General features: G+C 46.1%; 47 protein-coding genes and 1 pseudogene (1 of these 48 running past the window's edge). 25 read left to right on the top strand and 23 right to left on the bottom strand.

Annotated features, from left to right (window positions below; genetic code table 11):
* On the bottom strand, positions 1–367 hold the 5' portion of the coding sequence (locus QUA90_RS11345) for a flavin-dependent dehydrogenase (RefSeq protein ID WP_333445512.1). Its footprint begins 1,817 nt before the window's first position; only the first 367 of its 2,184 coding nucleotides appear in the window; it begins with the start codon at positions 365–367; its stop codon lies off the left edge, out of view.
* A 193-nt stretch (positions 368–560) separates the two neighbouring features.
* Between QUA90_RS11345 and QUA90_RS11340 the strand changes: the two genes are divergently transcribed.
* Complete coding sequence (locus tag QUA90_RS11340; protein ID WP_190662685.1) at positions 561–794, top strand: hypothetical protein; 234 nt, start codon at positions 561–563, stop codon at positions 792–794.
* Positions 795–981: 187 nt separating this feature from the next.
* Here QUA90_RS11340 and QUA90_RS11335 read toward each other — a convergent pair whose 3' ends face one another.
* Together QUA90_RS11335 and QUA90_RS11330 are read right to left on the bottom strand one after the other, a co-directional pair.
* Positions 982–1,563, bottom strand: coding sequence for a hypothetical protein (locus QUA90_RS11335; RefSeq protein ID WP_333445510.1), 582 nt, complete (start codon positions 1,561–1,563; stop codon positions 982–984).
* A gap of 141 nt (positions 1,564–1,704) precedes the next feature.
* A complete protein-coding gene (locus tag QUA90_RS11330) occupies positions 1,705–2,784 on the bottom strand; it encodes a M23 family metallopeptidase (protein WP_333445508.1) in 1,080 nt (359 codons plus the stop codon).
* A gap of 160 nt (positions 2,785–2,944) precedes the next feature.
* On the opposite strand from QUA90_RS11330, the gene QUA90_RS11325 reads away from it, so the two are divergent.
* On the top strand, positions 2,945–3,646 hold the full coding sequence (locus QUA90_RS11325) for a phosphatase PAP2 family protein (RefSeq protein WP_333445506.1): 702 nt from the start codon (positions 2,945–2,947) through the stop codon (positions 3,644–3,646).
* Between the two features lie 11 nt (positions 3,647–3,657).
* Here the strand turns inward: QUA90_RS11325 and QUA90_RS11320 are convergent, their stop codons facing one another.
* Both QUA90_RS11320 and QUA90_RS11315 read right to left on the bottom strand, forming a co-directional pair.
* A complete protein-coding gene (locus QUA90_RS11320) occupies positions 3,658–4,542 on the bottom strand; it encodes an aspartoacylase (protein ID WP_333445504.1) in 885 nt (294 codons plus the stop codon).
* 257 nt (positions 4,543–4,799) lie between these two features.
* Positions 4,800–5,069, bottom strand: a complete 270-nt coding sequence (locus QUA90_RS11315) for a type II toxin-antitoxin system VapB family antitoxin (RefSeq protein ID WP_333445502.1) — start codon at positions 5,067–5,069, stop codon at positions 4,800–4,802.
* A gap of 194 nt (positions 5,070–5,263) precedes the next feature.
* On the opposite strand from QUA90_RS11315, the gene QUA90_RS11310 reads away from it, so the two are divergent.
* The 3 genes from QUA90_RS11310 to QUA90_RS11300 all read left to right on the top strand — a co-directional run bounded on the left by QUA90_RS11310 (position 5,264) and on the right by QUA90_RS11300 (position 9,916).
* A complete protein-coding gene (locus QUA90_RS11310) occupies positions 5,264–8,959 on the top strand; it encodes a leucine-rich repeat domain-containing protein (protein ID WP_333445500.1) in 3,696 nt (1,231 codons plus the stop codon).
* Positions 8,960–9,025: 66 nt separating this feature from the next.
* Positions 9,026–9,538 carry a dihydrofolate reductase family protein gene (locus tag QUA90_RS11305; protein WP_333445498.1) on the top strand — a complete coding sequence of 171 codons (513 nt, stop codon included), beginning with the start codon at positions 9,026–9,028 and terminating at the stop codon, positions 9,536–9,538.
* 105 nt (positions 9,539–9,643) lie between these two features.
* Positions 9,644–9,916 (top strand): hypothetical protein, encoded by a 273-nt coding sequence (locus QUA90_RS11300; RefSeq protein ID WP_333445496.1) that lies wholly within the window; start codon positions 9,644–9,646, stop codon positions 9,914–9,916.
* Between the two features lie 83 nt (positions 9,917–9,999).
* Here QUA90_RS11300 and ileS read toward each other — a convergent pair whose 3' ends face one another.
* The 3 genes from ileS to QUA90_RS11285 all read right to left on the bottom strand — a co-directional run bounded on the left by ileS (position 10,000) and on the right by QUA90_RS11285 (position 14,406).
* The gene (ileS, locus tag QUA90_RS11295) at positions 10,000–13,590 is read right to left on the bottom strand and encodes an isoleucine--tRNA ligase (RefSeq protein ID WP_333445494.1); all 3,591 of its coding nucleotides are present in this window, start codon (positions 13,588–13,590) and stop codon (positions 10,000–10,002) included.
* 263 nt (positions 13,591–13,853) lie between these two features.
* Positions 13,854–14,030 (bottom strand): hypothetical protein, encoded by a 177-nt coding sequence (locus tag QUA90_RS11290; RefSeq protein WP_333445492.1) that lies wholly within the window; start codon positions 14,028–14,030, stop codon positions 13,854–13,856.
* Positions 13,996–14,406 (bottom strand): Npun_F0494 family protein, encoded by a 411-nt coding sequence (locus QUA90_RS11285; protein WP_333143934.1) that lies wholly within the window; start codon positions 14,404–14,406, stop codon positions 13,996–13,998. Before QUA90_RS11285 ends, QUA90_RS11290 begins: the two co-directional genes overlap by 35 nt.
* Positions 14,407–14,536: 130 nt before the next feature.
* On the opposite strand from QUA90_RS11285, the gene QUA90_RS11280 reads away from it, so the two are divergent.
* Entirely contained in the window at positions 14,537–16,102 is a 1,566-nt protein-coding gene (locus QUA90_RS11280; protein WP_333445490.1) for a tetratricopeptide repeat protein, read from the top strand.
* Between the two features lie 41 nt (positions 16,103–16,143).
* Here QUA90_RS11280 and QUA90_RS11275 read toward each other — a convergent pair whose 3' ends face one another.
* Positions 16,144–16,335, bottom strand: a complete 192-nt coding sequence (locus QUA90_RS11275) for a hypothetical protein (protein WP_333445488.1) — start codon at positions 16,333–16,335, stop codon at positions 16,144–16,146.
* Between the two features lie 232 nt (positions 16,336–16,567).
* On the opposite strand from QUA90_RS11275, the gene QUA90_RS11270 reads away from it, so the two are divergent.
* The 3 genes from QUA90_RS11270 (at position 16,568) to QUA90_RS11260 (ending at position 21,992) form a co-directional block, all read left to right on the top strand.
* Positions 16,568–18,043 carry a catalase gene (locus tag QUA90_RS11270; protein ID WP_333445486.1) on the top strand — a complete coding sequence of 492 codons (1,476 nt, stop codon included), beginning with the start codon at positions 16,568–16,570 and terminating at the stop codon, positions 18,041–18,043.
* A gap of 288 nt (positions 18,044–18,331) precedes the next feature.
* Positions 18,332–18,772, top strand: coding sequence for a peroxiredoxin (locus QUA90_RS11265; protein WP_333329306.1), 441 nt, complete (start codon positions 18,332–18,334; stop codon positions 18,770–18,772).
* A gap of 565 nt (positions 18,773–19,337) precedes the next feature.
* Entirely contained in the window at positions 19,338–21,992 is a 2,655-nt protein-coding gene (locus QUA90_RS11260) for a C39 family peptidase (RefSeq protein ID WP_333445484.1), read from the top strand.
* 96 nt (positions 21,993–22,088) lie between these two features.
* Here QUA90_RS11260 and QUA90_RS11255 read toward each other — a convergent pair whose 3' ends face one another.
* Positions 22,089–22,991 (bottom strand): XDD3 family exosortase-dependent surface protein, encoded by a 903-nt coding sequence (locus QUA90_RS11255; protein WP_333445482.1) that lies wholly within the window; start codon positions 22,989–22,991, stop codon positions 22,089–22,091.
* A gap of 555 nt (positions 22,992–23,546) precedes the next feature.
* On the opposite strand from QUA90_RS11255, the gene QUA90_RS11250 reads away from it, so the two are divergent.
* Positions 23,547–23,669: a hypothetical protein gene (locus QUA90_RS11250; protein WP_333331677.1), complete on the top strand. Its 123-nt coding sequence runs from the start codon at positions 23,547–23,549 to the stop codon at positions 23,667–23,669.
* A 201-nt stretch (positions 23,670–23,870) separates the two neighbouring features.
* Here QUA90_RS11250 and QUA90_RS11245 read toward each other — a convergent pair whose 3' ends face one another.
* Entirely contained in the window at positions 23,871–24,086 is a 216-nt protein-coding gene (locus tag QUA90_RS11245) for a hypothetical protein (RefSeq protein WP_333083847.1), read from the bottom strand.
* Positions 24,087–24,702: 616 nt separating this feature from the next.
* Between QUA90_RS11245 and QUA90_RS11240 the strand changes: the two are divergent.
* The 9 genes and pseudogenes from QUA90_RS11240 to QUA90_RS11200 all read left to right on the top strand — a co-directional run.
* A pseudogene (locus tag QUA90_RS11240) lies at positions 24,703–26,241 on the top strand (ferredoxin--nitrite reductase); the annotation flags it as partial.
* 18 nt (positions 26,242–26,259) lie between these two features.
* Positions 26,260–26,586 (top strand): 2Fe-2S iron-sulfur cluster-binding protein, encoded by a 327-nt coding sequence (locus QUA90_RS11235; protein ID WP_333445546.1) that lies wholly within the window; start codon positions 26,260–26,262, stop codon positions 26,584–26,586.
* Positions 26,587–26,677: 91 nt separating this feature from the next.
* Positions 26,678–28,012 (top strand): CmpA/NrtA family ABC transporter substrate-binding protein, encoded by a 1,335-nt coding sequence (locus QUA90_RS11230; protein ID WP_333083848.1) that lies wholly within the window; start codon positions 26,678–26,680, stop codon positions 28,010–28,012.
* A 166-nt stretch (positions 28,013–28,178) separates the two neighbouring features.
* The gene (gene ntrB, locus QUA90_RS11225) at positions 28,179–29,048 is read left to right on the top strand and encodes a nitrate ABC transporter permease (protein ID WP_333331683.1); all 870 of its coding nucleotides are present in this window, start codon (positions 28,179–28,181) and stop codon (positions 29,046–29,048) included.
* A gap of 181 nt (positions 29,049–29,229) precedes the next feature.
* Complete coding sequence (locus QUA90_RS11220) at positions 29,230–31,254, top strand: nitrate ABC transporter ATP-binding protein (protein ID WP_333385351.1); 2,025 nt, start codon at positions 29,230–29,232, stop codon at positions 31,252–31,254.
* A 104-nt stretch (positions 31,255–31,358) separates the two neighbouring features.
* Positions 31,359–32,930: a nitrate ABC transporter ATP-binding protein gene (locus QUA90_RS11215; RefSeq protein ID WP_333445480.1), complete on the top strand. Its 1,572-nt coding sequence runs from the start codon at positions 31,359–31,361 to the stop codon at positions 32,928–32,930.
* A 374-nt stretch (positions 32,931–33,304) separates the two neighbouring features.
* Positions 33,305–35,476 carry a nitrate reductase gene (locus QUA90_RS11210; RefSeq protein ID WP_333445478.1) on the top strand — a complete coding sequence of 724 codons (2,172 nt, stop codon included), beginning with the start codon at positions 33,305–33,307 and terminating at the stop codon, positions 35,474–35,476.
* Between the two features lie 618 nt (positions 35,477–36,094).
* Entirely contained in the window at positions 36,095–36,406 is a 312-nt protein-coding gene (locus tag QUA90_RS11205) for an RNA recognition motif domain-containing protein (protein ID WP_332948676.1), read from the top strand.
* Positions 36,407–36,772: 366 nt separating this feature from the next.
* Positions 36,773–37,231: a phosphate-starvation-inducible PsiE family protein gene (locus tag QUA90_RS11200; RefSeq protein WP_333083854.1), complete on the top strand. Its 459-nt coding sequence runs from the start codon at positions 36,773–36,775 to the stop codon at positions 37,229–37,231.
* Between the two features lie 69 nt (positions 37,232–37,300).
* On the opposite strand, the gene rimM is transcribed toward QUA90_RS11200, so the two are convergent.
* The 3 genes from rimM to QUA90_RS11185 all read right to left on the bottom strand — a co-directional run bounded on the left by rimM (position 37,301) and on the right by QUA90_RS11185 (position 40,091).
* Positions 37,301–37,942: a ribosome maturation factor RimM gene (gene rimM, locus QUA90_RS11195; protein ID WP_333083877.1), complete on the bottom strand. Its 642-nt coding sequence runs from the start codon at positions 37,940–37,942 to the stop codon at positions 37,301–37,303.
* Positions 37,943–38,097: 155 nt separating this feature from the next.
* Positions 38,098–38,730: a response regulator transcription factor gene (locus tag QUA90_RS11190; protein WP_332995821.1), complete on the bottom strand. Its 633-nt coding sequence runs from the start codon at positions 38,728–38,730 to the stop codon at positions 38,098–38,100.
* Between the two features lie 86 nt (positions 38,731–38,816).
* The gene (locus tag QUA90_RS11185) at positions 38,817–40,091 is read right to left on the bottom strand and encodes a molybdopterin-binding protein (protein ID WP_333331697.1); all 1,275 of its coding nucleotides are present in this window, start codon (positions 40,089–40,091) and stop codon (positions 38,817–38,819) included.
* 117 nt (positions 40,092–40,208) lie between these two features.
* Between QUA90_RS11185 and QUA90_RS11180 the strand changes: the two genes are divergently transcribed.
* From QUA90_RS11180 to cobO, 3 genes are all read left to right on the top strand, one after another.
* A complete protein-coding gene (locus QUA90_RS11180; RefSeq protein WP_333331699.1) occupies positions 40,209–40,826 on the top strand; it encodes a hypothetical protein in 618 nt (205 codons plus the stop codon).
* Positions 40,827–40,991: 165 nt separating this feature from the next.
* Positions 40,992–41,570, top strand: coding sequence for a Uma2 family endonuclease (locus QUA90_RS11175; protein ID WP_333445475.1), 579 nt, complete (start codon positions 40,992–40,994; stop codon positions 41,568–41,570).
* A 58-nt stretch (positions 41,571–41,628) separates the two neighbouring features.
* Positions 41,629–42,264, top strand: a complete 636-nt coding sequence (gene cobO, locus QUA90_RS11170; protein ID WP_333445473.1) for a cob(I)yrinic acid a,c-diamide adenosyltransferase — start codon at positions 41,629–41,631, stop codon at positions 42,262–42,264.
* 46 nt (positions 42,265–42,310) lie between these two features.
* On the opposite strand, the gene QUA90_RS11165 is transcribed toward cobO, so the two are convergent.
* The 3 genes from QUA90_RS11165 to QUA90_RS11155 all read right to left on the bottom strand — a co-directional run bounded on the left by QUA90_RS11165 (position 42,311) and on the right by QUA90_RS11155 (position 46,926).
* The gene (locus QUA90_RS11165; RefSeq protein WP_333445471.1) at positions 42,311–44,848 is read right to left on the bottom strand and encodes a CHASE4 domain-containing protein; all 2,538 of its coding nucleotides are present in this window, start codon (positions 44,846–44,848) and stop codon (positions 42,311–42,313) included.
* 187 nt (positions 44,849–45,035) lie between these two features.
* Positions 45,036–45,533 (bottom strand): hypothetical protein, encoded by a 498-nt coding sequence (locus tag QUA90_RS11160; RefSeq protein ID WP_333328256.1) that lies wholly within the window; start codon positions 45,531–45,533, stop codon positions 45,036–45,038.
* Positions 45,534–45,921: 388 nt separating this feature from the next.
* Complete coding sequence (locus tag QUA90_RS11155; RefSeq protein ID WP_333445469.1) at positions 45,922–46,926, bottom strand: RNA polymerase sigma factor, RpoD/SigA family; 1,005 nt, start codon at positions 46,924–46,926, stop codon at positions 45,922–45,924.
* Positions 46,927–47,832: 906 nt separating this feature from the next.
* Here QUA90_RS11155 and QUA90_RS11150 point away from each other — a divergent pair.
* The gene (locus QUA90_RS11150) at positions 47,833–48,531 is read left to right on the top strand and encodes a hypothetical protein (protein WP_333445467.1); all 699 of its coding nucleotides are present in this window, start codon (positions 47,833–47,835) and stop codon (positions 48,529–48,531) included.
* A gap of 7 nt (positions 48,532–48,538) precedes the next feature.
* Positions 48,539–49,219: an OmpA family protein gene (locus tag QUA90_RS11145; RefSeq protein WP_333445465.1), complete on the top strand. Its 681-nt coding sequence runs from the start codon at positions 48,539–48,541 to the stop codon at positions 49,217–49,219.
* A gap of 82 nt (positions 49,220–49,301) precedes the next feature.
* Here QUA90_RS11145 and QUA90_RS11140 read toward each other — a convergent pair whose 3' ends face one another.
* The 4 genes from QUA90_RS11140 to ribBA all read right to left on the bottom strand — a co-directional run bounded on the left by QUA90_RS11140 (position 49,302) and on the right by ribBA (position 55,541).
* Positions 49,302–51,035, bottom strand: coding sequence for an ATP-binding protein (locus QUA90_RS11140; RefSeq protein ID WP_333445463.1), 1,734 nt, complete (start codon positions 51,033–51,035; stop codon positions 49,302–49,304).
* A gap of 98 nt (positions 51,036–51,133) precedes the next feature.
* On the bottom strand, positions 51,134–52,573 hold the full coding sequence (locus tag QUA90_RS11135) for a pentapeptide repeat-containing protein (protein ID WP_333445461.1): 1,440 nt from the start codon (positions 52,571–52,573) through the stop codon (positions 51,134–51,136).
* A gap of 431 nt (positions 52,574–53,004) precedes the next feature.
* Complete coding sequence (locus QUA90_RS11130; protein WP_333295886.1) at positions 53,005–53,457, bottom strand: HAD domain-containing protein; 453 nt, start codon at positions 53,455–53,457, stop codon at positions 53,005–53,007.
* 392 nt (positions 53,458–53,849) lie between these two features.
* Positions 53,850–55,541: a bifunctional 3,4-dihydroxy-2-butanone-4-phosphate synthase/GTP cyclohydrolase II gene (gene ribBA, locus QUA90_RS11125; RefSeq protein ID WP_333328269.1), complete on the bottom strand. Its 1,692-nt coding sequence runs from the start codon at positions 55,539–55,541 to the stop codon at positions 53,850–53,852.
* 170 nt (positions 55,542–55,711) lie between these two features.
* Here ribBA and QUA90_RS11120 point away from each other — a divergent pair, with 170 nt between their 5' ends.
* Positions 55,712–56,560 carry a site-specific DNA-methyltransferase gene (locus QUA90_RS11120; RefSeq protein WP_333445460.1) on the top strand — a complete coding sequence of 283 codons (849 nt, stop codon included), beginning with the start codon at positions 55,712–55,714 and terminating at the stop codon, positions 56,558–56,560.
* Here the strand turns inward: QUA90_RS11120 and QUA90_RS11115 are convergent.
* Positions 56,552–57,163: a ScaI family restriction endonuclease gene (locus QUA90_RS11115; RefSeq protein WP_333445458.1), complete on the bottom strand. Its 612-nt coding sequence runs from the start codon at positions 57,161–57,163 to the stop codon at positions 56,552–56,554. The two genes, QUA90_RS11120 and QUA90_RS11115, sit on opposite strands and share 9 nt — an antisense overlap.
* A complete protein-coding gene (locus QUA90_RS11110; protein WP_333445544.1) occupies positions 57,164–57,361 on the bottom strand; it encodes a helix-turn-helix transcriptional regulator in 198 nt (65 codons plus the stop codon).
* Positions 57,362–57,671 lie beyond the last annotated feature (310 nt).

Below are 57,671 nucleotides of genomic sequence, written 5' to 3'. Positions count from 1 at the left end.
AGCGATCTGGAAACTTGTTTCTTACAGCAAGATTCAGAGCTTCCAGGAACTTTTTTTCTCCCGCAGGCGCCTCTTCTAGACGAAAGACTTTTAAATAAGTGGTGCGCTGCAGTGACCAGACAAAAGTGGAAAGTTCTGTCGCTCGCCAATTTGGGTTTCCTGAATTGGTGTCAGCCAAGGCGGGTTTTGGATTGGCATTTTGAGTTCCAGACTTGAGAACCTCGGCTGTTGTGGCTGGTGAAAGCAGGCGAAAGCCGTCAGCAGTAATAATTTTTTCTCCGATTCCGGGATCGAATTCGTGCTGCAACCAAGTGCAGACGGCTGCTGTATCCGGTGTCGGGACTTCTAGATAAAGAATTTCTTGCATGATTAGGCTCTCAATTCTGAATAAATTAATAAAGATGGGGGAGTTGACAAGGGAGCAAAGTAGGCTATACTCCCGAATACTTATTTAGTTTTAAATAAGTTTACAATGTTCTCAGATTTTTAGGTTTTCGATCGCTCTTGCTCTCGGTTGGCCCGCAGTGGCTGAATATCTACTCCTTTCGGTATGCACTTCTATGAATTATCCCATTCCTACGAATCCTCAAGAAATGATTGCTTTGCGACAGCAGCCGCTGAATGAAGAATTGGTGGCGTCGGCGATCGCGGGTGTGATTCAAATAGCTCGATCGCGATCTCAGTCTTTGGATGAATTGAAGGCTGAAGTACTCGCGGACGACAATTTGCTCGATTTTGCTCAGAGGCTATGGCTGAGCGACATTGTGGCTCAAGCTTGGAACAATTTGCCCTAAATTGTCAACATCCAAACCACCCTCCCGAACGATCGCGTTCGACGGGGAAGGAGGAGCGATCGAGCCGGCGACAACAAGCTGATGAAAGCTAGATTGTCCCGGAGAATTTGTGATATTGTAAAAATTATGGTTAAGTCATTGTTCAATTTATCTCTATTGAGCAACTTTCATAAATTGGCTCCCAGTTTCATAGGTTAGCTGCATCGATCAAATATTTTAATATGCCAATAATTTTACTAATATTATCAATGAAATAATCATTTAAATCAACTTCCATAATTTGATTCCTAAGCCGTAAAAATTTCCAATTGGTTCCTGTTGTGACCACCCCATATATTTCGGAAATGTTATTGTTTCTTCTTTCATTAAAGATTTGAGCGGCAATCATTTCTGCCATACATTGTGGAAGCCCAGCTTGGATATTATCATTTTTAGCTTCTACTAAGGCGACAACAGGGGCTTTGATTAGCAGTTGTTCGGGAGAACGACTAATCATAAAATCACAGAAACCCGTCAATCCTTTTTCTAAATCTACATTAAACTCTTTTCCGGAAAAAAAGCTAATTTGATACTTAAACTGCTTTCTAAGTTCTACTAAAATAGGTGTGACAATTAATTCTGAGCGAGCTTTTTCGGTATTAATTGCTAAAGCTAAAGAAATGTTGTCTTGCAGAGTTTGGCTGAGAAGCTCGCTATACTCGGCTTCGGGTAAATGGGCAAAAATACCAACTTTGTCAGCAATGGTTATGCCAAAGTTGGTTTCAATCATTTCTAGGTTTGTGAATTGGCTGTATGACATTTTTATTATGAGACCAGGAAAAATTGACCATCAAAAATGAAAAAATATTGTTGTTATTTTAACATATTTCATGCTCGTTTTCAAAGTAATTTGGTATGAGTAACTTGGCGACTAACGCAACTCAACTTCTCGCTTGACTTCTGCCAAAACTCGATCGCCCCGCGTCAACCGGTATTCGGCCCGCCAAACTCCGGGAGTCAGAGGAGAATTTGTACTGTTTCTTTTGCCGACATAACCCAACCAAGTACGGCTGGGGGCTTTAATTTCATTGGTCTGCTCGGCAATGGTTGTGCCGTTGGGTGCAAATAATTTGTATTGTTCGCGATCGCCCTTGAGCACTCCGTAACTTTGCACCCAAAACAACAAAGCGGGACTGTTTGCAGGGAGTTTAGTCTCGGAAAATTGTCCTTCCCAGACAGCGTTCTCGTCCGGCGGCTTATTGGCAAAACCGGCCCTAATTAAACCTGTGGAAACATAGTCTAGAGGCTTGTCCCAAATTGGATTGCGGGCGATGTTGCAGCCTACCTTCGCGTCGGGGCCGACAAACGGATCTACGGGCTTGCCTTGATAGCGAAAAGTTACGTGTACGTGGGGGAAAGATGCCATCCCAGAGTTTCCCACCATGCCCAAAACTGTGCCTTTTTGTACCTGCGTACCCGGTTTGACGGCAACGCTGCCTTGACGGAGGTGGCAGTATTGGGCTTCCCAACCACCGCCGTGGTCGATTACCATGCCGTTGCCGCATTCTGTGCCTGCGATGTTGGCTTTTTCTGTTTCATTTTGTAAACGCCGATCGACCACACCATCTCGCGATCGCAAAACTTTACCTGCTGCGGAGGCAATAACTGGCACTCCTTTTGCCATTGCTTTGGCGTCGGGAATGGCAAAATCTGTGCCGTCGTGCCCGTCGTAGGTTTGGCGCCCGCAGCCAAAATCGACGGCGGTGGGGCCGGGTTCTCGATCGAAATACAGCAATACAAAACAGTCTTTGCCTAGGGTACAGTCGATCGGCTTACCGAATTGCGGGTTGTTCGGCTTTTGGGCGACTGCGGTAGAGACGAGACGCTGGGCGATCGTGTGGGCTTCGGCGATCGGGGCATTTACTCCGCTTTTATTAGCACAACTAGAAAGATTTGTCAACCCCAAGACCAACAAAATTGCAGAAATGTGTTTTTTTGATAGTATAGTCATTCGCAGGTTAGAGGTAAAAGCTGAGGTGGGTAGTGAAAAGCCAATTAATCATTCAGAATATAGTTGCTCAAGCATCTAGACGATTGGTAAGGCTTTTTCGTTTCCTATATTTGTTGTATTATTTTGAGTTGGAAATTTAAAATTTTTAATTAATTCAAGAATGCGTTCTAAAATTCGATCGCTCATTTCAATAATTCGGCTGGCCGGGCTTGCTGTTGCGGCTTTGGGGATGTGGGGATTTGCCACCCTTGCCGAAGACGTGTTGGAAAAAGAAAGTTACGTTTTCGATACCTCTATTTTACTAGCTCTGAGGCAATTGCACACTCCGCTGCGCGATCAAATAATGCTGGGCTTTACTTTTTTGGGCGAGCCGAAGTTGCTGCTAGTGATTTGTCTGACGTTGGGTATTGTTTTGCTAGCGCGCAATCACCGCTCGGAAGCTGCAACTATTGCGCTCGCGGGTGGTGGGGCGATCGGTTTAAATTTACTGTTAAAAAAACTTTTTGCCCGCGATAGACCTCAACTTTGGGAGCGGGTTGTTAATGTAGCATTTTACAGTTTTCCTAGCGGTCACGCAATGATTTCAATGGTTATTTACGGTTTGCTAGGATATTTTTTGGGTGTACGATTTCCCAAGCAGCGCTGGTCGATTTATAGCTTAACAGTTGTATTAATTTCTGCTATTGGTTTGAGCCGACTTTACCTAGGAGTTCACTGGCCTACCGATGTTATTGCTGGTTATACGGCTGGTTTGGTGTGGCTGATTACCTGTATTATCACTTTGGAAATATGGAAGGAATTGCGTTCTTTGACTACGGCTTCTAAAGAGGAGTTTTTGTCACCTGAAAATTCTCAAGAATAATTTTTAAATTTCTACTCAAGACTGACTATTTGCTTTTGAGTAAAACACATGGCAATTCCTTTTTCATAATAAGCAGCCTCGTTAATGAAAATGGGATAAACGGTTGATTTACCTTCATACAATACCGACTCACCATCCAAGGTCAAAAACATCGGATCGCCGGGATTTAGGGCTTCATAATCTCTGAATTGCAGATGAGGATGAATCATTGCCTGAATTTCTCGGTTCTCGTTTCTGGGATAGTCGATCGCCCCAATGGTGTGATAAATAGTCAGGGGATTCTTTGCAGCAGGCATTGTGCCTTGATTGTAGGCTTCTACGCAGTCTAATATCGTGCCGACAACTTGCTCAGTTTGCTGAAATAAAGACGCATCTAATATCCCTTGCGGGACTGCACCAACTTCCAGCGTACCCCCTAATTCGGAAAGCGATCGCAGCAAAGGACTATCATGATTCTTGATTGTAGAAGCGAGTACCTTGAGGTGGGGGTACACAGAGGTTAAATAAGCTGCTAGTAGCAGGTTAAATGGATGATGGCTGGCGAGAATAAATGTTAGCCCCATGTTGGATGTGGTGCTGTGCAAATCGATAATTAAGTTGGGCAGATGAGTGTTTTTTGAGCTAAAAAGGCGGGAGATTTCTTTCGCCCGCTGCGCTTCATAGCTGGAGAGATGGGGATTTTCTAAATCTTGCTTTCTAAAGCAGCGGTTGAGGTCGATATCGATGTAGCGTGTCCCGATTTCGCAAGCTTTGGGATTGGCTAGCAGGGTGATAGTTTCAAAAGTCGATCGCCCAATTAACTCTGGCGCGCGATCGAATTTTTTCACGAGGTAAATTCCTGTGAGTTCGTTTCCGTGGGTTCCTCCCACTATGGCAACACGTTTAATTTGGTTCATAAACAAATAACTTCCTATCCCCAGCTTATCACCCTTTGTCATCTGTTGGTAAAAAACATCACATTGAGGTTGATTGTGTGTTTATATTTAGATTAGCTAAAGTTTAAGTAAGTAGGTAGCACACGCAGAACTGAGAAACCCGGTTTCTCTGGGTATTTCTCGTCATTACTAAACCAAAAACTCATTAGGATGCCACCGCGAAGAAACCGATCGCATTATTTCCGAGATCGTGTTGGTATCGAGTAAATAATGCAGCGTCATTCAAAGATGACCTCGCGTTCTGCAAAAGTTCGATCGCGAACTTCTCCCCAAATTTCATCAGGATTTAAACCCAGTTCGTGCAGTTGATATTTTTCACGAAATGCACTGAGAGATTCTCCAAAGCTAAGTTCGAGATTCTGTGGCTGTTTGCGGCGTTGAATGTATTCGCGCAAGGCGATTTCAACTAGAGTCTCGATCTCAATTTCTCCCTCAAGTTCGATCGCCTCTTGCAGCAGTGCTGTATCCACATTCAGGCTCGTCACCATTGGCTTTCCTCTTTTAACGGTTATTTTATTATAGTTGTGATGTCTCGCTCAGAAACCGGGTTTTTGCCCAGAAGACGCATGACAGTGTAGAAACAAAAAAAAACCCGGTTTCTTTGATTGTGACGCGCGGGCAACTCCCCACCAAGCGAAAAATCCTGTCACAATAAAATGAATCCTACCGAGAGACAAAGGGCATGACGCGAGAGGAAGCAGTGCGGCGAATTGACCAAGCAGCCGAGGAAAAATTGACGGAACTGGATTTGTCGGGGCTGGGCTTGGAGGAGTTGCCGGGGGAGATTGGCAAGTGCACGCAGCTTGAGACGTTGCTGTTGGGGAAGTGGGATGAGGAGAAAAGAAAATGGGTTGGGAATAAGTTAACTGAGTTTCCTGATGCTGTTCTTCAATTAACCAACTTAAAAATACTTTCGCTTGTTAAAAATCAGATTACCGAAATCCCAGAGGCGATTAGTCAACTGTCCAATCTGTCACAACTTAATCTTAGTGACAATCAGATTACCAAAATCCCGAAAGCGATCGCTCAACTGTCTAACTTGACATTGCTTTCCCTCAATAGCAATCAACTCGCCGAAATCCCGGAAGCGGTCGCTCAACTTTCCAATCTGACACAGCTTATCCTTACTAACAATCAGATTACCAAAATTCCAGAGGCGATTAGCCAACTGTCCAATCTGAAAGAACTTAACCTCAACGTCAATCAAATCACCGAAATCCCCGAAGCGATAACTCAACTATCTAACTTGACATTGCTTTCCCTCAATGGCAATCAAATCGCCAAAATCCTGGAAGTGGTCGCTCAACTTTCCAATCTGACACAGCTTATTCTCAGTTCCAATCAGATTACCCAAATCCCAGATTCGATCGGGCAACTATCGAATCTGACACTGCTTGACCTCAATGGAAATCAGATTAGCGAAATCCCAGATGCGATCGGGCAACTGGCAAATCTGACACAGCTTGACCTCAGTAGGAATCAGATTAGCGAAATCCCAGATGCGCTCGGCAAACTATCCAATCTGACACTGCTTTACCTCAATGGCAATCAGATTAGCGAAATCCCAGATGCGCTCGGCAAACTATCCAATCTGACACTGCTTTACCTCAGTAACAATCAGATTACCCAAATCCCAGAGGCGATTGGGCAACTGTCCCATCTGACACGGCTTTTCCTAAATAACAATCACATTACAGCAATCCCAGAGGCGATAGGCCAACTATCCAATCTGACACTTCTTTTCCTCAATAGCAATCAGATTACCCAAATCCCAGAGGTGATCGGCCAACTGTTAAATTTGACATGGCTTCAGCTCAATAACAATCAGATTACCCAAATCCCAGAGGCGATCGGCCAACTGTTAAATTTGACATGGCTTCAGCTCAATAACAATCAGATTACCCAAATCCCAGAGGCGATCGGCGAACTATCCAATTTGACTGGGCTTCACGTCGAGAACAATCTGATTACCAAACTCCCAGAGGCGATGGGCAAACTGTCGAATCTGACAGAGCTTCAGCTCAATAACAATCAGATTACCGAACTCCCAGATGCGATTGGGCAACTGTCGAATCTGACAGAGCTTCAGCTCGATAACAATCAGATTACCGAACTCCCAGATGCGATTGGGCAACTGTCGAATCTGATACAGCTTTTCCTCGATAACAATCAGATTACCGAACTCCCAGATGCGATCGCCCAACTGTCGAATCTGACACAGCTTTACCTCAGTAGCAATCAGATTCAAACTATTCCTGAATGTTTGGAAACACTGCCAAAACTTGAAACACTCGACCTCCGCTGGAATCCCCTGCCCATTTTTCCCGAAGTTCTATGGCTCGCCCTGAGAGAAGACTCCGGTACTCCCGCCACCATATTCAACTACCTCCGCCAACTCCGCAGCGGTGAAGTTCTCCCCCTCAACGAAGCCAAAGTCCTCCTCGTCGGGCAAGGCAGCGTCGGCAAAACCTCCCTGATCAACCGCCTCACCGACAACAAATACAACCCCAACGAGCCCCAAACCGACGGACTCAACATCACAGACTGGCAAATTACAGTCAACACCAAACCAGTCAAACTCAACGTCTGGGACTTCGGCGGACAAGAAATCTACCACGCCACCCACCAATTTTTCCTTACCAAACGCAGCCTCTACCTCCTCGTGTGCAACTGCCGCACCAGCGAAGACGAAAACCGCCTCGAATACTGGCTAAAACTGATCGAAAGCTTCGGCGACGCTTCCCCCGTCATCCTCGTCGGCAACAAGTGCGACGAACAACCCCTGGATCTCAACCGCAAAGCCTTGCGCGACAAATATCCCAACATCAAAGCGATTATCGAAACCTCTTGCCAAAGCGGAACCGGCATCGACGAACTCCGCAGCGCCATCCACACGGAAATCTCCCAACTCAAAGAAGTCTACGATCTTTTGCCGCTAAGCTGGTTCCAAGTCAAGCAGCGCCTGGAAAACCTCGACAAAGACATCATCAGCATCAGCGAATACGCCACCATCTGCGCCAAAGAAAACATCTTTGAAGAAACCGACCAAACCCAACTGATCGGACTGCTGCACAACCTGGGCATTGTCCTCAACTTCCGCGAACACCCCATCCTGCAATCCACCAACATCCTCAATCCGCACTGGGTGACAGAAGGCATCTATGCCCTCCTCAGCGACGAGGAACTCAAAGTCAAAACCAAAGGTATTCTCTCCTACGCCGACCTCAGCCGCATCCTCGACTCAAATAAATATCCCAGCCGCCGCTACCACTGCCTCACCGGGTTGATGGGCGAATTTGAACTCTGCTTCCCCGTCAGCCATTGTCCCGCGCCGACTTTCCTCATCCCCGGCATCTTGCCCAAAGAACAACCGGAAAACACCAAACTCCAAGGCGAAACCCTGGAATTTCAATATCACTACCGCATCCTCCCCGAAAGCATCCTCTCGCGCTTCATCGTCCTCATGCACGACAAAATCCACAACTGCACCCACTGGCGCACGGGGGTTATGCTGGAGTACAGGGAAGGCGCTGAAGTATACAACATCGCCCGGATCAAATCTGACCCGGAAGATAAGAAAATCTTTATTGCCGTTAGCGGGCGGGAATCGACGCGGCGTTCTTTCCTCAGCATGATTCGCGATACGTTTACCAAAATCCACAAATCTTTTGCCAATCTGGAAATCAGTCAATGGGTGCCGGTTCCCGGTTATCCCGATGCCGATCCGCTGGATTATGATGAATTGCTAGGGCTGGAGGAGATGGGCCAGACTGAGGTTCTGATCGGCAAACTTAAAACGCGTCGGAATTTGCGGCAGTTGCTGGATGGGTATGAGTCGATCGAACATCGGCGCAGAAACCAAATGGGCGATGAAAAATACGGAAGAGAATATGATGACATTGTAGATATCGCTAAACTAGCAGTTAGTAGACCAATTATTAATAAAGCCTCAGCAAAAATGACTCAAAATTCTTCTGAAACCAACAACTTTCAAGGTGCTTTTCAAGGTGCTAACTTTTCCGGCAATATCGGCGGTTCGTCGAACAGTGCCGAAGTTGCGGGCAATCAATCCCTGCAAAACAATAACGCCAAGACCGCCGAACTTTTCAAACTGATTTCCTCCATGCGTGAAACCGCCGATCAGTTTCCCGAAGACATCCGCGAGGGGATAATTATTGATATTGAAGATGTTGAAACCGAAATCAAGAAACCGGAAAACCAATGGAATAAAACTCGATTAAAGAAAAGCTTAACAGCTCTTTTAGCGGCGGGTACTGCGATCGGAGTTGGCATCGCAGGCGTGACTGATTTTGCTAATACGGCGATCGATGTCGGTCAAAAGCTGGGTATCGAACTCAAGCTACCGTTAGGACGCTAAATCATTTAAAATTAAGGTGATTGGGGCGATGAGCGCCCCAATCATTCCAAAAACCTGGGTTTTGCCATGCGTAAAATTGTACTATTCATTGCATCTAGTTTGGACGGTTATATCGCGCGATCGAACGGCGATATTGACTGGCTGTTTACCGACCAAAATTACGGTTATAATAAATTCTTAGATAGCATCGATACGGTTCTCATGGGTCGGAAAACTTACGAACAAGTTCTAACTTTTGGCGAGTATCCGTACCAGGAAAAAAAGAGTTATGTTTTTACGAAAAATCTAGATTTTCAAGCAACTTCTGATGTCGAAGTGGTAACATATTTAGAGACTTTTGTCAATGATTTGCGCTTGCTTGACGGCAAAAATATTTGGTTGGTGGGAGGTTCTCTGCTGATTCGCGATTTCCTGAATCAAAACTTTGTCAACGAAGTGATTCTCTCGGTTCATCCGCTTATTTTGGGCGAGGGAATTCCTTTATTTGTTAATCCCATAAATACTACAGCTTTGCAGTTAACTGGATGTCAGACATATAGTTCGGGTATGGTTCAGCTATCTTACGATGTCGCCACTTGAGGGCGCACCCAATTGCTAAGTCGCTTGCAAAATACTGTCACTTGATTATCAAAAAACGTAAGATAAAACTTAGTAGTTTGGCTGATGAGGAAATGTGTTTGCTACTTGTTGCTATTGATATCTTTTTTCTGGGCGCTTCCTGCTGAGGCATCTGTATGCCACAACGATCGAGGCCGCGAGATTTGCATTGTCGATATCAAACGCAGTGCGAAAAACTATTGGGAATACAGGGTAATTCTGAGTGTGGATGGAGTGAAACAGCCTCTGGAAGTCTACAATTGCCGCGATCGCACTACAGTGAAGAAAGATGGAACTGTTTTGGCGTTTGGACAAAACAACCCTGGTGAAATCGTCTGCGGTTTTTTTAATCAGAAATAAGCAAATGAAGTTATTGTAAGGTGCGCTTCGGGCTGAATGTGGCTACCACAAACTCAAAAATTTTTCCCGAAGCGCAGCCTACGTTAGAATTTGCCGTCTACTGCTGATACGCAGCGTTCGCAAATTAGCGGATGTTCGATCGACTCGCTGACGTGAGTCGAGTAATTCCAGCAACGATCGCACTTTTCCCCGTCTGCTTTGACCACACCAATCGCCAACTCTGGAGACTGATAACTGTACGGCAATTCTTGCAGGATTGCATTCGATTCTACCAGTTCCACTTCCGAAGTAATGAACAAATACCGCAATTCGTCTACACCCTTGCCGATCATTGTAGAATCGTGCCCTGCAGCTATGGAAGCAGGAATTTCTGGTTTGGGATCGATCGCAACTAATTCTGCTTTCTGGATTTGGGGTGTTTCTGCAAACACTTGTTCGGCTGGGGCTGCGAGTGCGATCGCCTCTGTTTCTACAAGCACAAGCGCTGTATCTAATGCCGGTGCGAGGACGATCGCCTTTGTTTCTGCAAGCACAAGCGCTGTACTCCTGCCCACCACATCTGCTGTCAGGAAATCAATTTGTTCTGCAATTTTTTGACGGTTGGCGGCAAACAGCAAGTGACGGAAAGCAAACCAGATTGTAAATAAGATGCCTATGACTTCAAAGAGGCCTCCCAACATCGGAATCTGATTCATCGTATCCAAAATCGCCAGCGTTACTCTGCCCGTTACTAACACAGAGGCTAACAGCCCAAGTGTTACCAGCGCTTGTTGGTATTCTGTAAAAAAGTTGCCCGCGTATTCAGGCAAATTAGCTAAAAACTCGGCGGCTTGATCTAAGATTGGCTGCGAATCGGAAGCAGACAGTTCAGGGACAGAATACTCTACTATCTGAGAAGGTTGATCGCTCTTTTCTGCGATCGTTTCCGCCTCAACATAAATTTTGTTTTCTGTCAAGACTTTGGCAACTTTTGCTGCTTGTTCTTCCTGTCGATCTTGTGCTGCTTTTGCCTTCTCCTCTGCTGCTAACTCGATGACTGAATTTTGCGATCGCACATAATCGACCAATTCTTCGCTGCTGGGATTCAAAGCTTGCAATTGCTGTCTTTTCTCAACATCGGGAACGTACAGCAAAACCTTAGCTTCCAAAGAAGAACCGATCGCCTTTTCCATCCGGGCTTTTTCCAAAACCTTGTTAACTTCGCCGCGCACTTGTCGCAAATACTGCCAGCGAGTAGCCAATTCTGGATTGTGCCATGAAGCATCAATTTGCACCCAGCCCGCTTCAAACACGGACTTGTAAGGAGTCGGATAGGGAAGGTACTGCCAAATATCCTCAGCCATGTGACACAACACAGGTGCGATCGCCCTTGCTAAATTCTCCACAGCAATGGCAATCACCGTCTGACAACTGCGGCGGCGAAGGGTATCTGTCGCGCTGATGTAAAGTCTGTCTTTGGCAATATCCAAGTAAAAATTAGACAAATCCACCGTGCAGAAATTCTGCACAGTTTGGAAAAATCGGGAAAATTGGAAGCTTTCAAAAGCATCTTGGACTTCCGCAAAAACCTCGCCCATTCTGTGCAGCATATAGCGATCGAGTTCCGGCAATTCCTCGTAAGCAACGGCATCTTTTGCCGGGTCGAAGTCGTGCAAATTGCCCAGTAAAAACTTAGCTGTATTGCGAATTTTGCGGTAAACATCCGATTGCTGTTTGAGAATGTTTTTGCCCAAAGGCACGTCTGCTGAGTAGTCTACCGAAGACACCCACAAGCGCAAAACATCGGCTCCATATTCCTTAATTACGGCTGCCGGATCGACGACATTGCCTTCAGATTTGCTCATCTTGCGGCCTTTTTCATCGAGGACAAAACCGTGAGTCAAAACAGTTTTGTAAGGAGCAACGCCGTTAGTTGCTACACTGGTCAGCAAGCTGGATTGAAACCAGCCGCGGTGTTGGTCTGAACCTTCCAAATAGATATCAGCAGGATAGTTTAATTCCGATCGACCTTTGGCAACTGCGGCCCAAGAAGAACCGGAGTCAAACCATACATCCATCGTGTCTGTACCCTTGCGGTAAGTGCGGCCGTTATTGCGGTAAGATTCCGGCAGTAATTCGGCGATCGACAATTCCCACCAAGCATCGGAACCGCGTTCGGCAAAGATGGCTTGCACATGGGCGATCGTTTCTTCATTTAACAGCGGTTCGTTGGTTTCTTCGTCGTAGAATACGGGAATCGGAACGCCCCAAGTCCGCTGGCGAGAAATACACCAATCCGATCGATCGCCCACCATTGCAGTAATCCGATTTTCCCCTTGGGCGGGAATCCAATTCACCTCGGCGATCGCTTTTAATGCTTCATCTCGGAACCCTTCAACGGAGGCAAACCACTGTTCTGTCGCCCGAAAAATAGTCGGCTTTTTCGTGCGCCAATCGTAAGGATAAGAGTGAGCGTAACTTTCCTCTTTAATCAAACAATTTGCTTCTGCAAGGGCATCAATCACTGCGGCATTGCCGTTTCCGAGGACATTTAAACCTGCAAACTGTCCGGCTTCTGCGGTGAAATTTCCGTTTTCGTCTACGGGTGTTAAAACTGGCAAACCGCAGCGTTTTCCTACTATAAAGTCTTCTTGTCCGTGTCCCGGTGCGGTGTGCACTAATCCCGTCCCGGAATCAGCGGTAATGTAGTCGCCGCCGGCAACGATCGGACTTTCGCGATCGAACAGCGGGTGTTTGTAGATGCAGCCTTCTAATTCTTTGCCTTTGAAGGTGGCAAGTATTTTTAATTGAGTGTTAAAAGTTGCCGACAGCCGATCGACCGCATCGACAGCTACTAACATAAATTGTTGTGCGATGTGGGAATTTGCCGGCGGTTCCACCACCGCATAAGTCAATTCGGGATTAACTGCGATCGCCAAGTTTGCCGGAATTGTCCAGGGAGTAGTCGTCCAAATCGCCGCCCAGAGGCTCGGCATATAGCGCTTGAGCTTCGTTTGCAGGGATTTTGACAATTTTTTCACATGAAAGCCGACGTAGATGCTGCGCGACGTGTGGCCTTCGGGATATTCCAATTCCGCTTCGGCGAGGGCTGTTTTCGAGCTCGGGCTCCAGTGAACAGGTTTGAAGCCGCGGTAGATGTAGCCTTTGAGAACCATTTGACCGAAAACGCCGATTTGAGCCGCTTCGTATTCGGGTTTCATGGTTAAATACGGGTGTTCCCAGTCGCCCCAAACGCCGTAGCGCTGGAAGGATTCGCGCTGCTGTTCCATTGTTTGCTGCGCGAAGGCGGAGGCTTTGCGGCGGAGTTCGATCGGCGTAAGATTGAGTCGCTCCTCCGATTTCATGTTCTGCAATACTTTAAGTTCGATCGGCAATCCGTGACAATCCCAACCGGGCACGTAGCGGACTTTTTTGCCGCGCAGCATTTGGTAGCGGTTGATAAAATCTTTGAGGATTTTGTTGAGGGCGTGGCCGATGTGAAGTTGTCCGTTGGCGTAGGGGGGCCCGTCGTGGAGGATGAACAAGTCGCCTGGGTTATTTTCCGAAAGGCGATCGTAGATTTCTTGATCGGCCCAAAATTGTTGCAATTCTGGTTCCCGTTTGACGGCGTTGGCGCGCATATCAAACTTGGTTTTGGGCAGATTTACGGTGTCTTTGTAAGATTTAGCTTCCATTTTTGAGAAACGTTTTATGTAGTTAGTTGTTAGTAGTTAGCGGTTATTTGAAAGATGATATCAAGTCCGGTTAAATAATCATAATTAAGTTTGTAGTGACAACTTTAGTCATCTCTCGTCATTGAAGAGCTGACAACCAGATATTTTAGTATAAGCGATCGACCGCACATTTGATCGAAGCAAATCCGTAGGGTACTCTCTCTTCTCCCTGCTCCCCGCCCTCTGCGCCCTCTGCGGTTAATCATTCATAAACCTAGGTGGCGCTACTCAGTCAGCCAACTGAACATTTCACCGACGGTGAGATTAAAGGATTCGGCAAAGGTTGGAACGGGGATGCGATCGCCCGGTTCTTCAAAAACTGCTATGGTGCGATCGCGGTTGAACTCGCCGTCAAGCGAGAAAAGGTCATAGAAATAGTCCCAACCCGCGGCTAACGGCATTTCCCATGCGATCGCACAATGACGCGGCTGGCACTCCCTGTCCTTCCTGTTCCCATTTTTCCACGAGTTGGCGGCCTAGGGGCGTGAGGCGAAAACTGTCGGTAATCCCTTGTCCATCTACTTCCCGCCGCAACACGCCGACTTGGATCAGCCACAGTAGGGAGTTTTCGGCTACGAGTTCGGATACGGGCGATCGGGTGTAGCCGCTTTCGACACCGGAATTTGAGGCGATCGCAGTTAGGAAAACGCTGTTATCGCGGATGGTCTGGAAGAAGTGTAATTGAAAAGGGGAACAGCGAACGGCGCGATCGGCTCTTTTGACAGTGCGATCGGGATAACTAATAGATTTAAACGCTTCGGATGGGATAAAAGTCATTGAGAGAATTTCTGAACAGCTACTATATTTTTAATTGTTACAGATTTATAGTCAAACTGGAGTTGTGAAAAGCATACCAAGTTCAGAGGAAGTAGACTAGGCTTATCGAACTTAGAAATAAAGAAAGATTATGCCTTTACCAAAAGTTCCTAAAAAATTCTTGCCCAAGTTAACCTCAGTTTTCTTATTGTTATACGTGGCAGCGACACTGCCGTGGTTTACCAATCGCCTCACCTCCTTTGCTTATATTGTTCAAGCGATTGTGCAGCGTAGTCAAAATGCAGAAGATGAAGAGATCGCAGCTTACCGCCAAGCCATTAAAGTTGACCCTCAGTTTGCTTGGGCTTACAACTTACTCGGCAATGCGCTTTCTGACAAGTGGAAATTTAATGAAGCAATAGCAGCTTACCGCCAAGCCGTCCAAATAGATCCAAACGATACCAAAGCTTATAAAAGTCTGGGCCATCTGCTGTTTTTTTTCCAAGGCAAACCAGATGAAGCGATCGCAGCTTACCGCCAAGCCATCCAAATAAATCCCAATGATGCCGAAGCTTACAGCCGTTTAGGTTGGGCCCTAAAGCAACAGGGGAGATTAGATGAGGCGATCGCAGCTTACCGCCAAGCCATCCAAATAGATCCCAATGATGCTGAAGATTACTACTATTTAGGTGCGATTTTTCAGAAACAGGGGAAACTGGAAGAGGCGATAGCGACCTCTCAAAAAGCGATTCAATTCCACCCTAAAAATGACAGTGCCTACAACAGCCTGGGCGTGTTCCTGAACGAGCAGGGGAAACAAGATGAAGCGCTCGCCACCTATCAAAAAGCGATTCAACTCAACCCTAAAAATACCCAAGCTCACATCAATTTAATTTTTACTTTACAGCACCAAGGGAAGTTCGATCGAGTAATTGAAGCCTGTAAGAGGGCAATTGCGTTAGACCCCAACTCTCTGACTGTTAAATTATTTCTCAAAGAGACGGAACGGCTCTTAGCTCTGCGAAAAAATCCGCAATTGTTGGCTAGTCCAGAGCGATTGCCCAGTTTAAAAGATGAACCTTTTGTTTCATTAAAGCGGTCGGTTGTCCGAGTTATTGTTAAAAGTTCTTCCGAGTTAAATTATGGTACTGGCTGGGTGGTAAAACGGCAAGGAAACAAAGGTTGGGTTGTTACCAATCGCCATGTGGCAACGGCTGGCAAAAATACACCCCAGGGCGATAAAAAAATTGAAGTTGAATTTTACAGTAAACCGCTCTCAAGCGAATTCCGCAAGCGGAAACCCGCTAAGAGTGTTAAAATTACTGCTGCCTCTGACAACCTAGATTTAGCTTTACTAGAAGTCACCGACATTCCGAAAGATATTCAGCCTTTGCCCCGATCCTCGGCCTCTGTTGCCCTCAACGCACCTATCCGCATTATTGGATATCCCTACACGACCGAGGATTTGACAGTTGCAACAGGAGAAGTCATCACCAAGACTGACCGAGAGTTAGAAATGTCTGCAATTATAGCTCGCGGTAATTCTGGTAGTCCCGTATTAGACCAGCAAAATCGCGTTGTTGGCGTTGTGTGGAAAGGTAGTTACACCATCAGTCGAACACAGAATCAAGAGCTGGTTATATCTGGTACTGGTACTGCTGCTGCTTTGCCGATCCAATCAGTTACACAACAACTGAAAGATTGGGGTATTGATTAGGCAATTGCTGTAATGCTTTAGGTTTTAAAAATGGAAGGTTTTTAGGCATAAACTTTCCTGGATTCATAAGTGTCTGAGGCTTCGGGAGCTTCTAAATTCAGAACTTCGTGTAATTCATTAATAGAAAGAATCCTGAGACAAACATCAGACTCTAATTCATAGACTTCGGAAAATGACTCAATAGCTTCTTTGAGTTTATCAATATATTTTTCTGGAGTATTGCCTGGTCCCACCAAGCCATTTTTGAAACACAAATAAACCCACTAATCAGCACTTTTTGTGATAATTTTCGTGTAGGAAATAATTATATTATATTGGTAAATTAGTTTTAATTGAATCAGCAAAATTTGCAAACATACTAATAATTTAACAAAAAATTGACCATCAGAGAATTACCTCCGCAGATAGACCTCCTTCCCAGCAAGCTATACAATAGTTAGGATGCAGCAATCAATTTACCCAACTATGACCGAAGACAAAACATTGACAACCGCTAGCGGAATTCCCGTTGCAGATAACCAGAATTCCTTGACAGCAGGTGAACGCGGGCCTATCCTCATGCAGGATTTTCACCTGATGGAAAAGCTGGCTCACTTCAACCGGGAACGCATTCCTGAGCGCGTTGTCCATGCCAAAGGAGCCGCTGCATTTGGCACGTTCACGGTCACCCATGACATTACTCGCTACACCAAAGCTCAGCTATTCTCAGAAGTTGGCAAAGAAACTCAGGTTCTCCTCCGTTTCTCTACAGTAGGCGGCGAACAAGGTTCAGCGGATGCCGAACGTGACCCCAGAGGTTTTTCGATCAAGTTCTACACCGAAGAAGGAAACTGGGATTTAGTAGGCAATAACACCCCTGTTTTCTTCATCCGCGATCCGCTCAAATTCCCTGATTTGATCCACACCCAAAAGCGCCATCCCCAAACGCATCTCAAAGATGCTGACGCAAAGTGGGATTTCTGGTCGCTGAGTCCAGAAGCTTTGCATCAAATAACTATTCTGTTTTCCGATCGCGGTACGCCGAAAAACCACCGCCACATGGACGGTTTTGGCAGCCATACGTTCAGCCTCATCAATGCTCAAGGAGAACGGGTTTGGTGCAAATTCCACTTCAAAACCATGCAAGGTATTGATAATTTCACCGCCGAAGAAGCGACGCAGATCAAAGGCAAAGACCCCGATCATGCGACTCGCGATTTGTTTGAGGCGATCGAGCAAGGTAATTATCCCAAGTGGCGGTTTTGCATTCAAGTAATGACAGAAGCCCAAGCCGCAGAGTATGGCGAAAGCCCTTTTGACTTGACAAAAGTGTGGAAGCACTCAGAGTTTCCGTTAATTGACGTGGGAATTCTTGAACTCAATCGCAATCCACAAAACTTTTTTGCTGAGGTAGAACAGGCGGCATTTTCTCCTTCTAATGTCGTTCCAGGTATTAGTTTCTCTCCAGATAAAGTGCTGCAATCTCGCATCATGTCTTATCCAGATGCTCAACGCTACCGTCTCGGTGCAAACTATCAGCAATTGCCTGTCAATCAACCAAAGTGTCCGGTGATGCACTATCAACGGGATGGCGCAATGGCACCGGGTAACAACGGTGGTAGCGGGCCGAACTACGAACCCAACAGCCACGAGGATGCGCCGAAGCAAAACTGTGTTTATGCTGACCCAGCTTGGGACTTAGGAAATGTCAAAGTCGATCGCTACGATCACCGTAAGGGCAATGACGATTACACCCAAGCAGGAGACCTTTATCGCTTGATGAAACCCGACGCACAGCAGCGGCTTATAGCTAACATTGTGGAAAGTTTGAGTGCAGCAAAACCGGAGATTCAGATGCGCCAACTGTGCCATTTTTTCCGCGCCGATCCGAATTACGGCCGCCAAGTCGCAGAAGGTTTAGGAATTGCGATCGATCCGTCTATGATACCCGCTGCTGCTTAATCGGTTGGTGTCTAGAACCCGCGAATATTCAATTAGACATATCGAATAATTCTTGTGGGTAGGCATCCGGCCTGCCCTTAATTTGCTTTTTTTAGAAATGTCTATTGAAACTATGGCTGAGGTGAACCATTTTAGGTCGCGTCCTAGGTGCAAATTAAATGCAGTCAAGCTTAACGTCATTAAGTAAGGGGCGATCGCGATTTTTAGCAATGGTCTCTTGAAAAGGCACAGAACCAAGTAAAATAACTTGAGGAAGTGCAATAAAAACCAAACAAGGGAAACCAAACTATGACATTACCAGTTGGGTGCGCGGCGCCTCAATTTACCGCCAAAGACACGAACGGCAAAACAGTATCCCTCTCCGAATTTGCCGGTAAAACCGTAATCCTGTATTTCTACCCGAAAGATGACACCCCCGGCTGCACAAGACAAGCCCAAAGCTTCAAAGCAGCCCATGAAGAATACAAGGGCAAAGATATAGTAGTTCTCGGTGTCAGCCGAGACAACGAGGAATCGCACCAAAAGTTCACAGAAAAATACGGTTTGCCTTTCCAGCTATTAGCAGATGTTGATGGCACGATTACCAAAGCTTACGATGTCGAGAAAGGCGATTATGCCAAGCGCGTTACTTTCGTCATCGACGGCACCGGCAAAATCATTCAAGTTTATGAGGGCGACACCATGAAAGTTGACACTCATGCTCAAGATATTCTCGTCACCATAGTTTAGTCGAAGTTTAGCCGATCGCACTAACACTCCTGCACGCACCAAACGGCTAAAAACCCGGTTCCTTCCTAAGATGCCTCGTTGCTATAGGCAATCTTCTCCTAGGAACCGGGTTTTTTTCGTAAGTCCTGACTCAGCCAGTGATATCATTTCCGGTTACACTCCTTATGATGTTGACTGTTGACGGTTGACTGTTGACGCCGTGAACAGTCAACAGTCAACAGTCAACAGTGAACTCGAATTTACTATTCCGATGCTAACGGATTTGATATGAGGGGTCAAAGGTACAGGGGGAAGCAACTTACTCAAACTAAATTCTTTCCCTCAAAACTTACACCACAAATCCGCTTAAACAGGCATATATTCGGTTAAGGTGCTTATTCTACGCCTAAAGTGAGATTTGTGGGGCAACTCCCGCCAATAATTAAAAACTTATGCTGGAAAAGGCATTAACCGCCCGTAGGCTAAATCTAGGGGCGATTTTGTCCTGGTTCAGGTCATTGTGTTTAATAAAATCAGAAGTTATCCTTGCTTTAGCTGAATAATTAAGTAGGTAGGGGGATAGATAATGACAAACAGCAACATTATTTTAAGTTACTTAGGCCCGCGAGAAATTGAGGTCAATAGAGCCGGTGTCTTAGTTGGCACTTTTGACAAAAATCTAGTGGCAGCGATTTCAGCAACAGAAGGCTCAAATGCCCTGAATGTAGGGATAAATCTCTCTAGAGGCATTTGGAACATCAGTTTAGAAAAAGGATTCGATAGCACAGGAACTCGCACAGTGCAGGTGAGGGCAACTGATAAGACCGGCAAAGTTATCGGCCAACAAACAATTAACATCAAAGTTAATCCTGCTTCTGTGTCACCCGCTCAATTTTTCACTTTAATTACTCTCACAGATACCAAATTCAAAGCCGGAACACTACCCGCGAGCAATCTCAACGAGCTGCAAAAAGCGGACATACCAGCAGGGAAAATTTATCAAGTTAGCGACTACGAGTTAGAAGACGGACATCTGAATGTTCAACTAAATAATCCAATTTACCCGGTGGGAAAGTCCGGCTTTTTCTACGAAAAACACGTACTCATCACCAAAGGCGCAAAAATTCTCATATTCGATCGCGCCGAGTTGCCGGTTCCGCCGCCTGGAATGCAGTTACTGTGGGTGATAAAAAAGACCTGGTTAAAGTTCACCCCTGCAGATTCTGGAACTTTAGGACAAACTCAGAAATTACAATTTAACGCGGGAGAAACTTTCAATATTCTTGGCTACGCTTGCGTGGAAAACCATTTCCGAGTCGCTTTTGCTGCAGCAGTTCCTAACTTAGGAACTTCGGGATTTCTGTACTGGCTGCACGTCCAAATTTTGCGAGACGGCAAGGGAATTGAGTATGATAGAAATGCGGTTACGATGACTGTAATCAAAACGACTGTGTTTAAAAAGCGGCCGATAAATGCCGCTAGCCTGCCACCCCAAGAAAAAATTACCTTGCCGGCGGGAATGATTTACGGAATTGCCGGATTCTTGATCGAACAAAGCCACATTAAAGTCTCGCTGACCGAGAATTTGCCGCAATTTGGCAATACGGGTTTCATTTATCCCGATTTTGTGCAATTCAGTCGGGGTGGCAAATCTTTCAATCCCGCTGTGAATTTAACTTATCAAGGGCCGTCAGAAGTTTTAGTAAATCAGCCCATCGTCCTTAGGGGTACTTATGATCGGCAACAAGCAGCAAAAATTGAGGTGATAGCTGAGGATACATTGCCCCTCAGCGTCACGCTAAACCAAGAGACCAGCACTTGGCAAGTTAATTTGTCTAAAGGATTTAGCGTAGCGGGAGCTCGGTGGCTCAGGTTGCGGGCAACTGACAGCAAAGGCAACGTTACTGGCAGCCAAATAATTTACATTGCCGTAACTTCCGATCCGCTAACTGTCGGACGAGGTTTGACCTTAAAGATACTTTCTGACACATTGTTTAAGGTAGCTCCCCTTGATTCTTCCCGGCTCAACAATCAGCAAAAAGTTTTTGTCAAAGCAGGCCAGACGTTGGCCGTTAGCAAATACGGATTTATTGACGGGCATCTCAAGGTGGTTGTGGATTCAGCAATTTGGCCTGTCGGCACTTTTGGCTATTTTTATGAACCCGACGTTCAGCTTGCCAAAGGTACTCAAATCCTAAGATTTGACCTGGCTGACGTACCCAATAGTAACGTCAGCGCTCAACTGTTGGTAACTCAAACAACTCAGATTAAAGCTAAACCCGAAGATTCATCGAAACTGCCTGCCGATCAAATTGCTGACCTACTTTTAGGCACTACCTATGCCATTACTGGTTATGCCTGCATTTTGGGGCATTTCCGAGTAACTCTAGCCGAATCAATTCCCGGTTTCGGCAATATCGGATTTATTTATTGGCAGGACGTTAAAATTAAAAAAGACGGCAAAGAAGTTCCCTTTGACCCGGATGCTTTGACGATGACTATTCTGCAAGCAACTGTGTTTAAAAAACGGCCAGTAGATGCTGCTAGCCTGAGCAGTACCGAGAAAACTCCGCTGCCTTTAGGTCGAGTTTACGGCGTGAACAGCTACGGTGCGGAAGGATCTCACCTGAAAGTTTCTCTGACTGAAGAACTGCCGAATTTTGGCAATACAGGTTATGTTTTTCCTAGTTTTGTTCAGTTCAAGCGGGGAGATAAAATTTTCGATCCGGTTCCGAACAATGTGGAATTGAACGTGCCGTATTTTTCGCAGCGGGACAATCCGCGTTTTGACTGGTCTACTTGCAACGTAACTTCGATCGCCATGGTGCTTTATTATTATGGCCTTCGTTCTCAGTGGGGCGGACAGTTGGAGGATGAGTTGTTGCAGTGGTGTTTCGACTATGCCGGCCAGGGTTCTCAAACGGATCACAGTGTGCTTTCCGCGCTGATTCAGGCCTACGGGTTTAAGACGAGTTTTAGTACGACTCGCAAATGGGCCGAGGTGCGATCGGAATTGCTAAATCGGCGGCCAGTAGTTTTAGCCGGAGATTTTACTGCAGCGGGTCACATTCTTACTGTCATTGGCTACAATTCTCAGGGTTATATAGTGCAAGATCCTTGGGGAGATGCACTCACTGGTTACAGCGATACTGAGGGGAGAAAGTTGATGTATCCCTACAGTTATGTCAATCAAGTGGCTGGGCCAGATGGGAATGTTTGGGCACATTTTATCTATCCATAATCTACTCTACTGTTGGCAATTTGTGAGGCACTACGCCTATTAGTAAGGTGTGCATAACAGCTATTCGTAAGGTACTTAATGCACACCCTACCTAACTTAAAAAATCTTCCGCTTAATTTTGCGTTTTGCTGCGCCAATACCTAGAATCCCAAATCCGGTTAAAGTACCGAAGATAGTAGAAGGTTCCGGTACGGCTTCAGCAGATTCTTTTTCAAAAGAGCCTTTAATAGCGATCGCATCGTTAGCGCACTCGGCAAAAAAGTTAGCAATATAGTTCCCCGAAGGCATTGAGGATTTATTGAAACTGAATCCAATTGTTTGAGAACCTACTGCATTAAACTGAGCGAAATCAAGACCGAGGGCGCTCAAAGTTGCTGGCGTTAAAAAAATAATTTCTCCTACTTTTGTACCCGTAGCTATTGAGTTGAGAATCGTCGAGTTTCCTGTTTGTAGAAAATAGGGGTTTGTGGCAGCTAAATCGCCCATTGATGGGGTTCCGCCTTGAGATGCCACTACCGTATTGAATTGATTTAAATTGCTAAAGCCAGAGTTAGTTTGGGTGACGTTTTTCGCTGTAACATTTGTGTAAACGCCTGTTGTCGCCACGCCGGAGTCATTTCCGGCGGCAAAGCGGATACCAAACAAGCTGCCGTTTGCGTTAGCTGTATTGAAGTTTTGACCGGAAAAATTGAAGAATAAATCGCCGTAGTTGATGTTGCCTCTTTGAGCTAGTGGGTCGGCATATCCTGCTAAACTTAGATTAGAATTGATGGCGATGAAAGCTGTATCTGATGTTTCTTTGATGGCGATGCCGTAAAATTCAAATTCCCCGCCGCCGATTTGGGGCCCTGTCACGCCGTCGTTGAAGGAATCGATCGCATAGTTCCATCCGTTAGATAGCGTTGCTGCTGTAGCTTTTTGTTGCTGTAGTGCGAAAAGGGCACAGAAAATAGCCACTGAGTAAGTCCAGTGGATGCTGTTTTTAGCAATGGATTTCATAAAATGCTCCCTGGGAATTATTGTTAAATTGTCAAGTCTGCTCGCTCGACTGTTTTTAATTTTCAGTCAATCATATATTTCGCCTGAATATATTAAAATATTGCTAAAAATTTGGTCTGGCGATCGCATTATATCAACTATATTGGTTAAAAAAACTCACCAATGGCAGTAACTAAATACAGGATTTATGCAGGCACAGTATAAAGTATGGCTGCATAAGTCTTGTATAGGTGCAAATAAACCAACTACCGGGTTTAGGCGGTTGAGTCCAGCCATAAACTGTCTGCAAGTCAATATCCAGGCTATACCGGCCCCTACAAAATGTTATTGTTTTTTCCTGCCGCTCGACTTAATTGATTTTTTATCAATTACCAATGAATTTTGACAAAAGTGGGCGTGATGTTGTAGATGCCGATGCCTGCTTCTGTTAATATTTGGATTGTTTGATTAATAATTTTCATACATTGTCTTTCATTTCCAGCCCTGTTCAATAGACCTCTCCAATAATTATTGTGGAACAGGCATCCTGCCTGTTCAAGACAGGCTTTTCTGGAAATGTCTAATAATTATAATTACGTTGCTTGGGATGACTTCATTCCTCAAACTCCTCAAATGCCGATCGCGCACAACAATTTTATTAATTTTACTATCAGCGTTCAACCCAACAGGCTCTCATGAATCAGCACTTTTTCTGTAAGTGCCGCCCAAAGCGAGAATTGGATAATCAAAAAAAATCATACGGCAAGAACGATCGCACGTTTTTAGAACACCCAATTAACTTTCTGCCCTACATCCGCAGGCATGGTGGGTTCCTTCTAACTCCGTCGGTGGTTTCTACACTTGCAGCGCTGCATAAATCCATCAAATTTTTAAATGCTGTTAATATATCGCCGACAGTTCGTTGACTATCTTGACTCTTCCCTTGAGCACAGAACGCAGCAGGCGGTTAATCGAATGTCTGTATTCATCGTCGAGAGAGTCATCCAAAACAGCAGCCATCAAGCCGTAGCGATCGGCTAAAGTCAAACAACCCGTATCCGTAACAGAAGCAAGCATTTCGGAAATAGCGCCGGGGAGAAGTTGAACTAAAAACATGAGACATTCCCTGAATTCGATGCTTATATCATCTCTCTTTCTTGGAAAATCAAGAGTGACGCTGGCATAGCACACAATGTGATGTTTTGAGGCAAACTGTGTGACAGCGACCCCTCTAATGTTGTGACGATCTCTTTCTAAGTCTGCGATCGCACTCACAACATTAATTTTAGATATTCCAATTTCCCCCTCTCCCCTCCTAAATCTAAAGATTTAGAGAGATTTTTCGGTTTTGGGGGTGTCTTTACCCATTTCCCATGTATAAAACGCATCGGCCCTATGCGAAATATTCATAAAACTCAATATTTTGTAAAAATAGCTACGAATATTTACAATCGTGGGCTTTACATTAGCTCATAACAAAGGTGCATCGAAACGCAGCGATCAACCGAATCATCGGTAGGTAGCAACTATAACCATAAATAGTTTGGCGACGTTCGAGCCAGTACCCAGTCAAACTCAAGTTTACAGAAGACCAACCATGCTTAAAAGAAATTCCATCTAGTAACTAAATATACAGTTTTAAATCCATACAGTCACTAAGGTTAGCAGGAAACACACACTTTATGCTCCAAGTCAATACCTCCCCACACAAGTCAGCAGCGAGGGTAAACCGATGACCCAAACAGTAGAACCCAAAGCCCAAGCGAGCCTGAACAAGTTTGAAAAACTCAAAGCCGAAAAAGATGGCTTAGCATTAACAGCCGAACTCGACCACTTCGCCGCCATCGGCTGGGAAGCAATGGACGAAATCGATCGCGAGCACCGCCTCAAATGGCTCGGCATCTTCTTTCGGCCAGTAACTCCCGGCAAATTCATGATGCGGCTGCGCTTGCCCAACGGCATCATTACTAGCAATCAAACCAGAACCCTAGCAGAAATCGTCCAACGCTACGGCGACGACGGCAGCGCCGACATCACCACCAGACAAAACCTGCAATTGCGCGGAATTCGCATCGAAGACGTACCCGACATCTTCCGCCGCCTCAAAGAAGCGGGCATGACCAGCATCCAGTCTGGCATGGACAACGTGCGTAACATCACCGGTTCCCCAGTCGCGGGCCTGGACGCCGACGAACTGATTGATACGCGGGAACTGGCGAACCAAGTCCAAGACATGATTACGAACAGCGGCGAAGGCAACCCCGCGTTTTCAAATTTGCCGAGAAAGTTTAATATTGCGATCGCAGGCTGCCGCGACAACTCAGTCCACGCAGAAATCAACGACATCGCCTTCGTACCCGCTTACAAAGACGGCAACATCGGCTTTAACGTTTTAGTCGGCGGTTTCTTCTCCGCCAAACGCTGCGAAGCTGCAATTCCTCTCAACGCATGGGCAAGTCCTAGCGACGTTGTAGATTTGTGCAAAGCAATTTTAACTGTGTTTCGCGATCAAGGCCCGAGAGCAAACCGCCAAAAATCGCGACTGATGTGGCTGATTGACGAACTCGGAATCGAACAATTCCGAGCCGAAGTCGAACAAGAATTAGGTCGCACTTTGCCCGCCGCCGCGCCGAAAGATGAAATCATCTGGGAGAAACGCGACCACATCGGCATCTACCCCCAAAAACAATCAGGGCTCAACTATGTAGGGCTGCACGTTCCAGTTGGACGGCTGCAGGCATCGGATTTGTTCGATTTGGCCAGAATCGCCGAGGTTTACGGCAGCGGCGAGCTCAGGCTGACTGTGGAAGAAAACGTGATTATTCCCAACGTTCCCGACTCGCGGATTGAATCGCTGGTCAAAGAACCGCTGTTGCAGCGTTTTTCCATCGACCCCGCACCGCTAACGCGAGCCTTGGTTTCCTGTACCGGCGCCAAGTTTTGCAACTTCGCCCTCATCGAAACCAAAAGCCGCTCCGTGGCAATGATTGAGGAACTCGAAGCCGAACTGTCAGTTCCCAAACCTGTCAGAATTCACTGGACGGGTTGCCCCAATTCCTGCGGTCAACCCCAGGTAGCAGACATTGGTTTGATGGGAACAAAAGTTCGCAAGAACGGCAAAACCCTCGAAGGTGTAGACATTTACATGGGAGGCACAGTTGGCAAAGACGCTCATTTGGGTGCTTGCGTCCAAAAAGGCATTCCTTGCGAAGACCTCAAACCGCTGCTGCATCAACTGTTAGTCGAGCAGTTTGGCGCAGTTCCCAAACAGATTACAGGGGATGTAGCTGTGCTGAACCGGCAACTGCAATTGACGGTTGAGGAGGGCGAAACAGCAGTCTCGGCAGCCAAACCTCAGACATCTACTGTTATTTTCGCTCGATCGGGCAAAGAAGTTGCTTGCAGCGAAGATGAGTTCATTCTCGATGTTGCCGAACGGGCAGGAGTCGAACTTGACAGCAATTGCCGGTCGGGAAGCTGTGGCACTTGCCAGCAAAAACTCCTAGAAGGCGAAACGGTCTACGACAGCAAACCAGACGCGGCGGCAGATTTAGAACCAGGGTTCATTTTAACTTGCAGCGCGCGGGCGATCGGCAAAGTGTCGATCGACGCCTAATCTAATAAAGTGAGGTGCGATGCAAAGGTCGCGAATCAATCTCACATCTCACATTTCCACCATCTCAAAGTACAACAACAATTCAAGACAAATGAGCAACCTTTCTAGAAGAAAATTCATCATCACCGCCGGAGCAACAGCAGCCGGCACCCTCCTAGCCCACGGTTGCAGTTCCGGTTCGACCACATCTAACGGAGGTGCAACCCCCGCAGCCGGTGGCGCATCACCCAGCGCTGCCCCAGCAGTCAACATCAACCCTGCCGACGCCCCAGAAGTTACCGCAGCCAAACTCGGATTCATCGCCCTCACCGACGCAGCACCCTTAATCATCGCCCAAGAAAAAGGGTTATTTGCCAAGTACGGCATGAAAGACGTACAAGTTACCAAACAAGCATCTTGGCCAGTTACTCGCGACAACTTAGAACTCGGTTCCGACAAAGGTGGCATTGACGGAGCCCACATCTTATCTCCGATGCCTTACCACATGACATTAGGCACTATTACCAAAGGCAATCAGCCAGTGCCGATGTACATTGTCGCCCGGTTAAATACTAACGGTCAGGCAATTTCCCTCAGCAAAAAATACCTAGATTTAAAAGTAGGTACAGACAGCGCACCTCTGAAAGCAGCTTTTGCAAATCAAAACGTTCCTATTGCTATGACCTTTCCCGGCGGCACCCACGACTTGTGGATACGCTACTGGCTAGCAGCCGGCGGTATTAATCCAGATACAGATGTTTCCGTGATTCCCATACCGCCGCCCCAAATGGTAGCGAACATGAAATCTGGCAGCATGGAAGCCTTTTGCGTAGGCGAACCTTGGAATGCTCAGCTCGTTACTCAAAAGGTAGGATACACCGCCTTAATAACTGGAGAAATGTGGAAAGATCATCCTGAAAAAGCTTTAGGTTTAAGAGGAGATTGGGTTGACAAAAACCCCAAAGCTGCAAAAGCAATTACAATGGCCGTACTGGAAGCCCAGCAGTGGTGCGACAAGGCAGAAAATCACGATGAGATGTGCCAAATTATCTCTCAAGATAAGTGGTTAAAAGTTCCAGTAGCAGATATTATCGGTCGCTCTAAAGGTCAAATTGACTACGGTACCGGCCGCATTGAAGCTGCCAGCCCTGTGGCGATGAAATTCTGGGCCGATAATGCTTCGTATCCCTACAAGAGTCACGATGCTTGGTTCTTAGCTGAAAATATTCGCTGGGGTTATATCCCAGCAACTACCGACATCAAAGCAACCGTTGATAAAGTTAACCGGGAAGATATTTGGAAAGCAGCAGCGACAACACTTGGCGTCCCCGCCGCCCAAATTCCTACTACTACTTCTCGCGGTGTCGAAACCTTCTTTGACGGCGTGAAGTTTGACCCAGAAAAACCAGAAGAATATCTGAAGAGTCTGGCAATCAAAAAAGCATAATTAGTTGGTTGAGTGTTGAGTGTTGACTGTTGACACTTGACAAATACCTAAAAGTGACGGTGTTGAACAGAGTGAAACGCAGGGTGCGTTCCACCAACTAAACCAGTTGAACTCTGTTCAAAGTATCTAAAAATAATCGATTATTCACAATACTGCAAAAAGAAAAATGGCAACAAACCTCGCTGTTACTAAAAGCAAAAATCCAGTAAATTTCGTTCTGGATCATGTTCAAAAAAACCGCCGAAAAATCATCCGCCCGCTGGTAGCAATTACAGTTCTGCTGATAATCTGGCAAATCCTCTGCAATAGTCCCGACTCCAGCTTGCCAGGGCCAATCAAAGCTGTCCAAGAAACCTGGAATCTGATTATCAATCCGTTCTTCGACAACGGCGGTACAGACAAAGGCTTGTTCTGGCAAATTTTTGCTAGCTTGCAGCGGGTGGCGATCGGCTTTACTTTGGCAGCAGTTCTCGGCATCAGTTTAGGCATCCTGATCGGTACAAACTCCCTAATGTTCGATGCTTTAGACCCGCTGTTTCAAGTATTCAGAACTATCCCGCCCCTGGCTTGGCTGCCGATCGCCCTGGCTGTATTTCAACAGTTCAATCCCTTTGAAGGTCTGGGGATGAAAGCTAACGAAGTTTCAGCACTTTTCGTAATCTTAATTACAGCAATTTGGCCGATTCTAATTAACACCACAGTAGGGGTTCAACAAATACCCCAAGACTACAGAAACGTCGCCCGCGTCTTGCGCCTCCCTAACCAAAAATACTTCTGGAAAATCCTGCTTCCCTCTTCTGTTCCTTACATCTTCACTGGCTTGAGAATTGGCATCGGTTTGTCTTGGCTGGCGATCGTAGCTGCGGAAATGTTAGTCGGCGGCGTCGGCATCGGCTTCTTCATCTGGGACGCTTACAACAGTTCTCGACTCAGTGCAGTGATTCTAGCAGTGCTTTATGTAGGAATCGTCGGTTTGATTTTAGACAGAATCGTTGGTTTCATCGCGTCCAAAGTTGTTCCCGAAGAACAGAAATAGAATTTGGGCATCGGGCATCGGGCATCGGGCATCGGGCATCGGGCATGGCGAATGGGGAATGGGGAATGGTTGCCAACTACAAACTGGTAGAAATGAGTTGTAAATTAATGCCCAATGCCCAATGCCCAATGCCCAATTAATAATCAGCATCATACAAATTACAAACTAACCTAAAATTACCATGTCAGTATTTGTTGAAGTAGACCACGTTGACCGTGTATTTAATTTGCCCAATGGAGAGCAATACATCGCTCTTAAAAATATCGAACTGAAAATTAAAAAGGGAGAATTCATCACCTTAATTGGCCACTCGGGCTGTGGCAAATCTACGCTGCTAAATATCATCGCCGGCCTCGACAAAGCAAGTCAGGGCGGGATTACTTTAGAAGGGCGCGAAGTCCGCGATCCAGGCCCGGATAGAATGGTGGTGTTTCAAAATTACTCGCTGCTACCTTGGCTGACGGTGCGCGAAAATATTGCCCTAGCAGTAAATGAAATTTACAGCGGCAACTCTCCAGAAGATCGCGAGTTGGTGATCGAACACCACATTAAATTAGTGGGACTCGGACACGCCGCCGACAAACGCCCAGGCGAAATTTCTGGGGGGATGAAACAAAGAGTTGCGATCGCCCGCGCCCTGGCGATTCGCCCGAAATTGCTGCTGCTAGACGAACCCTTCGGAGCTCTCGACGCTTTAACTCGCGGCGGTTTGCAAGACCAGTTGATGAAAATTTGCGAGGAAAGCAAAGTCACCAGCGTGATGGTAACTCACGACGTGGATGAGGCTTTATTACTGAGCGATCGCATTGTGATGCTCACCAACGGCCCGGAAGCGCAAATCGGGCAAATCCTCGAAGTGAACATTCCCCGCCCCCGCAAGCGCATGGAAGTTGTCAACCATCCGAGTTACTACGCACTGCGTAACGAAATGGTTTACTTCCTCAACCAGCAAAAGCGGGTCAAACAGCGTCGGGCCAAACAACAACCGCCTGTCATCGCCCGCAACGGTTTGGAAAAAATCAACCTCGACATCGGCTTTATTCCCCTCACAGACTGCGCCCCCTTAGTAGTAGCTAAAGAAAAAGGATTCTTCAAAGCCCACGGCTTGGAAGAAGTTACTCTCAGCCGCGAACCTAGCTGGAAAGCGATCGCCAAAGGAGTCGCCGAAGGACGGCTGGACGCGGCGCAAATGGTCGCAGGAATGCCGATCGGGATGCTGTTGGGCCTCGACGGTGAAGCCCCTGTACCCGTCTGTAGCGCTATGACGCTCTCTCGCAACGGCAATTCGATTGTTTTCAACAAAGACCTCTACAGACAAGGCATTCGGACATTAGAGGATTTCAAAGCTGCGATCGCCAAGACTCCCGATAAAGTTCACACCTTGGGCATGGTACACTCTGCCTCCATGCACAATCTGCTGTTCCGCTACTGGCTGGCCGCCGGTGGCATCGACCCGGATCTCGACGTGGGCTTGACCGTGATTCCGCCCCCGCAGATGGTATCGAATTTAAAAGCAGGCAACATTGACGGTTACTGCTCAGGCGACCCCTGGAACTCCCACGCAGTCAACAGTGGTACGGGTTTTGTTATGGCCCGTTCCCTCGATATTCTGCCCGGACACATCGAAAAAGTTCTCGGTGTTAGTGAAGATTGGGCTCAGAAATATCCTCAAACCCACCTCGCCCTCGTCAAAGCGCTTTTGGAAGCCTGCGAATACTGCGATGACCGGCGCAACCGCGAAGAAGTCCTAGCATTGATTAGCCAAGAACAATACATTGGCGCCGATCCGAAAGACATCCGTCCAGGGTTCATCGATCCGTACAACTCTGGTACGGAGGCAGAACCAGAAATGCTCTACAATTTCAACCAGTTCTCTGTTGACAAAACCAATTTTCCAGACCGCCTAGAAATGGTGTGGGTGATGGCGCAGATGGCTCGCTGGGGACTGATCCCGTTCCCGAAAAACTGGGTGGAAGTGGTCGATCGAGTTTTGCGGCCCGATGTTTTTGGTCAAGCAGTGCGCGAATTGGGTTTGCCGGATATTGCCAGAGATCGCCGGACGATCGAGCTATTTGACGGCACTGTGTTTAATCTCGACGACCCGATCGACTATCTTCACAATGTCAAAATCAAACGTGCCGTCCGCATTGAAGAAATCTTAATTGAACAAATAGGCAGTCAGTGTTCCATCAAACTGCCAGCATAACCAGCAAATAGGAAGAGGGAATGAGGAGCAAGAAATCAGGAAACAAGACTCCACATTTCCCGCTTCCTAAGTCCCTAATTTCAAATTCTCAATCCAAAGTTGTCATGTCTAATTCCTCAACCCAAAATCCAAATCCTGAAAATATGCAAACTCTAAAAACTCCCCAAAAAACCAAACTTCAAACGCCCAAGCAAGACTTTCTTACGATTAAAGACGTATCGAAAGTCTACGAAACTCCTAAAGGCCCTTACGTGGTTCTCGACGGTGTAAACCTGACTATTAATGAAGGCGAATTTATTTGTTTGATCGGTCACTCTGGCTGCGGCAAATCAACTTTGCTGAATATGATTGCGGGATTCAACGGGCCGACAAACGGAGAAGTAGCCCTGGAAGGTTCGCAGATTACTGAACCAGGCCCCGATCGCATGGTGGTGTTTCAAAACTACTCGCTGCTACCGTGGCTGACTGCTACTGAAAATATTCACCTCGGCGTTGAAAATGTTTACCCGGAAAAGTCCGCAGACGAACACAATACGATCGTCCAGGAACACTTGGAATTAGTGGGGCTGACCGAAGCTTGTAACAAAAGACCGGGCCAATTGTCCGGGGGGATGAAACAGCGGGTGGCGATCGCCAGAGCTCTGGCAACTCGTCCCAAACTGTTGATTTTGGACGAACCTTTCGGAGCTCTAGACCCGATTACCCGGGAAGAGTTGCAGGAAGAATTGCTGAAAATTTGGCGGAAGGAAAAAATTACCGTCATTATGATTACTCACGATATTGATGAGGCTTTGTTTTTGGCCGATCGCATCGTGATGATGACCAACGGGCCTGCTGCTTCCATCGGCGAAGATATGCACGTTCCGTTCAGCCGTCCCCGCAACCGGGCGCGGATTATGGAAGACCCGAAATACTACGAACTTCGCAACTTTGCTTTGGAGTTCCTGTTTTCTCGCTACGCCCACCACGAAGAAGGTGAAGAAACGGACTCGGAGACAGAAGCCGTCGCGCTACCGATGCCATTACCTGCTAGCAAAAAGCCTGCGGTTGCTGACAGGCCTCTTGCACCTGCACCTTTTGTGTCTCACGCTGCCGAACCCTCAGAAGCCTCGTCGATCAAACGCGGCATCCTGGCAGCCTCGTGGTTCGTAGCAATGTTTACTTTAGCTGCGGTCAATATGTCTGTTGTTTCCAGCCAGCTAAAGCAAGCGAAACTAGCAGAAACTGCACCACAGGCGCCGACTGCCGGGGCGATTGTGAGTTCTCCCCCCAGCCCGCAAATCGCAGCAAGTTCGATCGCACCGACTGCTAGCCCTGCACCCATTGCTGCTGCAAGTCCTGCACCCATTGCTGCCACCACTGCCACATCAGTGATTTCTGACCAAGCCGAACTCGATGCGATCGGAAAGCAGTTGTATGCACAAATCGACCAAAAATGGAGAACAACTCCGACATTTACCGAAAGCTTGACTTATCGGGTCAAAGTAAAACAAAACGGGGAGATCCTACAGTTCGATCCCACAAATAAAGCAGCTAAAGATTTCGTCAAAGAAACTCCTCTGCCGGTTTTGCAAACTCCTGCAGATGCCGCAGCAGGCTCTGAAAAAACTGCTGAGTTCCAAGTAACTTTTAGCCCCACCAACGGTGGCGTATTAGAAGTTAAAACAGAGAAGTAGGCGAGATAATACTTCCGCACTAAATCTCGAATTGGTATTAACAACCAGGTCAAAAGTAGTACCTGCGCGCTGTTTGAACTCGGCAAAAATTCCTCCTATCCCCCATTCTTGGGGGTGACAAGAGTTAGGTTGAAATTTCCTCTGTTGGAGTAAGATTTAGCAGCAGTCAGAAGCTGACTACAAGCGAGAGCGAGCCAGATTTTTAGTAAGATAGCGGGTAATTCTAAATCAGGGTATTGTCCGTGTCTGTGAAGCATATATGCGGTAAGTTAGTAATGATTGACACGTTATTTGCAGGAGCCCTCAGTTCCGACTATAATGACAAATTACGAATTACCCATTAGCTTTCAAAAATTAGCATCTAAAATCACCAGATGGAAACTATAAAAACTCTTTGCCCATACTGCGGTGTAGGTTGCGGTCTAGAAGTTGTTCCCGACAAAAAACAAAGTTGGAAAGTGCGGGGCGATCGCAATCACCCATCGAGTCAAGGCATGGTTTGTATTAAGGGAGCAACCGTAGCAGAGTCCATTCGGAGCGATCGGCTACTGTATCCGATGATGCGAGATACTCTCGACCAACCGTTCCGCCGCGCTAGCTGGGACGAAGCTTTCGATGCAATTGTTAACCGCATCCAAACAATTCGCAGCACCAGCGGCCCCGATGCTTTGTGCGTTTACGGGTCGGGTCAATTCGCAACAGAAGATTATTATATTGCCCAGAAACTAATGAAAGGTTGTCTGGGTACTAATAATTTTGATGCTAATTCTCGCTTGTGTATGTCTTCAGCAGTCTCTGGATACGTTCAAAGCTTTGGCTCGGACGGGCCGCCTTGCTGTTACGACGATTTAGAATTAACAGATTGCGCTTTTATTATTGGTAGCAATACAGCGGAATGCCATCCGATTGTATTCAATCGATTAGCTAAGTACCACAAAAAGCATCCCCATGTCAAGATGATTGTGGTAGATCCAAGGCGGACTCCGACTGCGGAAGCGGCGGATTTGCACTTAGCAATTAAACCGGGTACGGATATAGATTTGCTTAATGGAATTGCATATTTGCTGTTACGCAGGCAAGCAATAGATGCTGAGTTTATTGAAGAATGCACGGCGAATTTTTCAGCTTTTGCTGAGGTTATTAGCAGCTACACGCCGGAGTTTGTAGCCTCGCGCTGCGGCATTACTGTCAGCGAGTTAGAAACGGCGGCAAACTACTGGGAACAGTCGCAGCGGGTTTTGTCGCTGTGGTCGATGGGAATGAATCAGTCGTCGGAAGGCACGGCAAAGGTGCGATCGCTGATTAATTTGCACTTAATGACAGGTCAAATCGGCAAACCGGGATGCGGCCCGTTTTCCCTCACGGGCCAGCCAAACGCGATGGGAGGGCGGGAAGCCGGAGGACTGTCTCACTTGCTCCCAGGCTACCGATTTGTGAAAAATGCTGAACACAGAACCCAAGTCGAGGAGTTTTGGGGAATCGCACCGGGAAGCATTTCCCCGAATCCAGGCCGCACAGCTTGGGAGATGATTACCGGTTTGGAAACTGGCGAAGTCGAGTTGCTGTGGATTGCAGCTACTAATCCGGTGGTGAGTATGCCGGATTTGGAACGTACTAAAGCTGCTTTGCTGCGATCGCCCTTTACTATTTATCAAGAAGCTTACTATCCCACTGAAACCTCTGCCTACGCTCACATCCTGCTGCCGGCAACGCAGTGGAGCGAAAAAACCGGAGTAATGACGAATTCCGAACGCCGCGTTACCTTTTGTCCCGGTTTCGACACTCCCTCCGGGGAAGCCCGCGACGACTGGAGCATTTTCGCCGAGGTGGGACGGCGGTTGGGTTTTGCCCAACACTTTGCTTTCGAGAACAGTGCGGAGGTGTTTAAAGAGTACGCGCAGTTGACGCGGGGTCAGCCTTGCGACATGACCGGTCTCAGCCACGAATACATCCGCCAAGAAGGGCCACAGCAGTGGCCTTGCCGGGAAAACGAGCCTGTGCATCCAGCGAACGAAGCGAAACGGCTGTATACTGACAGGCGTTTTCACACTCCTGACGCGCGGGCAAGATTTTCGGCCTATCACTCGCGGGGACTGGCAGAACCTCCCGATCCCAATTATCCGTTTGTGTTGACGACAGGGAGACTTTACGGACACTGGCACACGATGACGCGGACGGGTAGAACAGAGAAAATTAATCAATTGCACCCCGATCCGTTTTTGGAAATTCATCCCCGCGATGCTGCCCAATTGCAGATTAAGGAGGGAGATTTGCTGGAAGTTCGATCGCGCCGCGGCAAGGCGCAGTTTCCAGCAAAAGTCACAAAGGCGATCGCCCCAGGTACGCTATTTGTACCCATGCACTGGGGTTCTCTGTGGGCCGAAGGTGCTGAAGCCAATGCCATGACTCATTCTGCAAGCTGTCCAGATTCCAAACAGCCTGAGTTAAAAGCTTGTGCGGTGCAGTTGGTGCTGGTTGGGGCAGAAACTGCCGCAGAAGTTGAGGAATTTAATTGGGCAAAATCCACCCTCGCCGTCACTTCTTGAGCTGCCGTCCAACTACGGGATGTTACAAATCACCGAAGAACGAGCGGGAAGCCGCGGGGGATAGACAGGGAAACGAGAGGAAGTTGGTTGACGTTCGGCGAGCACTCAGTCAATCACGCTCAGTCGAACGATTGAATCTTTACTCCACAGATGAATCTGGGATATTGAACAAGAGTCGAAAATTTTGCACTCTTCCCGACAGGAGTCCGGGGCTTGTATCCGTTTTTTGGGGTAACAACCTCTCTCGATCGAGCAATTTTGAACTCGGACATACCCTACACATAAATCTTAAATCCCAAATCCCAGATCTAAAACCTAAAATCGTTATGCCATTACGCAGCCTAAAAACTGCGTTTCCCCGGCAGAGCCCGGGAATAAGGAAAATTAAATTTATTTATTCTAAGTTTTTCCTTCTTGATTGGGAGTTTTTGCTTCGGCTGAATGCCTTATGGCCAAAGGCTTATGCTTTCTTTTTAATTAATCGAGTCAGACAATTGCCGTTTGCACCTCAAGGTGCTATAATCGTTTTACAAGGCTTTATTTTCGGCAGTGCAGTTCGTTCGATCGGCGTTCCTCCGGATTTAAATCTCTACACCCTCTGATTCTGGAGAATGTTCAATGTCAATCTATGTCGGCAATTTATCCTACGAAGTAACGCAGGAACACCTCAACCAAACTTTTGGAGAGTACGGAACAGTAAAGCGCGTTCAGTTGCCTGCTGACCGGGAAACAGGTCGGATGCGGGGTTTCGCTTTTGTAGAAATGTCTACTGAAGCCGAAGAAGCCGCAGCCATTGAGGCTCTTGACGGTGCTGAGTGGATGGGTCGCGACCTCAAGGTCAATAAGGCAAAACCCCGCGAAGAACGTGGTTCTTCTAACAGCGGTAACTGGGGTAACAACGATCGCGGTGGCAATTCTCGTCGCTACTAAACCACCCGAGCTAAATTTTTAGCTATCTTCTATAGCGCGTCGGAGCAAACTGGGAGTCAACAATCATTCTCTGTTGAGAATAGATAGTTAGTTCAGTCGTCGCACCGCGCCTTAAAAGCCTCAAAATATTGCTAGACAATAGTTTGAGGTTTTTTTATGGCAAAAATTTATTAAGTAGGAGTTCATCGCGCGCGATCGATTCCTAGCTGACACGAAAAACTATAAGATATAACCGGCAAAGAGAGCCGCCTTTTCCCAAGTACCCGGGTGATGCCGTAAAACCAGGCAATCACAGAGTTTTGCGCTTGCAAAGTGTACCGAACAATGACAAAATTATTAATTAAGAATTAAGACTAAATCACTTTTATGCTGAAAAAAATATTTAGGCAAATTTCCAAGTCAAGCAGTGATGAAAATTTTCTGCATTTTACAGAAAGTGTAGAAGTAGTAATATCGAAAATTTTATCACTGGCGATGATTTGGGTAATTCTCCTCAGCGTTTGCGATTTGCTGATTTTTTTAGCAAAAGAATTGGTAAACCACACTGATAATTTGTTAAAAGACACGTTGTTTGTCATATTTGGGTTATTTTTAAATGTTTTAATTGCTCTGGAAATCTTAGAAAATATTACAGCTTATCTGAAAAAGCACGTAATTCAAGTAGAGCTAGTTATTGTAACTTCTTTGATAGCAGTATCTCGAAAAATCATCATTCTTGACCTGGAAAAGAAAACCGCAGCCGACTTGATTGGTTTGGCGACAGCAATTTTCGCGCTTTCCATCAGTTACTTGATAGTGCGGTCTACAAATAAAGGAAAAGATTAATATCGGGAATTGAGAAGTGGGAATTGTTAATAACTAATATCAGATCCGGTCGAGCGACCGGACATGATATTATTCCAACAAACCAGGAGGAGGCACAATTTCAATTCGGCCTTGTTCTAAGTCAACAACTGGCACAATCTCTTCCACAAAAGGAATCAAGATTTTTGTGGATTTAGGCTCTTTAACGCGAATTTTCCGTGGTTTGCGGGTATTTCTGGGGTCAGCGTTGGCTTGGGGAGTTTCACGCTGTTTTGGCTTTTCTAATTCTGCGGCGACAGTTTCCGGCGCGGTTAGATTCGTTTCTACTTCTAAAAGGTCGTTACCTGCGGGAATAATATCACTTACCTTGCCTAAAATTTCCCCGGTTAACTGGTTAAAAACTTCCATACCGATCAAATCTTGGACGTAAAACTCATCAGATTCGAGGTAAGGTCGATCGGTCTTTTCAACAAACAACTTACAGCCCCGCAGCGCCTCAGCACTATCGCGGTCTTCCACACCCTCTACCTCTACAGCATACAGCCCTTTGCCCGGAATGTAGCGACCGCCCAAAAACTCGATCGGTTCCGGTTCACTTTTGTTAGGGCGCAAAATCCACCGCTTTCCCGGTTCGATAAACCTTTCCGGGAAATCCGAATCGGGATAGACTCGCACTTCCCCGTCCAAACCTTGAGCTGCTACAATTTTACCGATTTCTATCCATTCAGACATAAACTTTTTGGGAATTAGGAATTGGGAATTAGGAATTGGCAATTGACAATTGACAATTGGCAATTGGGCATTGGGCAAAAAAGCATCTTCGCAGAAAAGCCTTGGTAGCAAACAACAAATAACTACTGACTAATGACTACTGACTACTGACTTCTTTACACCAATCCAGTTCTCAGCGCTACAACTGCTGCTTGCACGCGGTCATCCACTGCCAACTTATTCATAATACCGCGAACATGAGTTTTAATAGTATTTGGACTCAAGTAAAGCGCCGCTGCAATTTCGGGATTGCTGTTACCTTCCACCATTAATCTTAACACCTCCAATTCCCGCTGCGACAACTGACCAAAAGTAGTTGTAGAGGCAGGTATCGGGGGTTTGAGGTGTTCGATGACAGTCCGGGCAATTTGAGGATCAAGATATGTAGCGCCCTCTGCTGCGGCTGCGATCGCTGCTAACAGCCTGTCTACAGAAGCACCTTTAATACAATAAGCATCAGCACCACTAGAAAGGGCAGCAATAATTTCAGTTTCTGCCGTGTGAGAAGTTAACATTACGACTCGAACTTCGGGCAGTTGTGCTTTAATTTGCTGCGTCGCTGCTATGCCGTCGAGCCGCGGCAAACCGATATCCATTACAATAATATCAGGTTTGAGTTTCAGTGCGGCTGCTACGCCTAAATAGCCGTCTTCTGCTTGTCCTACTATTTCTATTTCTGGGGAATCGGCTAAAACTTGCTCTAATCCCAGTTGCATCATCGGGTCATCTTCAACAATTAAAATTCTCATAATTAATTGGCAATTGGTAATTTTTCCGGCTGACTGTTGACTGTTGACTGCCAACTAACTACTGCCAACTGACTACTGTCAACTGACTAATGACTAACTTTTAAAACCTCCACGAATTCGCCCGGTACAATCCAGGTGTCCCCTGGTGGCAAAACTGCTAAACCACTCGTATTGGCGAGGTTAATTAAATTCGCTGAATTTTGGCTGCCGCTAGCAGGTTCAAATTCCCAGACTCCGGCAACTAAATGTAGTTTACCCCAAACATAAGTTTCGCGCTGCCCAGGCGATCGCAATTCAGCATTACACCTAGCTTTGAGAAACTCCGGCCCCCAAGCATCCAGGGCAAGCCCAGACATCTTTTTCAAAGCAGGCACAACAAAGCGCCAACAGCAGACTAAAGCCGAAACCGGATTTCCTGGCAAACCAAAATAGAGACAATCCGAACTCAAACTCGGCGAATCATCATTCTTTTCACCTCGTTTAAACGCAGCAACCGTTAAAGGTTTTCCCGGCTTAATCGCCACAGAACTAATGTGAATTTTTCCTCCCAAATCCCCCAATATTTTCTCAATATAATCGTAGTCTCCTACCGAGACGCCCCCCGTAGAAAGTACCACATCCGCCGTCGCAACAGCCCGGGATATCGCCTTATTTAACGCATCTTCATTATCAGGAACAATGCCCAATCGAATCGGTTCAAATCCCATTTGCGCCAACAAAACTGTCAAAGCATACTGATTCGAGTCTACCAGTTTCCCCGGTGCCAAAGGTTCGTCTGGCGATACCAATTCGTCACCAGTAGAAAAAATTGCCACCCGCAGCCGCCGATAAACGGGAACTTGAATGCACTGGGCAGTTGCTAACACCGCCATTTCTGGGGCATTGATAACTGTACCGGGAGTTAGCAAAGTTTTTCCTGCTTGATAAAAAGCGCCTTTGTGCCTGACAAATGCTTGCGGTTTTTCAGGAGAAACTAAGATAAAAATACGATCGCCCTCACGCCTTGTTTCTTCCTGCATTACCACCGTATCAGCACCGGCAGGCACCACCCCACCCGTAAAAATTCGCGCCGCTTGCCCCGATTGGACGGTATTTTGAGGCTGATATCCGGCTGGAATCTCTTCTACTACTTCGAGTACCACTGGTTTTTCGGCGCTACAGTTTTCCACATCCGCAAACCGCACCGCGTACCCATCCATTGCTGAATTATCCCAATAAGGAAAATCCAGGGAACCAGTGACGGCAGCAGCCAAAATGCGCCCCGATGCTGCCAGTAAGTCTACAGTTTCTACATCCCCCTGACTGTCGAGGGGTTGCGCCAAATTTAGAATGATCGATTCTGCTTCTTTCACTGACAGCATGACTGTCTCCTTGTTTTGATAACACTCATGATTAAGTTTAGCAAAATATCCAGAGATATTGGTGATATAATTTTTTTGGATTTGGGCAGTAGACCTAATTTTTGGTATTAATTGCTTATGACTCTTTCGCGCTTTGTTGTCCGACTAAATTGTTTATCTTTATTATTGGTGGCGCTACTGATATTTTTTACTCAACTTTCAGGCTTAAAAGTCAGCGACTTATTCTTTCAGCCTTATTTTTCTCCCCATCCTAATGTCGCCTTGTTAACTCGTACTTTCCAAATTTTATGTTCTGTACCAGTCGTTGTTTGTACTTTCACCTATGGATTAGCTAAAACTATTCAACCATGTCCTAATGAAAATAGATTTATTTTATTTTCCGCTCTTTTAACAGGTGGATTTCTACTGAATCAAACTTACCGAATTCATATATATATGATAGCCATAGGAATTCCTAAGCTAGGAGTAAGTCTTTTATACGCCGTTATTTTGTCATCTTACGGATGGTTTTTTAGGCGAGAACTACAGTTAACTCCCTACCAAATATTGTTAGCGGGTTTGGGCTTGTTGTTTTTTGCGATCGGCGTAGATGCCCTGCATTTAAAAAACAAAATATTATCCAGTTTACTAGAGGGAGTACCTAAACTGTTTAGCGAAATTAACATTGCATTTTATTATTGGTATGTCTGTAAGTGTTTCCTGAACAAAGTTTTTTATAAAAATATTGAGAGCTAGTTATAAGTAGATGATATAATCATATCACAAGTGCCTCCCCAAACCTACAACTCAAATCCTCAGTCCTCCATCAATAATATTTACAGCATCTGCATCGCTCAGCATTTATCCGCCTTCATATACATTATCTGGCTTAAAAGTTCCAACGCATCCTGATAAAATACCATGATAGCAGTTACCATCAACTTCAACTCGATCGCCCAAATAACCGACGACCAATTTTATCAACTGTGCCGCGAAAACCCCGATGTCAAATTTGAACGCAACGCCAAAGGAGAAATAATCGTCATGCCACCCACAGGAGGAGAAACCGGAAATTACAATTTTGAAATAGCTACTGATTTTGGAATTTGGAACCGACAAACTAAACTGGGAATTTGTTTCGATTCTTCAACTTGCTTCAAACTGCCAAGCGGTGCCAACCGTTCTCCCGATGTCTCTTGGATTGAAAAATCAAGATGGGATGCACTCACTCCCGAACAAAAACAAAAATTTCCTCCCATTGCCCCGGATTTTGTCTTAGAGTTAATGTCGCCAACCGACAGTTTAAAAGATACTCAATACAAAATGCAAGAATACATGAATAACCAAGTAAAACTAGGCTGGTTAATCAACCGCAAAACCCGCCGAGTCGAAATCTATCGCCAAGGACAAGAAATAGAAGTTTTGGAATGTCCAACAGAACTTTCAGGAGAAGATGTTTTGCCCGGTTTCGTGCTAAACTTGAAAACACTGTGGCAATAACTAGACATCTAGCATCTATCAGCGTTTATTTGCGTTCATCTGCGGTTAAAAAAATCTAATGGAAACCAATACAGAAACTACTGCAACCACTGGCTTAACAGCGGAACAACACAAACAGAAAATGCAGCGCCGCCAAGAAGTACAGGCGCAGCGAATCGCTAACTCCTCAAAAGAAAAAGGTTTAATTATAGTCAATACCGGTAACGGCAAAGGCAAAACTACAGCCGCTTTGGGAATGGTTGTGCGATCGCTCGGCCACGGATACCGCGTCGCTATAGTACAATTTATCAAAGGAGCTTGGGAACCCGCAGAGAAAGCCGTTTTTCAACTCTGGGAAAAACAGCTAGAATTCCACGCAATGGGAGAAGGCTTTACCTGGGACACGCAAGACCGCGATCAAGATATCGCGACAGCTCAAAAAGCCTGGGAAAAATCCCTAACTTTTATCTGCAATCCCGAATTTAAATTAGTTCTTCTAGATGAAGTCAATATAGCATTAAAACTAGGTTATTTGCAAGTCGAGCAAGTGCTTTCCGGGTTAGAACAAAAGCCAGAAGAAACCCACATTATTTTAACAGGCAGAGGCGCCCCGCCAGCGCTAATCGAACGGGCAGACTTGGTGACAGAAATGACTTTAGTTAAGCATCCATTCCGAGAACAAGGCATTAAAGCTCAACCAGGTATTGAGTATTAATGTTGTTTGTCAAGACTTTTTACCCGATATAAAATTTAAAAGAGAGCTATGCTGGTAAGGTTAAGGTAAAAGTTGACCCCTTGCCAAACTCGCTAGCCACAGTAATTTCTCCCCCCAGCATCTGAGAGTATTTCTGCGCTATTGCCAAACCCAAGCCCGTACCTCCGTACTTGCGGGTAGTCGAAGCATCAGCTTGCGTAAAAGGTTGAAATAACTTTTGTAGCTGTTCAGGAGTCATCCCAATCCCAGTATCACTACAATTAAAAATTAACTGTTCAGAATCCCAACTATTCTCGTCATTTTTAATTCTTTCAACGCTGAGTATAATTGTTCCTTTATGAGTGAACTTAGCTGCATTGCTGAGCAAATTAAACAAAATTTGAGTAAGCTTAATTTGATCGGAATACAATTCGCCAATATTATTAGGACACTCCACATTCAGGCGATTTGTGTTTCGCAAAAATAGCGGTTCAACAGTTCTAGCTACATCTTGAACGACCTCCGACACGTCAAAAGTTTCTAATTCCACTTCCGCGTGACCGGCTTCAATCTTCGACAAGTCCAGAATATCATTAATTAAGGTTAGTAAAAGCTGGCCTGAATTGTGAATTCTCTCTAAATCAGACACAAAATTTTCTGCGCCCAAATCTAAAGCCTCTTCTTGCAGAATCTCGCTGTAACCGATAATCGCATTCAGAGGAGTTCGTAGTTCGTGGCTCATGTTAGCCAAAAACTGACTTTTAGCCAAACTAGCTGCTTCTGCAGCTTCCTTGGCCTTGTAGAGTTCGGCCTCCGCTTGCAAGCGGTCGGTCACGTCGTGAGCAAGCACTAATTCAGCATTTCTGCTATCAAATAGCATGGCATAAGAAGTAATTTCTACATCAATAATTGTTCCGTCTTTTTTCAGGTGCTGCCACACACCTGCAAACTCAATACCAGCATCTACTGGGGATATATTTTCTAGCAATTTCGGCAGCTCTTGGGAGGGACGAATGTCCGCAACGGTCATGTTGAGAAATTCGTCGCGAGTGTAGCCGTAGTGTTCGATAGCAGCTTGATTGACGGCTATAAATTCCTGAGTTTCTAAATCGTAAACCCACATCGGATGGGGGTTATTTTTAAACAAAAGTCTGTAGCGTTCTTCCGAGGCTCGCAGTTCGGCTTCTGCTTGCTTGCGCTCGGTAATGTCGCGGACAACAGTGCAAATAATCTCGCGGCCTCCGTAGGAAATCACGCTCCCGCTCACTTCTACATCCACGCAGGAACCGTCTCGGCGGCGGTAGAGAACTTCGCCAATCCTGAATTGTTTGTCCGTCAGCAGCAACTCGATATTGTTGTCAATTAGGTCTTTAGAGTAAGCGATGATATCGTAAATAGTCAGTTGCGAAATCGCATCAAGACTGTAATCGAGCAAGTCTGTAAACGCTGTATTGGCTTCCAAAAGACGTTTGGTTTGAGCGTCCCACAGGAAAATGCAATCTGTAGCTTGCTCCACGACAGCTCGGTAGCGGGCTTTTTCCTCAAGTTGTTCGCTTTCGGCTTGGGCGATCGCACTCAACATTCCGTTGATAGTATGGGCAAGGTCGGACAACTCATCTTCACCCGTCACAGGTAGTCGCACCGAGAGGTCTTGGCTGCTGCTGACGTGGTTGACTGCTTTCGCCAAACCGCTCAACCGAGACAGCACCAGACGCTCTAGCAGCAGCAGAGTGCAGCCGACCAACCCAACTCCCGCTAGCGCTACAGACCCCAGCAGGTACAGTAAACTAATTTGACCTTGCCGATATATTTCTCTGGGGATATCCACCCGCAATAGCAGCGCAGGTTGGTTGTAAATATCCCGGATCAAAGTGTAACCCGCGATCGACTCTTCGCTTAAAGGACGCACAAAAATCGGTTTTTTTTCCGACAGTTTCTCCCGCGCTTTCTCGAAGTCTGCAGGCAACTGAGCCTCATTAACGCTGTGTACAATGAGTGGCAAGCGAGTAATTTTAGAAACCTTCGCAATGCTCGCAGCATCCAAATTGCGCCCGAATACCAGCGTACCCCGGATCGGGCCGGTGCTTTTAGTCGTGAGAATTGGCCGGGAAGTAATCAGTATTGGCCCTGACGGTAGTAGCAGGATACCAGCGAGGCTGCTTTTGGCGTTGGGGTGCTGCAACAGCGGGTCGCTCAGAGAAATGCGGCGTTTTAATGCTTCTGGAACAGGCGTTAGTTTCAGCTTTTGGCTGTCGAAACCCGTACTGTAAACTATTTTGCCAGAAGTATTGACAAAAATGGCTATATTAACTCTTATATTAGCCAGCCCTTCTGGAATTAAATTGGAGGCAATGAATTTTGAGTTGCGGTTTTGGATGAAAGTGTAGGTGTCGTCCCAGGACGACCAGTCGGCAAAGCGCGAGTTGAAGTCATCTGCGGTTTGCCCGAACACGCTGAGCACTCCCTTGACAACCTGTGTGGCTTCTTGTTCCTCTGCTTTGATCAGGCTGCCCAAGAGGATGCTTGAGGAGGCGACATACAGAATGCCAGTCAATGCAGCGATGGTAATGCCAACGATCGATAGTGTTTTCCGACGCAGTTTCATCTTGCCATGTGTGTGGTGTCCGTCCGAAATCTCAACTCAGGAGCAATTTTACTACTGTTTCCTGAACCCTGACCGAAAGCAATTTGCTCCGGGGGCGTCCGATGTATCAGTCGGGTTGCTTTCTTCAATTCTAAAATCTAAAATCTAAAATCTAAAATCGATTGACTGGTGGCGCAGCGCGTGTTTCCTACTTTTCCCACACCTGCTGTTTGTGAGATTCTTTGCAAATTCCCAAGATGCGCCGATCGTTCTCGCTGATGGTAGAAATTGGGTAATACTGTTGCAGGTTTACCGAGTAGGGAGAGCGACTGCCGTCGTAACTATCCACTACTGTTAAATTTAACTGAGTTCGATCGCCCGTGCCGTAAAAACAGTAAAAAGCAGACCGAGGCAGGTAAAAAGCGCCGACTACCTTACTCTGCCGCATTTCAAATACAAAATATTCTTGTTTAATTTCCTCTGGCTGGCTCGACTGGCCGTAGAGGTAAATGCCATCTGCTAAACCTGTGCTAGCTGTATCTGCCCCAGGATTTGGCGGAGATTGCGAGCTTAAAACGCCGGATTTGATGTCCGAGTTGTGTGCCCGGCGTGCGGGGAATGCGATGCTGAAGTTACCGGGCGAGAGAGCCAGCACGATCGCGATCGCTTCTAAACTTCCTGTCAATATGAAATAAGTCAAAACCACTCCAGACCCCAAAATTTAAAATAGCTGGTTCCAAGCGCCTCTTGTACCAGTTTCACAAAGATTGTAGAGAAACCGGGTATTTGGCTTAATGTTGACTATAAACTTAAAGGAACGATCGCCCGCCCGGTTCCTGAAGTTAAATCTAAGATTAGTTTTGATAAATTTTGCGTCCGCCCCGATCGGGCGATCGACCCCTCAAATAATACCATTTTTGATTTTAAATTTTAGATTAAAGAATTGAATAATTTGGCGTGACCTATTCCATAAGGGTTTGGAGAACAGGCCTACCGTTGCATTCTTTTTTTTAACTGCTATAAAAGTAGCCTTCCCAGCAGCGCCAACACGAAAAAAAAGTTGAGATTTTGGGAAATCTCAACTTTTTTAGTGACTAACTAGCCAAGTATTCTCGGACTTGAGATTGGCGGCGCCGCAGGTGGGCAAGGGCTTGATGTTCTAGCTGCCGCACCCGTTCCCGGCTGAGATTTAACCGTTCTCCGACTTTCGCCAGAGACATTTCTGTGCCGTCTTCCAAACCGAAGCGCAATATTATTACATCTCGCTGCTGGGGAGTAAGTTCTGATATCAAAGTATTGAGGTCTTGCCGCAGTAATTCCGAGGTAATGTAGTTGTCTGGAGATGCCGTTTCGTCTTCTAAGAGTTCTTGCAGTTCGGTATCTTGGTTGTCTCCTACGCGCAAGTCCAAAGAAACTGGATGTCTTGCCATCAGCAGGTATTCCCGAATTTGGGAAGGGTGCAGTTCCAAAGCGGCAGCAATTTCGGCAGGGGAGGGAGACCGGCCCAACTGCTGGGTAAGTTCCCGCTGCACTTTTTTGATTTTGTTGAGTTTTTCGGTGATGTGAATTGGCAATCGAATCGTGCGGGCGTGTTGGGCGATCGCCCGGGTAATTGCTTGGCGAATCCACCAGTAGGCATAGGTAGAAAATTTGTATCCCCGCATCGGGTCAAATTTTTCGACTCCTCGTTCTAAACCGAGGGTGCCTTCTTGAATTAAATCCAAGAATTCCATATTGCGTTTCTGGTATTTTTTGGCGATCGCCACTACTAGCCGCAAATTGGCTTCAATCATCTTTTGCTTGGCCCGCCGCCCTATGTGTAAGATGCGGCTAAGTTCAGGTTCGGTCAACTCCATTTCGGCAGCCCACTCTTGATTCGTCAGATCCCGCTGCCATTCTTTAGCAAGTGCTTGTTTTGCTTCGATTAATTTCATCATTTGCTGCACCTGCTTCCCGAAAACAATTTCTTCTTCTCGGGTTAGCAGGGGTACGCGACCGATCTCGTGCAGATAGGTACGAACCGTATCCGTTGAGGAGTATGGCCGGCTGCCCATGCGATCGGCTTTCACTGTTTTGTTTTTGGGGGTTGTGGTGGACATGGGTGAGTATTGCACTCCTTGTAACAACAGATAAAAAGTTGGTGATACCCTGTCCCACTTTTACAAGTGGGATAAAGACTGCGACAAAGGGGATGTTTCCCCTCTTGTTTATCGGTGACGATCGGTAGAAGCTTTTTGTTTGGGATTACTTTTGTGCTGGATTTTCCAGTAATCCCCGTCGATTTTCGGTAGCTCGCTAGCTTTAACGGCTAGTTCAAGGCGAAGTGAAGCAAGAGTTTAGTTTTCTCAATACTATTCCCAATTTTGAGGATCGTAAAGGCTAAAAACCTCTGTCTTAAGGTCAAGATTCTACATTTTTCCTTAAGGTTTTGAATTCCCTGTTAGTTTTAACTGCCACTCAACTTCACAATACTCATGCAAACAGACTCATGCAATTCGAGGGCTTTGTTTTGCTCTCTGTTCTATCATCGCTTGAAATTTTCTCGCTGCCTAGATGGTGGGATGCGAGATAACCGAACTCGATCGCCGTATTAGATGCGAGTAACTGTTTAAAATATTTATTGACATTTTTATTAAAATATGCTATGCAAATTCTGCTACGACTAACGACAAGGTGTATAAAGGCTGGCTGTTGCCCTGTTTGACTTTCATTGTGCTGCGAGGCTCCATCATCTCCATCATGTTTAAGCTTATGCAAATTTTGGGCAGTTAGGGATGAGGGGTGAGGGGGTGAAAGGGGAAAAGCTTCTGACGGAAAGCTGGGGGCTAATTTTTTTCAGGTTCGATCGTAATTTCTAGTGAAAGAGATTTTAAGGGCGATTCCCTACGGGATAGCTACGCTTCACACACTTTGTAGCTCATCTAATTCTCAAGGCTAGATTAAACCCGCAACAAAAGCTACCACTCTACATTAAAATTAGCACAAAAGCTCGATCGGGTGCAGCAATGAAAGCTAAAAATTTCCCACAATTAGCATTACTATCGCTGGTGTGTGTCGCCTGTGTGCAAAACCCATTGGCACAAGCACCCGCCGCGTCGTCCGCACCCAATACCCCAACTCCTACGCCAATTCAAACTCCATCAATTTCACCTCCCGTTCAAACACCAATAGCACAAGAACCCGCCGCATCGCCCGCCCCCAATACCCCAACTCCTAGGCCAGTTCAGACTCCACCGATTTCACCGTCTACTCAAACACCAATAGCACAAAACACTCAAATTTCCACACCAATTCCGACTCAAACGAGTTTAGAGGTTGCCCAGAAAACTACAAACTCTCTGCCACCTACGCAAACTTACGACCTGCGCGTTATCGATCAACAACTATGGAGACGGCTGACAAAAATTACCTTTGGCGAAGATAGCATTATAGTGACTATGGTGATTACAAATGGTAGCAAGGAAGTTGTAATACTTAATGGTGAAAATGGTATGTATCTCTACGACAACTATAGGCAAAAATATAATTTGTTGCCTCCCTCCAATAATACCAAAATTATGATTAAACCAGGCACTACGCTCAAAGGGCAGTTTGTATTCGTAGGTTGGTTACAACCGAAAGCAAATAATTTGCGGATATATTCCACTATAAATTCTGATGGTAGCTCTATTCTCCTATTCGAGAATATTCCAATTAACAGGTAATTGAGAAATGACAAAGCTAATTAGCTTGATTAATACTACGATAATCTCATCATTGCTTTTCGCGACCTCATCCTCTGATGTGGCTGCCAGTAAATCCGCCAAAGTCGATACTGTTGAATCAGAATCAACAGCAGTTACAACCTTAGAAGTAATACCAATTACTCCTACTACAGTAAAAGTTGAAATTATTGCTCAGACTACAGTAAAAATTGAGAATATCACCGCTAATCAAACTGCGACAGAGGAGCAGCTACCAACTCAAATAACAACCGAGTCTGTCAAAAACATTGAAACAGAGTTAAACGCCGAAAAAGTACCTGAAGGCATCAGAATTAATGTGCCTGAAACTATTTTATTTGATTTTGACAAATATAACGTCCGCGCCCAAGCTAAACCCACTCTCACCAAGATAAATCTGCTGCTGAGACATTACAAAAACGCCCAAATATTCATCAACGGACACACCGACAACCGCGGGGAAGATTCCTATAATCTCGAACTTTCCCAGAAGCGAGCCGCAGCGGTAAAATATTATTTTATCAACGTTTTCAAGGTGCAGAATACCCGGATGCAAACCAAAGGGTACGGCAAAACTAAACCGATTTCTCCTAATAATAATTTAGACGGCTCAGACAACCCGGTGGGGAGGGAGAAAAACCGCCGCGTTGAATTAATTATTAAAACATAGGATAGGAATTAGATTTTTTTAACCGCAGATGCACGCAGATTAACGCTGATAAAGAGGGATTTTATAAGGGTTTAATCTGTTGTTAAAATCCCAAATCCATTTTGGCAGATTCTGCCTCGGCAAATACTTGTTCATCGGGCATTTCTTGCCAGTCAATATCCCCGATTTCTCTGTAGAATTGCTCGTCGTAGGGGCGAGTTTGCACGACTACGGGCATGGGTACGGCGTGTCCCAAAACTAATGCTTGCTGTTTGGAGTCGAGTTTTGCCAAAACCGATCGCAAACTCTGCCCTCCAGAAACGCCGGTAAAAATAGCATCGATGTCTTTATCATCGTTTAGCAAAGCTGTGATCCGCGTTCCGACTTGCGACATGACTTCCGCGTCGATTCCTGACGGGCGCTGGTCTACAATCAGCAGGGTGACAAAGTATTTTCGCATTTCGCGGGCGATCGTACCAAAAATAGTCGATCGGACGATCGCCGGATCGAGAAAGCGGTGAGCTTCCTCAATGGTAATCACCAACGGCTGCGGCTTGTCGCACGGATTTTTGCTCATCAAAAACTTTTCAGCTTTCCCCACGTAAGATTCGTGAATGCGGCGAGTAATCACATTTGCTGCTAACATATATGACAGCAAATCCGAGTGGGAACCGAACTCAATCACTACATTTTTTCCACTATCCAAACACTGCAAAACTTCAGTTACATAATTTTTCGGACAGCGTTGGCGAATATATTTCAACTCTTTCAACCGCTCTAATTTCCGCTGCAAAGCCATAATCGAAGATTTATTCCCGCGCTTTTCTTCACAGAACATTTGAATATCTTCGTTAGTCATGTCCAGCAACTTATTTATCCAACCGCTGCCCAGTTCGTTCCGCAAAATAATCGCATTTTCGATACTAGCTTCCGACAAATTTAGCTCGCGCTGTACTAGCGCGATGTCTTCCACTTCAATTTGATCGAAACTCAAAAACAACTCTTGAGCGTCGCGGACTCCCCGGCGTTTGGTCGATTCTGGATCGAGGGTATAAATCTGCATTTTATCGGGAAACAACTGCCGCAAACCTTTAACAGTGCTGAACTGTTTCCCTTCCGAAACTGCTTCCCACCCGTACTCCGAGTGCATATCAAAAATTAGATTAACCGCAGCTTGCTTGCGAATAATTCCCGACAATAGCAAGCGCGTCAGAAAAGATTTTCCCGTTCCCGACTTGCCAAAAACGCCGTTGCTGCGTTCCACAAATCGGTCTAAATCCAAGCACACAGCAACATCCATGTCAATCGGTTTGCCGATCGCAAAATTGCGGCGGTACGGGTCATCTTCCCAGCCAAAAACTGCCCTAAAATCACTTTCTTTGGCATCAAACACCTGCGAAAAGTGGCTGGGAATAGTTTTAACCGGCAGCAACTCAATATCCGCACCCGTTTGTGACTCAAAAGAAGCCAAATTTCCTAACGCCAGCTTATTCTCGCGAACTCCGCCGTTTTTCGTCGGGTCAAAAATTGCCTGCTGTTTTTCTCTCTCAGCAGTCAACATCAACATCGGCGACAGTTGGATCGTACCGTAGGTGCTGCTACCTGCTAGCACTGCGAGCAGAAAATCGTCGTCGGGATTGGGAGGATTCGATAAAATGCGGGCGCTAGAAGTTCCCAGAGATACGTCGGTGAGCATACAGAAAAAGTGCGATCGCACCCCCCGCACTACTAGAAATTTCCCCACCCTCATATCTTCCACCGAAACATCGGCGTGCAGTCGCACTTCTAATCCCTTGCTCAGGGAACCTTGAATAACAGAGCCTAACGGTCGATCCATTTTAGATTTTAGATTTTAGATTTTAGATTGTTAATAATCGAGTAATTTTCCCTGGGCGAGTTTTGATTGTAGATTTTTGATTGTTAACAGTCAACTAATTACCATTCCGATTCTAGTGGCAATTCAAAAAAAGTCGGACTCAGATCTAGATCGGTCAAATCCGTTTCGCTCAAATAAGCGTCAGTCAAAAATACCCCTTTTAAACTTGCGCCTTTGAGGTTAGTACCTTTCAGGTTAGCACCTCTGAGATTAACTCGGAATAAATGAGCATCGCTCAAGTCGGCCTCACTTAAATCTGCTCCCTCCAAATTTACTCTCATCAAATCTGCTTTTCGGAGATCAGCTTCGTTTAACTTAGCGCCGCTGAGGTCAGCTTTTGTCAAGTCTACACCTCTCAAGTCGGCCCCGCTCAAGTTAGCGAACAGCAAAGTAGCTCCGGTGAAATCTGTCTCCCTCAAATCGGCATCCTTTAAATTAGCGCCGCTGAGGTCAGCCCTTGTTAAGTCTACACCCCGGAGGTCAGCAGAACTCAAGTTTACTTGGTGTAAAATTGCGCCGCTTAAATCGGCTCCTCTTAAATCAGTTCCCTCCAAGTTTGCACCTTTGAGGTAAGCTTTTTTTAAGCTAGCTCTGCTGAGGTCTACATTTTTGAGATTGACCGAAGTTAAGTTAGAAGCGCTCAAATTAGCTCCGCTTAAATCTGACCCGTTTAAGTCGGCTCCGGTTAAATTTACCCCTTGCAGCGATACATTGGGAGCAATTAAATAAGCTCCGCCCAGAGCGGGGTCAATGCCTTCTGAAAACAAAGTCTTGTTGCTGTAAACAGCTTTCTCCAAAATCGTGCCGCTCAAACTAGCTTCCCTCAAGTCCGCTGCGCTGAGGTTGGCTCCTGCTAAGTTTGCCCGATCGAGTTTGGCGCCAAATAAAATAGCTTTGTATAAGTTTGTCCGCCGCAAATCGGCTCCTTTTAAATCGGCTTCGGTCAAATCTACCATAGCCAGATTTAAGCCAGGGAGCGAAGCATTGGGAGCTAGCAAAAATGCTCCCATTGCACCCGGATCAATATCTTCGGGAAAGATAGTCCGGTTGTTGTATACCGCCTTGTCTAAAATGGCGCCGCTCAACTGAGAACCGCGTAAATCCGCCCCGCTAAGGTTGGCTCTGGTTAAGTTGGCTTCGTGGAGATTTGCTCCTACTAAATTAGCCTTGATCAAACTTGCTTGTTTGAGGTTGGCGCCCGTGAATTCGACTCCTACGAGATTAGCTTCTCGGAGGACAGCACCAGTCAAATCAGCTCTAGTGAGGTTAGCTAAATTAAGAAATGATTCAGCTAAATCCGCCCCGCTGAGATTAGCGCCGCTGAGGTCGGCTTCAATCAGGTCTGCATACCTGAGCATAGCGCCGCTGAGGTTGGTTTCTCGGAGATCCGTGCCTCGGAGGTTGGCTCCCCGGAGTTCCGCACCGCCAAGGTTGGTGCCTTTAAGTGCTTGTCCCCTGAGATCGAGTCGGTGCAGAAAGTCACCAACGTTCATTTCCATGTCAAATTCACCAAAAAAACGAGCGGGAAGCCCCTGACTTTAGGCATGGGGAGGAAGGCGGCTGCGACGACCGTCGCCTTGAATCCCCTTTCGGGGTTGGAGAGGTCGGGTTGCCTCTCCGGTGAGGTATGGTTACCTCAATCTCCCTTTCGGGGTAATGTTCGCTTCGAGAATGTTTAGTGAGCTTGTTAGGCTGAAAGCACTGGTTTAACCCCATTAGGCCTGTTTAACTCTCAGCGATAGAGCGGAAAACTAGCGTCGCATTTTCCGGTATCGTGACTCAAAAAACGTAGGTCTGATCCTGTCTCTGGTAAGGTTTGGGCTTACGGTTCAATCCCGCTCACAGAGCCGGACTGTCTTGAAAGCCCCCGCTTTTAAGCGTGGGGTTCCTTACCCTCTCTATTCCGGTACTTTTTTCCTAACCTTTGAAATCAAGTTAGATATTCTGAAAGTACCTTTGCTGAGTTCTGGTCAAAACCATTGTAATCATCAATAGCCACAACTGGCGCATCTGGCGGATAGTGTTCTGGAATATCGTCAATGGCTACCCAAGGTGAGTTTTCTGCTTGATTTTGTCGAAGATACTCAAGAACTTCCTGGTGTCGTAAATATTTGTGTTGGTGAATATTTTTGGGGTTTAGAAAAGGGGTGTATCCGATAATACGGATAGCGATATCTGGTGAAAACAATGGCGGGATTACCTCGAAGGGGAATATTTCTTTCCAAGATGATGAAATTACTACTCGCGCATTAGGATAGGAACGGAGGACATTTTCAAAGTGATTAAGGCAATCGGAATTAAATTTCATTATATCAGTTTGCAAACTCGATCCATTTCTTCTGTCAGGAATAAGTACACCATCAATGTCTAAAAAAATTAACATTAACTAAAAGTCCTAGTGAATAATTTAATGAGTATTAATACTGCTTAATAAGATAAATGTGCATTGACGATGCTCTCTCAATTGTTCGCTACATCGGCTTGTTATATCATGTCCGATCAATTGACCACAATATGTCGGTCCGGCGGGTTTTTGAGATTGTCCATTATTGGCAGATATTGGCAGGTTTACCCGCCCCTACCTGATTTCGGGTAATCGACCCGACATAATATTAGACTGCAATCAACATTGTTATTCACTGTTTTTATGGGTGGCTGCTTTCTGACGAAAGGAAGATGCCGGTATCAACAAGTATTATTCTGAAATTCACAGTTTTTCTTGGCTTCTGCCTTCCCCCCTGCTGGGGTAGGGGGGAAGGGTTCTACCTTCTGCCTTCAGGCAAGAGGAGCAAAACTGTAGATTTTCTGAGGTTCGAGCCGATCGCAAATTCCGGTTAATTCCGACAACAGGAATGTCTGGCGATCGAGCTGGACTTGCAGGGTTTTGAGCGGATCTCCACCGGAGGAAACCATGAATTCTAATGTTTGCAAATTCGGCTCAATGCTGATTTCGCCGAGAATTTGACCGATCGCTCTGACGTAAGGATGGTTTAGATCCGAGTACCAGTCGGGGGCTGCGAGTCCGGCTTGATCGAAGCCCAGGTGAACGATGAGGGAGCCTTCTCCGAAAAGGGCTATTCCCACCGGTCGCGCTTCTTCTTGCAGCAGCAAGTGCTGGCTAGCCGCCAAATGCCGCAGTTTTTCGAGGTGTTCGTACCGATTTTGAATGGCAGAATCTTCCTCTTTTCCTTCTCCTTTTTCGTTCCACTGAATCGCCACTGTTACTAAATAAGTTTGCAGGAGCATATGACCGAGTTTTTCGGCTTTTGTTGCCAAATAGATCGAGTTGTAATCTGTGGCTTCAATTAGTAAGGGGACGCGATCGGCTACTTCAATCCCGTAACCTTTCAAACCCGCAATTTTGCGCGGGTTGTTGGTAATCAACCGAATTTTTTTTACTCCCAAATCGTTGAGCATTTGTGCTCCGACGCCGTAGTTCCGCAAGTCGGCGGGAAATCCCAACCGTTCGTTGGCTTCTACCGTATCCAATCCCAAATCTTGCAGCGAGTAAGCTTTTAGTTTATTTACCAATCCAATACCCCGACCTTCTTGGCGCAAGTAAACTATGACGCCAGAACCGACATTTTCGATCATTTTCAGTGCCGCTTGCAGTTGCATCCGGCAGTCGCAGCGCAGGGAACCCAAAGCATCGCCGGTCAGGCATTCGGAATGCACCCGCACCATCACGGGTTTATCTTTAAATTCTGCCGGGTCGCCCTTGACAATAGCAACGTGTTCTGAATTGTCTTGGGTGTCGCGGTAGGCGTAAATCATAAAATCGCCGAATTGAGTGGGCAATTTGGCGACGGTTTCGCGGCGGACAAATCGATCGTGCTTGAGTCGGTAGCTAATTAAGTCGGCAATACTGATTATTTTGAGGTTGTGGAGTTTAGCGTACTCGATTAATTCCGGCAACCTCGCCATCGAACCGTCAGGGTTTTGAATTTCGCAGATGACGCCACTGGGATACAGGCCAGCGAGTCTGGCGAGGTCAACCGAGGCCTCGGTGTGGCCGGCGCGTTTGAGGACGCCACCGTCGATCGCCCGCAGGGGGAAAATGTGACCGGGACGCCGCAAGTCTTGAGGTTTGGTGTCAGGGTGGATGGCTACTTGGATGGTGCGGGCTCTGTCTTCGGCGGAGATACCGGTACTGACGCCGTTGACTGCATCGATGCTGACGGTGAAGGCTGTTTGGTTGTTGTCAGTGTTTTTGCTGACCATGAGGGGCAGTTCCAGGCGATCGAGCCTTTCGCCGCTCAAGGCCAGACAAATCAAACCGCGCGCGTTCACGGCCATGAAATTGATGTTGTCGGGGGTGGCGAATTGGGCGGCACAAATCACGTCGCCTTCGTTTTCGCGATTTTCGTCATCGACTACTACCACGATGCGACCTGCTTTGAGGTCTGCGAGGGCGCTGTCGATCGAGTCAAATTGAAAGGATTGAGTTGAGGTGTTGTTATTGGGCACAGAGAAGTTCAAGCTATAAACAGTAATGTTATGGAAATAGAATGTATTTGTGATTGTAACCTTTTGTTTCCCACAGGGCGATCGGCCAATCCAGATGAGTTTGACAATATTTCTAAACTCACTTACTATAAATTTTACACTTTGTCAACAAAATATCTCCCCAATATTTCATGAGCTTGACTGATATCGCGAATATTTTAGGTAAACCGTACTTTCAAGCTCCTAATTGCTTAATTTATAACATGGATTGCTTGGAAGGATTGAAGCTGCTGCCCGATCAATTTGTAGATTTAACCGTTACCAGCCCGCCTTATAACATCGGCAAAGAGTACGAAAAATCCTTGGTGTTAGATGAGTATTTAAACTGGTGCGAGCAGTGGATAGCAGAGGTTTACCGGGTAACGATCGATCGAGGAGCATTTTGGCTGAATTTAGGTTATTTGTCAATTCGCGATCGGGCAAAAGCAATTCCGATTTCCTACCTGCTTTGGGACAAAGTGCCTTTTTATCTGATTCAAGAAGTTGTCTGGAACTACGGCGCGGGAGTTGCGGGCAGCAAGTTCTTTTCACCCCGCAATGAAAAGTTTCTCTGGTATGTAAAAAATCGAGATAAGTATACATTTAATTTGGATGAAGTACGCGACCCAAATGTGAAATATCCGAATCAGAAAAAGAACGGCAAGATTAAAGTAAACTTAAAAGGCAAAAATCCGACGGATGTTTGGCAGTTCCCAAAAGTTACGTCGGGGAAAAACCGAGCTTCCAAAGAACGCACGCCTCACCCCGCTCAATTTCCTGTTGCTGTTGTCGATCGCATCATCAAGTCTGCATCGAATTTAAACGACATTGTTTTAGATCCGTTTATGGGTTCCGGGACTACAGCAATTGTGGCTCTGGGTTTGCAGCGTCAAGTTATTGGATTTGAAATTAGGGCTGATTATTGTGAGATTGTCGCTAGTAGAATAGATAATTTTTTGAGGGACAAGGAACTCAGAGAAGCACAGTTATCTTTATTCTAAAGTTGGTAATTGCAGCAATTTATAACGTTCAACAGCAGGACTTAATTTTGCTTGTTGCCCGGTTGCAGCGGCTTGACCTTGCCAATCTTCTCGGTCTAACCATCCAAATCTTACTAAATTAATCTGCGGTTTTTGTGAGCCTTGAACGTTTTTGTTAAATTTCTGAAAATTAACAACAAGGTAATAGCCCGATTTATTCTTCTTTCCTTCTATACCAGTAGTGCTTAGTTGAGTATAACTGCGATTTCCATAGGTATTACGATTACTTGAAGACGTTTTAATCTCGATCGAGAAACAATCATCTAGAAGACAGACCACATCTTTTTCAGTAGCAGTTTCTTCGCGACGCCAAATTTCTGGGTATCGCCTAGTCAATTCTAATGGGATGAGTTCGTGCAAAAAGTATCCCATAATTTGGGGGCTGGGAAATAAATCGACACCTATTTTATAGTTTGTGCTAGTTAGATTAGATTCAAATATTTCTCGCCACACTTGAATTACTACTTCATATATTTCATCCGGGTTAAGTGGATGTATCTCTATCAGTTCCCTGGTTTTTACTGCCCAATCTTCTGTGGCAAGCCCCGCATAAGGTGAAGTCATTTACTCTATCCCCTCCAACAATTCGCTTAGCGATACTCCCAAAGCTTTAGCTAGACGCACAATATTCAGAAGTGCAACATTTCTCTCGCCACGTTCAATGCCACCAATGTAATTTCGATGCAGTTCTGCTAGTTCAGCTAACTCCTCTTGGCTTAGCCCCCTAGCTTTTCTCAATTTCCGAACCTGTTCGCCAAATATTTTAAGCTTTATATTTTTTGTAAGTAAAAAAATATAAAGCTTGTAACGGCTTTAAATCTACACACTATGAGTGTTAATTTAAAAAAAGTTTCAATCAACTTGGCAGATCCGGCACTGTCCAGCAATTTTTATGGACGATCGCACTGCCCAGAAAGTAGCGCTATTCTTAGAAAAGGGATTTGTGTCAGCGAGACTCCGGGAGATTCTTATCAATATTACTTAGAGTCCTGAGCCTGGGGGGGTAACAACCAGCCTGAAACCCATACCTTTGTAAGGATTGAGCCAATGTGTGCTAAAAAAAAATAGGCAG

The sequence above is a fragment of the Microcoleus sp. D3_18_C4 genome (assembly GCF_036702355.1).
Lineage (GTDB): Bacteria > Cyanobacteriota > Cyanobacteriia > Cyanobacteriales > Microcoleaceae > Microcoleus.
The sequence above is the reverse complement of the archived record's forward strand: the minus strand, read 5'-3'. Positions and strand labels throughout refer to the sequence as shown.

Bases quoted from the DNA above. Each gene is read 5' to 3' on its own strand.
- QUA90_RS11285 (WP_333143934.1), bottom strand. From the start codon at position 14,406: ATGACTTTTATCCCATCCGAAGCGTTTAAATCTATTAGTTATCCCGAT.
- QUA90_RS11150 (WP_333445467.1), top strand. From the start codon at position 47,833: ATGAAAGCTAAAAATTTCCCACAATTAGCATTACTATCGCTGGTGTGT.
- QUA90_RS11245 (WP_333083847.1), bottom strand. From the start codon at position 24,086: ATGTTTTTAGTTCAACTTCTCCCCGGCGCTATTTCCGAAATGCTTGCT.
- QUA90_RS11130 (WP_333295886.1), bottom strand. From the start codon at position 53,457: ATGTTAATTTTTTTAGACATTGATGGTGTACTTATTCCTGACAGAAGA.
- QUA90_RS11280 (WP_333445490.1), top strand. From the start codon at position 14,537: ATGCCTTTACCAAAAGTTCCTAAAAAATTCTTGCCCAAGTTAACCTCA.
- ileS (WP_333445494.1), bottom strand. From the start codon at position 13,590: ATGGAAGCTAAATCTTACAAAGACACCGTAAATCTGCCCAAAACCAAG.
- QUA90_RS11315 (WP_333445502.1), bottom strand. From the start codon at position 5,069: ATGGTGACGAGCCTGAATGTGGATACAGCACTGCTGCAAGAGGCGATC.
- QUA90_RS11220 (WP_333385351.1), top strand. From the start codon at position 29,230: ATGTCAGTATTTGTTGAAGTAGACCACGTTGACCGTGTATTTAATTTG.
- QUA90_RS11210 (WP_333445478.1), top strand. From the start codon at position 33,305: ATGGAAACTATAAAAACTCTTTGCCCATACTGCGGTGTAGGTTGCGGT.
- QUA90_RS11200 (WP_333083854.1), top strand. From the start codon at position 36,773: ATGCTGAAAAAAATATTTAGGCAAATTTCCAAGTCAAGCAGTGATGAA.
- QUA90_RS11340 (WP_190662685.1), top strand. From the start codon at position 561: ATGAATTATCCCATTCCTACGAATCCTCAAGAAATGATTGCTTTGCGA.
- QUA90_RS11250 (WP_333331677.1), top strand. From the start codon at position 23,547: ATGTCTAATAATTATAATTACGTTGCTTGGGATGACTTCATTCCTCAA.
- QUA90_RS11120 (WP_333445460.1), top strand. From the start codon at position 55,712: ATGAGCTTGACTGATATCGCGAATATTTTAGGTAAACCGTACTTTCAA.
- cobO (WP_333445473.1), top strand. From the start codon at position 41,629: ATGGAAACCAATACAGAAACTACTGCAACCACTGGCTTAACAGCGGAA.
- QUA90_RS11115 (WP_333445458.1), bottom strand. From the start codon at position 57,163: ATGACTTCACCTTATGCGGGGCTTGCCACAGAAGATTGGGCAGTAAAA.
- QUA90_RS11265 (WP_333329306.1), top strand. From the start codon at position 18,332: ATGACATTACCAGTTGGGTGCGCGGCGCCTCAATTTACCGCCAAAGAC.
- QUA90_RS11190 (WP_332995821.1), bottom strand. From the start codon at position 38,730: ATGAGAATTTTAATTGTTGAAGATGACCCGATGATGCAACTGGGATTA.
- QUA90_RS11270 (WP_333445486.1), top strand. From the start codon at position 16,568: ATGACCGAAGACAAAACATTGACAACCGCTAGCGGAATTCCCGTTGCA.
- QUA90_RS11165 (WP_333445471.1), bottom strand. From the start codon at position 44,848: ATGAAACTGCGTCGGAAAACACTATCGATCGTTGGCATTACCATCGCT.
- QUA90_RS11330 (WP_333445508.1), bottom strand. From the start codon at position 2,784: ATGACTATACTATCAAAAAAACACATTTCTGCAATTTTGTTGGTCTTG.
- QUA90_RS11175 (WP_333445475.1), top strand. From the start codon at position 40,992: ATGATAGCAGTTACCATCAACTTCAACTCGATCGCCCAAATAACCGAC.
- QUA90_RS11230 (WP_333083848.1), top strand. From the start codon at position 26,678: ATGAGCAACCTTTCTAGAAGAAAATTCATCATCACCGCCGGAGCAACA.
- rimM (WP_333083877.1), bottom strand. From the start codon at position 37,942: ATGTCTGAATGGATAGAAATCGGTAAAATTGTAGCAGCTCAAGGTTTG.
- QUA90_RS11290 (WP_333445492.1), bottom strand. From the start codon at position 14,030: ATGCCGTTAGCCGCGGGTTGGGACTATTTCTATGACCTTTTCTCGCTT.
- QUA90_RS11135 (WP_333445461.1), bottom strand. From the start codon at position 52,573: ATGGAAATGAACGTTGGTGACTTTCTGCACCGACTCGATCTCAGGGGA.
- QUA90_RS11145 (WP_333445465.1), top strand. From the start codon at position 48,539: ATGACAAAGCTAATTAGCTTGATTAATACTACGATAATCTCATCATTG.
- QUA90_RS11180 (WP_333331699.1), top strand. From the start codon at position 40,209: ATGACTCTTTCGCGCTTTGTTGTCCGACTAAATTGTTTATCTTTATTA.
- QUA90_RS11320 (WP_333445504.1), bottom strand. From the start codon at position 4,542: ATGAACCAAATTAAACGTGTTGCCATAGTGGGAGGAACCCACGGAAAC.
- QUA90_RS11215 (WP_333445480.1), top strand. From the start codon at position 31,359: ATGTCTAATTCCTCAACCCAAAATCCAAATCCTGAAAATATGCAAACT.
- QUA90_RS11255 (WP_333445482.1), bottom strand. From the start codon at position 22,991: ATGAAATCCATTGCTAAAAACAGCATCCACTGGACTTACTCAGTGGCT.
- QUA90_RS11335 (WP_333445510.1), bottom strand. From the start codon at position 1,563: ATGATTGAAACCAACTTTGGCATAACCATTGCTGACAAAGTTGGTATT.
- QUA90_RS11305 (WP_333445498.1), top strand. From the start codon at position 9,026: ATGCGTAAAATTGTACTATTCATTGCATCTAGTTTGGACGGTTATATC.
- QUA90_RS11260 (WP_333445484.1), top strand. From the start codon at position 19,338: ATGACAAACAGCAACATTATTTTAAGTTACTTAGGCCCGCGAGAAATT.
- QUA90_RS11310 (WP_333445500.1), top strand. From the start codon at position 5,264: ATGACGCGAGAGGAAGCAGTGCGGCGAATTGACCAAGCAGCCGAGGAA.
- QUA90_RS11185 (WP_333331697.1), bottom strand. From the start codon at position 40,091: ATGCTGTCAGTGAAAGAAGCAGAATCGATCATTCTAAATTTGGCGCAA.
- QUA90_RS11140 (WP_333445463.1), bottom strand. From the start codon at position 51,035: ATGGATCGACCGTTAGGCTCTGTTATTCAAGGTTCCCTGAGCAAGGGA.
- ntrB (WP_333331683.1), top strand. From the start codon at position 28,179: ATGGCAACAAACCTCGCTGTTACTAAAAGCAAAAATCCAGTAAATTTC.
- QUA90_RS11155 (WP_333445469.1), bottom strand. From the start codon at position 46,926: ATGTCCACCACAACCCCCAAAAACAAAACAGTGAAAGCCGATCGCATG.
- QUA90_RS11325 (WP_333445506.1), top strand. From the start codon at position 2,945: ATGCGTTCTAAAATTCGATCGCTCATTTCAATAATTCGGCTGGCCGGG.
- QUA90_RS11205 (WP_332948676.1), top strand. From the start codon at position 36,095: ATGTCAATCTATGTCGGCAATTTATCCTACGAAGTAACGCAGGAACAC.